The sequence below is a fragment of the Pantoea sp. EKM21T genome, from assembly GCF_011800405.1.
Taxonomy (GTDB): Bacteria; Pseudomonadota; Gammaproteobacteria; order Enterobacterales; family Enterobacteriaceae; genus Pantoea; species Pantoea agglomerans.
Window position 1 is genome coordinate 115,343 of record NZ_JAALFV010000009.1, and the last position, 55,419, is coordinate 170,761.

Below are 55,419 nucleotides of genomic sequence, written 5' to 3' on the forward strand. Positions count from 1 at the left end.
ACCAGAAAAAGCTCGCACCATAATTACCTGCAGGGGCAGCCGATGCCCCTGTTTTATTTTGTGGCAGCCTGTCACGCCATTTCATCCCTCTGTCACACTTCCACTATCCAGCATAATAAAAATCTGACCTGCTCCACAGTGACAGAACTTTCTCTTTTCTCGTCCGATCTTTTCCTTATACTCCGCCGGGCAAACCGTTTTAGCCGATGCAAAACATCGCGTCTGAAACTACATCCGCGACAAAATATAGAAAATATTATGCAGAAAACTCTCTCCGCACGTCTGGGCACGCTGCTCGCCGGAAGCCTGGTGAAGCAAATCATGATTGGGCTGATCGCCGGTGTGGCGCTCGCCTGGATTTCACACGATGCCGCTATCGCGGTCGGTCTGCTGGGTGAACTGTTTGTCAGTGCGCTGAAAGCAGTCGCGCCATTGCTGGTACTGATGCTGGTGATCGCCTCGATTGCCAACCACCAGCAGGGCCAGAAGAGCAATATCCGGCCGATTATTATGCTTTATCTGCTGAGCACCTTTTTCGCGGCGGTGGTCGCGGTGGTCTTCAGCCATCTGATCCCGCAGACGCTGACGCTGGCGGTGGGCACCACGGAAATCACACCACCATCCGGCATTACCGAAGTGCTACGTGGACTGCTGATGAGCATGGTGTCGAATCCAATCACGGCCCTGATGAACGCCAACTACATCGGCATTCTGGTGTGGGCAATTGGTCTCGGGCTGGCTTTCCGTCACAGCAGTGACACTACCCGCGCCTTTCTCAATGATGCCTCTCATGCGGTGACGTGGCTGGTACGCTGCGTGATTCGCTGCGCGCCGATTGGTATTTTCGGTCTGGTGGCCTCGATCCTCGCGTCTACCGGCTTTGGCGCGCTGTGGCAATATGCGCATCTGCTGGCGCTGCTGCTGGGCTGTATGCTGCTGATGGCGCTGGTGGTGAACCCGCTGCTGGTGTTCTATAAAATCCGTCGCAACCCCTATCCACTGGTCTTCACCTGCCTGCGCGAAAGCGGCGTGACCGCCTTCTTTACCCGCAGTTCTGCCGCCAACATTCCGGTGAATATGGCGCTGGCGAAACGTCTGGATCTGGATGAGGATACCTATTCGGTGTCGATTCCGCTGGGCGCAACCATCAGTATGGCGGGGGCATCGATTACCATTACCGTGCTGACGCTGGCGGCGGTGCATACGCTGGGGATCAGCATTGATGTGCCGACGGCGATTCTGCTGAGTCTGGTGGCATCACTCTGTGCCTGTGGTGCATCTGGCGTGGCGGGCGGTTCGCTGCTGCTGATCCCGGTGGCCTGTAACATGTTCGGCATTCCGAATGATCTGGCAATGCAGGTGGTGGCGGTCGGCTTTATTATCGGCGTCCTGCAGGATTCGGCGGAAACCGCGCTGAACTCCTCAACCGATATTCTGTTTACCGCCGCCGTCTGTCAGGCAGAAGCGGAGCGCGAAACCAGCCGGGCTTAACCTTTCAGATAGCTCAAAAGCTCAAAGAGTGGGTGGCAGAGTCCGAAAAGCAAAGCGTCCCGCGCCAGGGAAGGCGCGGGCCGAGCGAGCAGGGATGCTTTAAGCGACTTTGCGATCGGACTCTGCCACCCACGAAGGGCACAGGATTAACCGACGGTAATAACAACATCAGGATCGCCATTGTTTGCCTGACAAACTATAGCGTCACACCGCTTTTGAAAATCGCCAGCTCGCGGAAATCGTTCTTCTCGTTGTTGGTCGGCTGACCACTGGCAATCGCCACAATGCTGTCGACAAAGTCTTCCAGCATCGCATCCATACTCATTCCCTCGATCAACCGTCCGGCATTAAAGTCGATCCAGTGCGGTTTCTTCTCCGCCAGCGGCGTATTGGTGGCCAGCTTCACCGTCGGCACAAAACCGCCATAAGGTGTGCCGCGTCCGGTACTGAACAGCACCATGTGGCAACCGGCTCCCGCCAGCGCACTGGTGGCGACCGCATCATTGCCCGGCGCACTCAGCAGATTCAGCCCCGGCGTTTTTAACCGTTCGCCATACTTCAGCACATCGACCACCTGGCTCTGCCCCGCTTTCTGAGTACAGCCCAGCGACTTCTCCTCCAGCGTAGTGATACCGCCCGCTTTGTTGCCTGGCGACGGGTTTTCGTAGATCGGCTGCTGGTGATCGATAAAATACTGTTTGAAATCGTTGATCATCGCCACCGTTTTGCTGAAGGTCTCCTCGTCGCGACAGCGACTCATCAGAATCCGTTCTGCGCCAAACATTTCCGGTACTTCGGTCAGTACGGTCGTGCCGCCATTGGCGATCATCTGGTCCGAGAAACGTCCCAGCAACGGATTGGCGGTGATGCCAGACAAACCATCCGAACCGCCGCACTCCAGACCAAACTTCAGCTCGCTGAGTTTGCCCGGCTCGCGCTGGTCGTGACGCATTTTTTCATACAATGCGTGCAGCCGCTCCAGCCCGGCTTCCACCTCATCGTCATGCTGCTGGCACACCATAAACTCGACCCGGTCGCTTTCAAACGCGCCGAGGGTGTCACGGAAGGCATCAACCTGATTGTTTTCGCAGCCGAGACCAATCACCAGCACCGCGCCAGCATTAGGATGGCGCACCATGTTCTGCAGCATGGTGCGGGTGTTTTCGTGATCCTGCCCCAGCTGCGAACAACCGAAGGTATGGCTGAACAGGAACGCGCCATCGATATCTTCTGCCTCCTGCGTCTCTTTCAGGAAACGCTGCAGGATCTGACGCGCAATGCCGTTGACGCAGCCAACGGTTGGCAGGATCCACAGCTCATTGCGGATGCCAACCTCGCCGTTAGCACGACGGTAGATCTGCACCTCACGGTCACCCGGCTGCGGCGGCAGCGTCACAAACTCGGGCTGATACGCATACTGATCCAGATCGCTGAGATTGGTGCGGGCGTTCTGCGAATGGATTAACTCACCGGCGGCCACAGGCTGCGTGGCATGGGCAATCGGCAGCCCATATTTGATCACCAGCTCATCCTGCGCGATAGGCTGCAGGGCAAATTTATGCCCGCGTCCGACCGCCTGTTGCACCGCCACACTCAGTGGCGGCAGCTCTATCATGGCGCCCGCGTCTAAATCACGTAACGCCACGGCGACATTGTCGCGGGGATCAATTTTGATTGCGTCTTGCATAGCGTTATCTCAGTTGGCTCAGCGCCTCACGCATTCCGTGGGCGATGATATTTTGCAGGTGTTGGGTGACAGCCGCAGCCAGTCCGGGCTGACGGGTTAAATCTTCACCCCAGTGTTGCGCGTCGCTGAGTACGCCGTTCACCAGCTGTTGCGGTGACAGCTGATCCGCATCAAGTGCTTTCCAGGCGTCGGCGTAGCGCTGTAACCACTGCGGCTCGTCCTGCAATGGCCAGCTTTTGCCGGCTGACTCGCCGCGATAAAAAGCGATCAGCGCGGCCAGCGCAAAGGTGATGTGTGTCGGCCACTCGCCGGTTTGCTGATGCGCGGCAAGGAGTGGGGTCAGCAGACGGGTGCGGAATTTGGTCATGCCATTAAGGGCAATCGACAGCAGCGCGTGGCGAATAAACGGATTGCGGAAACGACGCTGTACCGCATCGGCAAACGCGTGCAGTTCATCGGCAGGCAGATCCAGCGTCGGGATCACTTCGTGACGCAGCAGGTTATCCACAAATCCGGCGATAGCCGGATCGGCCATCGCCTCTCCCACACTCTCAATACCGGCCAGAAACGCGACCGGTACCATTGCAGTGTGCGCGCCATTGAGAATGGCCACTTTTTGCGCTTTATAGGGCGCAATGTCATCCACATGCCGAACCTGCGGCGACAGCGCCGCCAGCTTCAGTTCATTAAACAGCGCCGACGGCCCCTGAATCACAAACTGATAGTAGACTTCGCCCGCCACCAGATAGCGATCTTCATAACCCAGCTCGCGTTGTAGCTGCTCGCTTTCCGCCGGGAAGCCGGTGACGATGCGGTCGACCAGGGTGTTATAGAACGCGCAGTGCTGATGAACCCAGGTTTTAAATTCGGAGGGCAGATGCCACTGATCGGCGTAGCGCAGCACCAGATCGCGCAGCGTGTCGCCGTTATGGTCAATCAGCTCGCACGGCACCACCAGCCAGCCCCGGTCGCTGGCGCCGTTGAAGAAGGAATAGCGCGCCCACAGCAGCTGCGTCAGTTTGCCGGGGAAACTGCTGGCGGGCTGATCGGTGAGCTGATCCGTGCCGACAAAGGCGATGCCCGCTTCGGTGGTATTGGAGAAGACCATGCGCAGATCAGGATTACGGGCCAGCGCCATAAATTCGCCGAACTGCTGCCAGGGCTGGATTTCACGGTTGAGACTGCGGATCAGCCGGGTTTCGCTGACCTGCTCGCCCTGATCGTTCAGCCCGCGGATCAGCGTGGTATAGAGACCATCCTGCTGATTCAGGCTGTCGCTGACTTCACGGTTGCGCGGCCGCACCACCACGATCCCGGCATCGGTGCCCTGATGTTCATTCAGCCAGTCGATCTGCCAGTCAATAAAGGCGCGCAGGAAGTTGCCTTCGCCGAACTGGATCACCCGGTCGCGATAGACGGCGCCCGGAAAGTCGTGACGGTTTAGCCTTTTCATTATCAGGCTCCCAGCTCGATGCCGAAGTAATCGCGGGCATTGTTGAAGCAGATGTTCTGTACCATCTGACCTAACAGCGCTTCATCGTCTGGCGCTTCACCCTGTTCCACCCAGCGGCCTATCATCTGGCACAGTAGCCGGCGGAAATATTCGTGGCGGGTGTAGGAGAGGAAGCTGCGGCTGTCGGTCAGCATGCCGACGAAACGGCTCAGCAGACCAATCTGCGCCAGCTGCGTCATCTGACGCTGCATACCATCCAGCTGATCGTTGAACCACCAGGCTGAACCGAACTGCATTTTGCCCGCCTGACCTTCGCCCTGGAAGTTGCCCGCCATGGTGGCCAGCACTTCGTTGTCGCGCGGGTTCAGGCAGTAGAGAATGGTTTTAGGCAGCGCATTATTGAGATTCTGCGCGCCCAGCAGGCGTGCCAGCGGTTCGGCCAGCGGCTGGTCGTTGATCGAATCGAAGCCGACATCAGGCCCCAGCAGCTGGTACTGGCGCGGATTGGTGTTGCGCAGTGCGCCAATGTGATACTGCTGCACCCAGCCACGGCGGGCATATTCGCTGCCCAGCCAGACCAGCACCGCCGTTTTAAACTGTGCCGTTTCCTGCGGGTTGGGCGCGGCACCGCTGCGACGACGCGCCAGAATCGCATCCAGCGTGGCGTCATCCGCCTCGGCGTAGCAGACCACATCCAGCGCGTGATCGGAGACTTTACAGCCGTGCGCCGCGAAGTGATCCAGCCGCTGATGCAGTGCGCTGCGCAGATCGTCAAAACGCTGCACGCTGATGTCCGTCAGCTGCTCCAGCGTCTCGATCCACGGCAGGAAGGTTTCCGCTTCGATATTAAACGCTTTGTCCGGACGCCAGCTCGGCAGCACTTTAACGCTGAAACTGGCATCGTCTGCCAGCGCGCGGTGATGGCACAGGTCATCCAGCGGATCGTCAGTGGTGCCCACCATCTTCACCTTCATCTGCTGCATGATGCCGCGCGTGGTAAAGCTATCCTGCGCCAGCAGTTCATTGCAGCGATGCCAGATGCTGTCAGCCGTTTTCTCAGAAAGCAGCGTATCGGTAATACCGAAAGGCCGGCGTAACTCCAGGTGGGTCCAGTGATAGAGCGGGTTGCCGATAGTGTGCGGCACGGTACGCGCCCAGGCGTCAAATTTTTCACGATCGCTGGCGTTACCGGTACAGAACGCCTCAGCCACACCGTTGGCGCGCATAGCCCGCCACTTATAGTGATCGCCCTTCAGCCAGATGTCATAAAGGTTGGCGAAGCGATAATTTTCGGCAATCTGCTGCGGCGGCAAGTGGCAGTGATAGTCGAAAATCGGCTGATCCTTTGCATAGTCGTGATAGAGACGACGGGCGAATTCGGTATCCAGCAAAAAATCTTCGGTCATGAAACGTGACATACATGCTTCCTCATCGACTGAACCACTGATGGCCCAAAGTTATCATACCAATTTTAGTCCGTTACGGATTTATTTGAGATCCTGCTCACATAAACGGCGGTAGCTGGCTGCCGTTATGGACGTTTTTGTCGCCCGTATCGCGCTAAATGGCTGTCATTACGCAGGTTTCCAGTATCCCACAGTGCAGAAAGGGTTTTTGTGATGGCTCTCAACTTTTAAAGTTGTATAACAAGTTAGGCTCTCGCCCCATCGTGAGGTCGTTAGCGACTCACAAATGGCAAGGTCATAACAGGGTTGCTCATACAGAACCTGCGGGCGTGAGCAGAGCTGCATCACGTGCTGTCCCGCTCCAGATAACAACAGCGGCAAGACCGCATACAGAACTGGAAGAGGTAGAGGATGCGTAAGATCAAAGGGTTACGCTGGTACATGATTGGACTGGTGACGCTCGGTACGGTGTTGGGGTATCTGACCCGTAACACCATTGCCGTGGCGGCCCCGACATTAATGTCAGAGCTGCATATCACCACGCAGCAGTACTCCTACATAATTGCGGCCTATTCAGCCTGCTACACGCTGATGCAACCGGTGGCAGGTTATGTACTGGATCTGCTCGGCACCAAAGTCGGCTACGCGGTGTTTGCTATTATGTGGGCGATTTTCTGTGCCGCTACGGCGATGGCGGGCAGCTGGGGCGGACTGGCGCTGGCACGTGGCGCAGTCGGTGCGGCTGAAGCGGCGATGATCCCGGCCGGACTGAAAGCGAGCAGCGAATGGTTCCCGGCTAAAGAGCGTTCGGTCGCCGTGGGCTACTTTAACGTGGGTTCGTCTATCGGTGCGATGCTGGCTCCGCCGCTGGTGGTCTGGGCGATCGTGGCGCACAGCTGGCAGATGGCATTTATCATGACCGGCGTGCTGAGCATGGCCTGGGCACTCAGCTGGCTGGTGTTTTACAAGCACCCGAAACAGCAGAAGAAGCTGAGCGATGAAGAGCGCGACTACATTATCTCCGGCCAGGAAGCGCAGCATCAGACCGGCAACACCCGCAAAATGTCAGCACTGGAGATTATCCGTAACCGCCAGTTCTGGGGTATTGCCCTGCCGCGCTTTCTGGCAGAACCGGCATGGGGAACGTTCAACGCCTGGATTCCGCTGTTTATGTTTAAGGTTTACGGCTTCAATCTGAAAGAGATTGCGATGTTCGCCTGGATGCCGATGCTGTTCGCGGACTTCGGCTGCATCCTCGGTGGCTATCTGCCGCCGCTGTTTCAGCGCTGGTTCGGCGTTAACCTGATCGTCTCCCGCAAGATGGTCGTGACGATGGGTGCGGTGTTAATGATTGCGCCGGGCACCATCGGCCTGTTCACCAGCCCCTACGTCGCCATTGGTCTGCTGTGCATCGGCGGGTTTGCGCATCAGGCCCTCTCTGGCGCGCTAATCACCCTCTCCTCAGACGTTTTCGGCCGCAATGAAGTTGCCACGGCTAACGGCCTGACCGGCATGGCAGCCTGGACCGCCAGCACCATGTTTGCGCTGGTGGTCGGTGCACTGGCCGATACGCTGGGCTTCAGCCCACTGTTTGCCGCGCTGGCGGTGTTTGATCTGCTGGGTGCCGTCGTTATCTGGACGGTTCTGAAAAATAAACCCATTTCAGAGCTGAATGCCGAAGCTGTTATTCCGCAGGCCAGCGCCGTTCGCAGTTAATCTGCCGGGCTGGCGCAAGCCAGCCCATTTCCTCGCACCTCCTGAAGTGGTATAACAACTTATCTGTCTGCTACCAGGATTGTGCTATGGACTTCACTGAATCCCGTCGACTTTATCAACAGCTGGCCAGCGAGCTGAAAAGCCGCATTGAAACCGGGATCTATCCGGTGGGTGACAAACTGCCTGCTGAGCGCCTGATTGCCGAAGAGATGGAAGTGAGCCGCACCGTCGTACGCGAAGCGATCATCATGCTGGAAGTTGAAGGCTATGTTGAGGTCCGTAAAGGCTCGGGCATCCACGTCATTGCCAGCCAGCAGCAGAACCGCATCGCCTCCACCAGCAGTCAGCTGGAGTTCGCCACGTTTGGCCCCTTCGAACTGCTCCAGGCTCGTCAGCTGATTGAGAGTAATGTGGCCGAGTTCGCTGCAACGCAGGTAACGCGTCAGGACATTATCGACCTGATGGCGATTCAGGAAAAAGCCCGCCAGGAGGATCATTTCCGCGACTCCGAGTGGGATATGCAGTTTCATGTACGTATCGCGCAATCCACCCAGAACAGTGCCTTAGCCGCCATCGTTGAAAAAATGTGGCTGCATCGCCTGCACAATCCCTACTGGCTCAAACTTCACGAACACATCGACCAGCGCAGCATTCTCAGCTGGTGCGACGACCACGATCAGATTCTTAAAGCTCTGATGCGCAAAGATCCCGCCGCCAGCAAACTGGCGATGTGGCAACATCTGGAAAATACTAAACAGATGCTGTTTAACGCGACGGCGGATGATTTTGAATTTAACGTGGATCGATACATGTTTGGTGAGAATCCGGTCATCCTGCCTGATGGGTCCAATAACGCCCGCTAAAAGTGCCTGAAAATGCCCTGAGATGGTCAGTTAATCTGCAATAGTGTCAGGTCATGTAAAGCTCCTTTTTACACGCCGTTTCACAAGGTAAAACTCCTGTTCGCCAGAGAGTTTTCCTGTCTCAGACAGGCGATTTTTGTTACAGTTATCGCCCTTTTATTACCCTTTGCGACTGGGGGTTATAAAGTCGCTGATTTAACAATCAATTCTGGAAGGATCCGGAAAATCCCGCCCAGGCTGCGCTCCTAAAATTTATAACGAAATGCCGGTCTGCGTTTAAGTCCCTGTGGGACATGTTTAACAATGATGTTCAGGAATGAATTGATGGATATTTTGCAATCGTTGCTGCATGCCCTCTGGCAGCAGGACTACGAAACCCTCTCCGATCCCACGCTGGTATGGGCCATTTACGGCGTGCTGTTTATGATTTTGTTTTTAGAAAATGGCCTTCTTCCCGCTGCATTTCTGCCGGGTGACAGTCTGCTGATTCTGGTCGGCGTACTGATTGCTAAAGGCACCATGAGCTTCCCCCTGACGATTCTGGTGTTAACGACCGGTGCCAGTCTTGGCTGCTGGGTGAGCTACTTACAGGGCCGCTGGCTGGGTAACACGCCTACGGTGCAGAAATGGCTCTCCCATCTTCCCGCCCAGTATCATCTGCGCGCGCACAGCATGTTCCATCGTCACGGCTTATCTGCCCTGCTGATTGGTCGCTTTATCGCGTTTGTGCGGACTCTGCTGCCTACCATCGCCGGACTGTCAGGCCTCAGTAATGCCCGCTTTCAGTTCTTCAACTGGGTAAGTGCGTTTCTGTGGGTGGTGATTCTGACCGTTATCGGCTTCGCGCTGGGTAAAACCCCGATTTTCCGTCGTTATGAAGATGAGATGATGTTCTTCCTGATGATGCTGCCGCTGGCGCTGCTGGTGTTTGGTCTGGTGGGATCGCTGGTGGTGATATGGCGTAAACGTCAGGCGAATCAGAACGGGAAAGCCGAGTAATGAAACTGCTGCAGGCTATTCCTAAACGGTGGTTACCGTGGTTGATCGCTGGCGTCTTTGCGCTGGTCGCGCTTTGTGTGGTCCCCGGTCTGATGAAGCACGAGACGGTGGTGCAGATTCGGGTTTCCCATGCTGGCGCCACCCTGCCCGATGGTTTTTATCTCTACCAGCAATTAAGTGCGCAGGGTATTCGTATCAAAAGCATTACGCCTGCGGGTGATGCACTGATCATCCATTTTGATAGCGAAGAGCAGAGCCTGGCGGCCCAGAAGGTGTTACGCCGTCTGCTGCCACAGGGCTTTATTGTGGCGCAGCACGATCACTCTCAGCACCTCTCACTGGCGTAATCTCCCGACTCCCCTCTCCTTTTCAGACCGTCGCGCCATCGCTCGGCGGTCTGAAAGGCGCTCTATCTCCCGGTCTTCTTTGAACTTTTTACTATGGGTGTCTATGCTTAAGCGAGAGTCGATTCTTAGCACCCGCAGCCATATGATTACGCGGGTGATGATGGATCAGGTCGCAATGGAAGGGTCCAGGACCAATGAAATATCAAGTATTACTGGGAGTCGCGCTGTTTTCGCTGTCGGGATCACTGCTGGCGGCAGAATCGCTGTGTGAGCAGAAAGAGCAGGATATTCAGCGTGAAATCGGGATGGCGCAGAAGCATAACAACCAGCGCCGGGTTAACGGTCTGGAGCGTGCGCTGACCGAAGTCCGGGCCGATTGCAGCGACAAAAAGCTCGAGGCCGCCCATCTGGAAAGAATTAACGCTCAGAAGCAGAAAGTTGCTGAGCGTGAGCACGCACTCAGGGAAGAGCGTGAAGAGGGCCATGACAAGGAGAAGATTGCTAAGCGACAACAAAAACTGGATGAAGCGCGCCGGGAGCTGAAAAAGTTACAGGCGGAGCCCTATTAATCGGAACTAACCAACTGATGTTAAAGGAGTATTTTATGTCTAAAGACACATCATCGGAACATTTGCGTGCTGAACTGAAAAACCTGGCCGATACCCTGGAAGAGGTGCTGAGCAGCAGCACTGAAAAATCCAAAGGCGAGCTGGATAAACTTCGCAATAAAGCGCGTGTGGCGCTGGATAGCTCACGTGAACGTCTGGGCGAATCAAGCGAGCGCATTGCTGCGACCACCCGCGAAGCGGCGCAAAAAGCCGAAGGCTACGTGCGTGAAAATCCATGGCATGGTGTGGGTATCGGTGCAGCGATTGGCGTCGCACTGGGCATGCTCATTTCGCGTCGATAATTATGGCTGACTCACAGCATAACCACGGCCCGGCTAAAGGGGTCATTAACATCGGCCAGCGCATTGTTACCACGCTGGTTGGCATGGTCGAGACACGCGTTCGTCTGGCAGTGGTGGAACTGGAGCACGAGAAAGCTAACCTGATTCAGCTGCTGTTGATGGTTGGCCTGACAATGCTGTTCACTGCATTTGGTCTGATGAGCCTGATGGTTCTGATTATCTGGGCAGTGGATGCGCAGTACCGTCTGATGGCCATTGGCATCACGACCGGCACGCTGCTATTGCTGGCGGTTATTCTGGGGCTCTGGACGCTTCACAAATCACGTCAGTCCACGCTGTTGCGCCACACGCGCAAGGAGCTGGAAACAGACCGGGATTTACTTGAGGACCAGCGCTGATGAGCCGCCGCGAGCGTGAAGAACGCATCCATGAACTGCTTAAGCATGTGCAGCAGCAGCGGCTGGATTTAAGCGCTGCGCGGCGTGACTGGCTGGAAGGCACCGCCCATTACGATCGCGGCTGGTTCACCTTCCTCAGCTTACGCCGCTACCTGGCCATTGGCAGCAGTGCGCTGGCTATCTACTCCGTTCGCAGTCCCAACATGCTGTTACGCTGGGTAAAACGGGGATTCGGCGCCTGGAGTACCTGGCGCATGATCAAGTCCGCTCTGCCACCGCGTTAATTTTGCTAAAAGCCGGTCCTGAAAAGGCCGGCTTTTCTTCATCAGAATTTCTGAAAAACACTGACAGTATATCTCGCTTACAACCTTTCCACTCCGCGACTATCATCTCCAGCTATCAACCCAATGAACGCAATACTGCTTTCAGCGGGCATAAACCTTGCGGGCAGCTTGCCCTGCATCCCTGATAGCGCTGGAGTAAATGATGAAAAAATTCGAAGACGTTGGTTTGTTACTGGCTCGCATCCTGATGCCAATCCTGTTCATTACGGCTGGCTGGGGCAAAATCACCGGTTATGCAGGTACTCAGCAATATATGGAAGCAATGGGCGTCCCGGGCTTTATGCTGCCGCTGGTTATCCTGCTGGAGTTTGGCGGCGGTCTGGCTATCCTGTTTGGTTTCCTGACCCGTTTCACTGCCCTGTTTACTGCAGGCTTCACCATCCTGACCGCGTTTCTGTTCCACAGTAACTTTGCCGAAGGCGTGAACCAGCTGATGTTCATGAAGAACCTCTCTATCGCCGGTGGTTTCCTGGTGTTAGGTCTGGTGGGTCCAGGTGCGTACAGCATTGATCGCCTGATCAGCAAAAGAAAAACACAGCCAGCGATTGCGCGCTAATCTCACATAAAGCGTAATGCCACATATACTTAGCAGGGCGGGGACATTTCCCCGCCCTGTTTGCATTGGAGCCATTATGGGACAGTTAATTGACGGTGTCTGGCATGACACCTGGTACGACACCAAATCTACCGGCGGACGCTTCAAGCGTTCAGAGTCGGCTTTCCGCAACTGGGTAACCGCGGATGGCAGTGCTGGCCCGGTAGGTAAAGCGGGATTTGCCGCCGAACGCGACCGCTATCATCTTTATGTCTCGCTGGCCTGCCCCTGGGCGCACCGCACGCTGCTGATGCGTCAGCTGAAGGGCCTGGATAGCATGATCGATGTCTCCGTGGTGCATCCGCTGATGCTGGAGAATGGCTGGACCTTCGATGATAGTTTTCAGGATGCGACCGGCGATAAGCTCTATCAGAATGAGTTCCTTTATCAGCTCTATCTGCACGCCGATCCGCAATACAGTGGCCGTGTAACCGTGCCGGTATTGTGGGATAAGCAGCAGAACACCATCGTCAGCAATGAGTCTGCCGATATCATCCGCATGTTCAACAGTGCGTTTGATGCTGTCGGTGCCCGTGCCGGGGATTATTATCCCGTTGCTCTGCACGAAAAGATTGATGAACTGAATAGCTGGATCTACGACACCGTGAACAACGGCGTTTACAAAGCGGGTTTTGCCACTTCGCAGTCCGCTTATGACGAGGCAGTCACTGCGCTGTTCCATTCGCTGTCGCGGCTGGAGCAGATTTTAGGCCAGCATCGCTATCTCACCGGCGATCAACTGACCGAAGCGGATCTGCGGTTGTGGACCACACTGGTGCGATTTGACCCGGTCTATGTGACCCACTTTAAATGCGATCGCCATCGCATCAGTGACTACAGAAACCTGAGTGGTTTCCTGCGTGATATCTATCAGATGCCTGGTATCGCAGAGACGGTTAATCTGCCGCATATTCGTCATCACTACTATTGCAGCCATAAGACCATCAACCCGAACGGCGTCATTTCGCTGGGCCCGGCGTTTGACTGGGATGAACCGCACGGCCGCGGTTAAGCTGCCTGCTCATCGCGCTGGGAGCAGATACAATCTGACCGCAATGACAATCTAAACGCGAAGGGAACAGGGTCAGAAGAGGAAAGCGTCCCGCGCCAGGGATGGCGCGGGCCGAGCATGTCAGGGATGACGGATTTTGCGACTTTCCGATCTGACCCTGTTTCCTTTGCAGGCGCGATCTCACCGCTGACCTTCAAACCACCGCGCGTCAAAAAGCAAAAACCCCGCCGGAGCGGGGTTTTGGTAAAAAGCCGAAGCTGACCGTTAAGCCGCGTTCTTTTCATATAAAGCGTCGTGGGCAGTCATTCATCCTGTCACCGCGCGTCACAAAGCAAAAACCCCGCCGAAGCGGGGTTTTTGATAAAAAGTCGAAGCTGACCGTTAAGCCGGGTTCTGTCGTGGACAGTCATTCATCTAGGCCAGCAATCGCTCACTGGCTCAAGCAGCCTACCCGGGTTCAGTACGGGCCGTACCTTGTGAACCCCTATTTGGCCTTGCTCCGGGTGGAGTTTACCGTGCCACGAACTGTTGCCAGTCGCGCGGTGCGCTCTTACCGCACCCTTTCACCCTTACCTGATCCCATTTCTGGGCCATCGGCGGTTTGCTCTCTGTTGCACTGGTCGTAGGCTTGCGCCTCCCAGGCGTTACCTGGCACCCTGCCCTATGGAGCCCGGACTTTCCTCCCCTCTGCCCGTCTCCCCACAAGTGAGGACGACGACAAAGCGGCGACTGTCTGGTCAGCTTCGGCGCGGGATAATAGGACATTCGCCGGCATTTGTCACGCCTCTTGCTGCTCCAGCGCATACTTATAAAGCGCATTTTTCTTCACGCTGTGGATCTCAGCGGTCAGCGCAGCCGCGCGTTTCAACGGCAGCTCTTTTTGCAGCAGCGCCAGCGTACGCAGCGCATCGGCCGGTAACGCATCTTCATCATCGGTCTTGTACCCTTCGACAACCAGCACCATCTCGCCTTTGCGACGATTCTCATCTTCTTTTACCCACGCCAGCAGCTCGCCGACCGGTGCACCGTAGATCGACTCCCAGGTTTTAGTCAGCTCACGCGCCAGCACCACGTAGCGTTCGGCACCCAGCTCACTCACCATATCCTGCAGGCTGTCGATCAGACGGTGGGTCGACTCATAGAAAATCAGCGTGCGCGGCTCCTGCACCAGCGCCCGCAGGGCGTCGCAACGGCCTTTGGTTTTGGCGGGCAGAAACCCTTCGTAACAGAAACGATCGGATGGCAGTCCTGCAGCACTTAATGCAGCAATGGCAGCACAGGCGCCCGGCAGCGGCACCACACGGATGCCCACTTCACGGCAGCGACGCACCAGATGGTAGCCCGGATCGTTGATCAGCGGCGTGCCAGCATCAGAAACTAAGGCTATGCTTTGACCCTCCTGCAGCTTCGTCAGCAGCAGTTCAGCCTTGTGCTGCTCGTTGTGGTCATGAAGTGAGAAGAGTCGCGCATTGATGGCGAAATGTTGTAGCAACAGTCCGGTATGACGTGTATCTTCCGCAGCGACCAGATCGACGCTCGTAAGCACCGTCAGCGCCCGCTGGGTGATATCACCCAAATTACCAATCGGGGTTGGAACGATGTAGAGCGTGCTGGCAGAAATCTCTGCCCGATCGAGTTGTTTCATTGTTTCATCCGAATTGCCGATTTAATATTGAGCATCTTGAAAAAAACATCACTGGATACAGTATGCTTCCTTCAAAAGTCGTTCGTCATAAAGCAGGACGCTTTCTGCCTGTCATTCTTGCTGGGCTGATTTTAGCCGCATGTAGCGGTCAGGGGCCGCAAACCTCAACCGTCAATATTCAGGGGCCCGTCACAGCCAGCTCCGCTTACTATCTGCAGCAAGCGCAGCAAAGCAGCGATGATAGCAAGACCGACTGGCAATTACTTGCAATCCGCGCCCTGTTGAAGGAAGGAAAGTATCCTGAGGCGACTCAGCAACTGAGCCAGTTGCCGCAGCAGCTCTCTGAGACGCAGCAACAGGAATCCCTGCTGCTGAAAGCGCAATTGCTGATTGCACAGCAGAAGATCAAAGACGCCGAACCGCTGTTAGCGGCAGTGAAAACCGGCGCACTGTCGCAGGATCAGCTGGCGCGTTACTACAGCCTGCAGATCGCCAGCGCACAGGGTCGCCCTTCACTCTCGCTGCTGCGCAACTATATTGCCCAGGAGCCGCTGCTGAAAGGCACCGATCATCAGGGCAATATCGACGCCACCTGGCAGACACTGACCCAGATGTCGCCGCAGGAAGTCAGCAACCTGGTCATCAATGCCGATGAAAATGTGCTGCAGGGCTGGCTGGATCTGCTCGCGGTCTGGCGCGCCAACACGCAGGATGCCGAGATGCTCAAGTCAGGCATCAAAGACTGGCAGACCCGCTATCCGCAGAACCCGGCGGCCAAAACGCTGCCGACGCAGCTGAGCCAGATGCAGAACTACACCAAAGCCTCAACCAGCATCATCGCGCTGCTGCTGCCGCTGAATGGCCAGGCTCAGGTATTCGCCAACGCGATTCAGAAAGGCTTTAATGATGCGAAGAATGGCATCTCCGCGCCGGTCGCTCAGCCTGCGGCAGCTCAGCCCGCCGCTGCTGATGCAACCGCCAGCACCCAACCCGCTGCCGCTGCTGGTTCTTCCACCGATCCAATCAGCGCGCCGCAGCAGCAACAGCCTGCCGACACGACGCCACAGCCTCAATCACAGCCTGCTGCCGCAGAACCGGCCAGCAACGCACAGATCAAGGTCTATGACACCAGCAGCCAGCCGATTGAACAGGTGATGCAGCAGGCACAGCAGGATGGTGCCACCATCGTGGTCGGCCCGCTGCTGAAAAGCAACGTTGAGAAGGTCGCCAACAGCCAGACGCCACTGAATGTGCTGGCGCTCAACGAGCCGGAAAAGATCCAGAACCATCCGAATATCTGCTACTTTGCGCTTTCTCCTGAAGACGAAGCGCGCGATGCGGCGCACCATATCTGGGATCAGGGCAAACGCCAGCCGCTGTTGCTGGTTCCGCGCAGCGGACTGGGCGATCGCGTCACTAACGCCTTTGCTCAGGAGTGGCAGACGCTGGGTGGCAGCACGGTGATGCAGCAGCGCTTTGGCTCGACCTCGGAGCTGAAACAGGGCATTAACAGCGGCGCGGGCATCAGCTTATCCGGTACGCCAGTGAACGCTGCACCTGCCGAGCCGCAGGGTGTGACGATTGCGGGCCTGACTATCCCGGCACCGCAGCAGAACACGCCAGATGTGGTCAGCACCAGCAGCAGCGGCGGCGTCGATGCGGTCTACATCGTCTCAACGCAGGACGAACTGCAGCTGATCAAACCGATGATCACCATGCGCACCGGCAGTCGCAGCAATATCTCGCTCTACGCCAGTTCGCGCAGCGCGCAAGCCGGTGCCGGCCCGGACTTCCGTCTGGAAATGGATGGCCTGCAGTTCAGCGATATTCCGCTGCTCTCCGGCAGCAATCCTGGCCTGATGCAGCAGACGTCGAAGTCATTCAATAATGACTATTCGCTGGTGCGTCTCTATGCCATGGGAATGGATGCCTGGACGCTGGCGAATCACTTTAACCAGATGCGTCAGTCACCTGGCTTTACGCTGGACGGCAATACCGGCAAGCTCAGCGCCGACACGGATTGTGTGATCAACAGGAAGTTGACATGGAACCAGTATCGTCGGGGCGAAATCGCACCGGCCAACTAAATCGGCGTCAGACTGGCGCCAGGTATGAAGAAGATGCCCGGCGCTATCTGGAGCAGGCTGGCCTGATATGGGTCGCCAGTAATGTTCACTTTCGCAATGGTGAACTTGACCTGATAATGCGTGACGGGCACTGTTGGGTGTTTGTTGAAGTTCGCTACCGACGCGATGCGCGTTATGGTGGCGCGCTCGCCAGCGTAACCCGGAATAAACAACAAAAGCTGCTGCGCGCTGCCGCTCTCTGGCTGGCGCAACGCGGCGGCAGTTTTGAAACAGTGAATTGCCGTTTCGACATCATCGCCATTACCGGCACGGCGCTCGAGTGGCTGCCGAATGCCTTTAATGCAGACGTTTAGAACCAGGTGGTCGTGTGCAGGACAGAATTAAAGCGTGTTTTACCGAAAGTATTCAAACTCAGATTGCCGCAGCCGAAGCGTTGCCCGATGCCATCTCCCGCGCCGCTATGACGCTGGTGCAGTCGTTACTGAATGGCAATAAAATCCTGAGCTGTGGCAACGGTGCCTCATCCGCCAATGCACAGCACTTCGCCGCCAGCATGATCAACCGTTTCGAGACCGAACGCCCAAGCTTACCGGCGCTGGCGTTGAGCGCGGACAACGTGATGCTGACCGCGATTGGTAATGACCGCCTGCACGATGAAATCTATGCCAAGCAGGTGCGCGCTCTGGGACACGCAGGCGATGTGTTACTGGCTATCTCAACCCGTGGCAACACCCGTGACATCGTTAAGGCCGTGGAAGCGGCGGTAACACGCGATATGACTATCGTTGCGCTTACCGGGTATGATGGTGGAGAGCTCGCCGGACTGCTGGGTCCGCAGGATGTGGAGATCCGCATTCCGTCGCATCGCAGCGCCCGTATTCAGGAGATGCATATGCTCACCGTTAATTGCTTATGCGATCTGATCGATAACACTCTCTTTCCCCATCAGGAATGACCGAAGGAGCACGAATGAAAGCATTGAATGCTATAGCTATTCTGTTAACCGCCATGCTGCTGCAGGGCTGCGTTGCGGTTGTGGCGGGCGGCGCAGCGGTTGCCACTAAAACGGCTACCGATCCACGCTCGGTGGGTACGCAGGTTGATGACAGCACGCTGGAGCTACGCGTGACTAACGCGCTGGCAAAAGATCAGCAGATTAAAACCGATGCCCGCATTATTGCCACGGCCTATCAGGGCAAAGTGCTGCTGACCGGTCAGGCGCCTTCGCAGGAGATCGCCGGTCGTGCCAAACAGATCACCATGGGCGTTGATGGCGCAACCGAGGTCTATAACGAGATCCGTATCGGCCAGAAAGTGACGCTGGGCACCACGTCGTCAGACACCTGGATTACCACCAAAATCCGCTCGCAGCTGCTGGGCAGCGATCAGGTGAAATCCTCCAACGTGAAGGTGACGACGGAGAATGGCGAAGTGTTCCTGCTGGGTCTGGTGACACCGCAGGAAGCGCAGGCAGCGGCTGATGTCGCCAGCCGCGTCAGTGGCGTGAAGCACGTCACCACGGCCTTCACCATGCTGAAGTAATACGCAAAACGCAAAAAAGGCGGCCATGGCCGCCTTTTTTATTGCCCGATGTTCAGACCGGAATGTCGATGACCAGTGCGCGGGTCGCCGTTTTCGCCGTCAGTTGCAACAGCTTCTCTTCCTGCAAAAAGGCACCATCGCCACAGCCCAGCTTCTCCTGATGATCCGTGCCGGACATCGCTTCCAGCGAACCGTGAATCGACTGCAGATAGGCTCGCGGCCCCTGTAACTGCAGCGAATGCTTTTCGCCTGGTGCCAGCTCGACCTGATGAATCCACACCTGCTGACGCAGTTGCAGACTGTCGTCCATGCCATCCGGCGAGGCGATCAGCTGGGACAACCGGCCATCCGTCAGGGCAATTTTCTGCATCCGCGGATTTTCGCGCTCCGGACAGGCGGCCAGCCAGAGCTGCATGCGTGTCAGCGGTCGATCTTTGCTCAGGTTCATTTCGGTGTAACTCACACCCGGCTGGGCAGAGAGCAGCAGCGCCTCCCCTTCCCGCACGCTGATCGTGTTGCCTTCGCTGTCGCGGTATTCAGCTTCACCCTGCAGCACGATGTTCAGGACATCAACCTGTGGATAGGTGCGCGGCTGAAAAGCGGCACCCGGCGCCAGCACTTCCTGGTTCAGTACGCGCAGCGACGCGTACCCCATCAGTTTGGGATCAAAATAGTGGCCAAAAGAGAAACTGTAGCGCGCCTGTAACCAGCCGAAATCGGCCTGACCACATGCGGACGCACTGCGTGTTGTTATCATTGTTTACCTCCAGCATCCGGTGACGAGGATCGGCCACGGACTATATGCTCCCATGGTAAAAGTCTGGACGCCGGATTGTTAGCCAGTTAATCTGCCGGGCATGTTCAAATTTCCTGACAGAGAACCGGGATGGCTAAAGAGCGTGCGTTAACCCTTGAATCTTTACGCGTTATGGATGCGATTGATCGGCGTGGCAGTTTTGCCGCGGCGGCGGATGAACTGGGGCGCGTCCCTTCCGCCCTCAGCTACACCATGCAAAAGCTGGAAGAGGAGCTGGATGTGGTGCTGTTTGACCGTTCCGGTCACCGTACCAAATTTACCAACGTGGGACGCATGCTGCTGGAGCGTGGCCGGGTGCTGCTGGAAGCGGCGGATAAGCTCACCACCGATGCGGAAGCGCTGGCACGTGGCTGGGAAACCCATCTGACCATCGTCACCGAAGCGCTGGTGCCTGTTGATGCGCTGTTTCCGCTGGTGACGCGGCTGGCCGACAAGGCCAATACGCAATTTTCGCTGGTGACGGAAGTGCTGGCGGGCGCGTGGGAACGGCTGGAACAGGGCCGGGCCGATATCGTGATCGCTCCCGATATGCACTTCCGCGCCTCCACCGAGATCAATACGCGCAAGCTCTACACCATGATGAGCGTCTACGTCGCCAGTGCTGATCACCCGATTCATAACGAGCCTGAACCTCAGTCTGAAGTGACGCGGGTGAAATACCGTGGCATTGCGGTCGCAGATACCGCGCGTGAGCGTCCGGTGCTGACCGTGCAGTTACTGGATAAGCAGCAGCGCCTGACCGTGAGCAGCATGGACGATAAGCGACGTGCGCTGCTGGCTGGCCTGGGCGTGGCGACCATGCCCTATTCACTGGTAGAACAGGATATTGCGGAAGGCCGTCTGCGGGTGGTGAGTCCGGAATATACCCGTGAGGTCGATATTATTATGGCGTGGCGGCGTGACAGCATGGGCGAAGCCAAATCCTGGTGCCTGCGTGAGATCCCGCGCCTGCTGGCGAAGAAAAACTAAAGCGCCGATTCAGGGCGAGGGCCACGAGCGGCTCAGGCAATCCATCGCCACTGCCCTGAAGCGGGTGAAATCGGTGCTGTCCCGCAGGCGGGTCATCGCCCTTTCACGCAGGAACGTCACAAACAGATCGTATATCGCCATCGCCTCTTCATATTCACTTTTGCTGATCGCCAGCAGGAAAATGACATAGGCAGTATCGTCTCCCCAGGCGATGCCGTGCGGCGCCAGCACCGTGTAAACCACGGTTTTCTTTGCCAGCAGCCCCAGCGAGTGCGGCAGTGCAATGCCTTCGCCGAGCATGGTGCTGACAATCGCTTCGCGCTCTTCAACCGACGGATAGAACGCCGCATCCACAAATCCCTCCGCCTCCAGTTGATCGCACAGCTGGCGAAACAGTTCAGACTGGGTCATCGGCCTGTCGACGATATGAAAGTGCTGGGCATCAAAAAATTTCGCCAGCATATAGGGCCGGGTACGGTCCACCAGCACCAGCTTGCCAATCTGTTCCAGCTGAAAACCGGTGGGAAACGGCGACATCACCACCACCGGTTTCTCTTTTTCGCTGAGCCGGATGGTAGAGATAACAAAATCTTCGTCGATGCGGCTGCGCGCCTCATACTCGCGCTGGGACAGGCGGGCCGTGACCTGCAACTGCGGATATTTGCGCAGCAGCATCGCCTCAATCATTCGCAGCGTAGAGTTACCGCTGTCGCAGACCAGCAGCACCTGCGGATGACGCTGATAACCGACGTCATAGTGGCGCTCCAGCCCGACACCGATATGCAATACCAGAAAGCCAATCTCATTCTCGGTGATGACGTAAGGGGTATATTTTCCCCAGCTGGTCACCGCCGCTAAGGTGACATCATAGGCCATGGGATAGTGCTGTTTGATGTTGCTGAGCAGCGGGTTGGGAATATGAATCTGATAGCGCACCCGCGTAATCATGGTTTTGATGTGGGTGAGCAGGTCAGCACGCAGCTGCTGATCGTTTTGCAGATTGAAGTTGTAATGCGTGTTGATAAAGCTGAGCAGATAATCCACCAGCGCGTCGGCGTCATCAGCATTGATGGCGCTGGGAGCAATCGCCTGAATGCGTCGCGCGGCGATATTGACCCGCAGCCAGTTCTCTTCCGCCGGTGAAATCGGTTTGCTGACCAGCGGACGCATCAGATTAATCAGGTGATGGGCCGCTTCACGCACCTCATCACCAATCTCCTCTGCACCCGGATCGTTAAGCGGATAGCCTTCGCTGATGCGCCGCACCGCCACGGCGCAGTAAAGCCGCAGATAGCGTTCACCCTCATCGCTGAGCCGAATATTGTGCTGAGCAAAACAGCTTTGCAGCAGCGGGCGCAGCGTCTCCAGCATGCCGCTGTTCAGCGCTTCGATTGTGAGCAGCGGGCTCTCGGGCTGCGCCTGATCAATTTGCCATAACAGGTCGGTCAGGCAGGTACGAATTGCCACTTCGCTGCCAAACAGCTTCATGCCGTAATGTGGCTTGCTCTCAATGGTGAGGTGATAGCGCCCCAGCCATTCGCGCACCTCCGCCATATCATTCTGCAGGGTCGCGCGGCTGACAAACCACTCCTCTGCCAGCTCTTCAAGTTTCAGGGAATAAGCGGCAGTAAGAAAGCGGGTCAGCAGGTAGCGAATCCGATCCGGCGAGGTGCGCGGCACCCGCAGCGGCGACGCGGTATGCTGTTGCAGATGCTGAAAGCGCTGAGCATCCTCAATCTTCAGCTGATAGCCCGCGCCACGATTGAGGACAAACTGCGCGCCATGTTCTGCCAGCAGCGCATTCAGCGCCGTGATATCGGTACGCACGGTGCGTGTCGAGACGGCGAAACGCCGCGCCAGCTCATCCTGAGGCAGCGTTTCGTTTTGCATGGCATCGAACAGTTGCGCAAGGCGCTGATTGGGAAATCTCACAAGCGTTACCTGTTTGCAGACAGAAATAGGGAACATCAGCCTACGGAGATCGTCTCGCAACGTCCATGTTGCGCGATCTAGCCTGTTGCAGGCAGATCGTGTTGATCTCTAAGCCAGCAGCGTTTTACAGATGGTCAGCAACTGCTTCACATCTTCAACGCGGGTCTCTCCGCTGGCTTTGTCGATGATCGAACTGTAGACGTGCGGGATCACTTTGCTGACGCCCGACTCCAGCGCTATGCGCACGATCTCACCGAAATTTTCCAGATCGATGCCGCCGGTTGGCTCCAGCCAGAAATCCAGCTTTGCACAGGCTTCCGCCACAGCGCGATACTCATCCACCGCCTGCAGACCGCCCATCGGGAAATATTTTACCGAGCTGCCGCCCATATCCTGCAGCATCGCGATCGCCGTTTCGACGGGCACAATCCCATCACGCTGTTTTGAGCTGCGCGGTCCGGTGGAGATTTTCACCTGCCCTGGCGTGCCGGTGGGCGAGATCAGACCGTTCACTATCGTCTGCGACTGCCCCAGCAGCGCACGGCTGGTGGCGACGCCGGTAAAGACCTGATTCACATGCTGCGGTTGCAGCACTGCCGCGATCTCACTCACCCTCTGTGACTGGTTGGGATCGCCCGCACCCAGACCAATCGAGAGCGCATTATCGATCAGCGCGGCATACTCGCGCATATCGGCGATAGCGGCTTCATTGCTGGCGTAGTTTTTCGACAGCACGCCGACCAGCACATGCCCTTCTGCCGCCTGCCAGATGGCGCGCGCATTCTCTTTCGATCCCGCCAGTACGTTAAGGCAGAGACGATCCTGATAGAAATTGGGGGTCAGCGTCATGCGTTTTTCTCTCCGTTTAACAGTGCCTGAATGCGGGTGAAAATAGTGTGCAGTTGATCGGCGCTGACGCTGCGCACGTCCGCCTCAATGATCCCTTCGTTGGCTTTGTAGCCACGGAAGTAGATCGCCACGTCGCCGTTTTTCAGCGCCTGCACCAGATCGCCGGTGCGCTGCTGGATCGCGGCTTCGTCGAACTTGATCTCAGCACGGGCGATGTCGCGTCCGGCGGCGTCCCACACTACCCGGGCCGTCACGCCATTCAGACTGTTGAGCTGTTCAATGAACGGCGTCATTTTTTCCACCATCTGCGCGCCGCTGATTTTTGGCTGCGTCAGATAGTTTTCAATCGCCTGGGTCAGCCCCAGGATCCCCTCTTTGCCCACTTTCATCGCGCGGCCAATGCCGTTGGTCTGGCGTTTGACCCACTCAACGTAGTGGTGTCGGCCAATCACCAGTCCGCTGGTCGGCCCTTCAATCGCTTTTGCTCCGCTGTAGATCACCAGATCGGCACCCGCCTGGTAGTAGCATTGCAGATCCTCTTCCGCCGCCGCATCGACGATCAGCGGGACGCCATGCTGGCGCGCAACGGCTGCGGACTGCGCCACATCGAGATGGCTCTTCTGCACACAGTGGTGCGATTTTACATAGAGGATCGCCGCGGTCTGTGGGGTGATCGCCGCCGCCAGCTGGGCGGGTGAGCACTCGTTGCTGTAACCCGCTTCCACCAGTTGCCCGCCACCCAGTGCCACCATGCTGCCGACCGGTGCGCCATAGTTCACGTTGTGCCCTTTCGGCACCACAATCTGATGCGGGACGGTCAGCGGCGCGGCATGCAGGTTATCCACCAGCCAGTCGTTGTCTTTCACAATCACCGCCGCCACGCTCTGGGCGATACCGGCCGAGGCGCAGGAGACCACCAGCGCGTTCTCCACCTTCAGCAGACCGGCGATATAAGCACCGGTCTTATCCACCAGATCTTTCATTTCGAAGTAGTGATCGAGGCCATATTTCACCGTATCGATCACCTCACTCGATGGCGTAGAGACGCCGAGGATCGTCATACGGCCAGAGGCGTTAATCACCGGCTTCAGGCCATACTTTTCATATACCGAGGTCATGCGCAATTCCTTCTTCAGTCGCGATCCACGTACCAGCAACGACGGCCGCCAGCGGGACCAGATGCTTCTCACCTGCGACCTGTTCACCTTCTGAATCGATGAATGGCCGGGTTTCCTCTTTGACGCTAAACACAGTCAGATCGGCGTCGTAGCCGACTTTCAGCTGGCCTTTGCGCTGCAGGCGCAGTCCTGCCGCCGCATTGAGCGTTACGCAGTCAATCACCTGCGGCAGCGTCATACCGACACTGAAAAATTTCGACATCACATGCGCCAGGTTGTGAACCGGTCCGGCCAGACGATTGCGGCAGTAGATGTCAGAGCTGATGGTGTCGGGCAGAATGCCCTGCGCAATCGCCGCGCGGGCGACTTCAAAGCTGAAGCTGGCACTGCCGTGGCCGACATCAAGTTTGACGCCACGCGCGATAGCCTGTTTTACCGCCGCTTTGAGCTCGCCCTGCGGCGTCAGGATACGGTTGGGTTTGCCGTTAAAGCAGTGCGTGATGATGTCACCCGTGGTGAGCAGATCCGCAATCTGGTCGAGATTGGGCGGATTATTGCCAATGTGAACCATCAGCGGCAGCCCGCCGGTTTCCTGCTGGATCGCCTTCGCTTTGATCAGCGGCTGCACACCATTCTCGCCCACCACGCTGCTGCTGATGCGCGCCTTGAGGCCGACAATAAAATCGGGCAGCCGCGCCACCGCCTGCTGCACCGCCTCGCCATCTATCTGCGTCATGTCAGCCAGCTCATTCTGGGTGACGATGCCGGTGCGGGCGATATTGATCAGCGCATAAACCTGGGTCTGTGCCGCGCGTGTCAGCCGGTAAAAGTCATCAATGTGCTCTGCGCCGGTGCTGCCCGCATCGACAACCGTGGTGACGCCATGCGCTACGCCAATCGCATCCGCTTCATCATGATAAATCGGTGATTTGGGATAGCAGTGAACGTGGGAGTCGATCCAGCCTGCGCTGAGGTAGTAACGGCCAGCCAGATCGCGCTCGCGCTGTGCGTTGCCCTGCACCTTGCCTATGGCGGCGATGCGGCCATCCTGCAGCGCAATGTCGACCACCTGCTCATCGCTGAGACGCGCACCGCGAATAATCAAGTCGTACATGGTTTCTCCTTAACGGCAGCCCGCTGCCGGGCTGCCGGTAAGATCAGAGAGCAATCGGAAACAGTGCCCCGAGGATCATCGCGCCGAGGATGGCGCCGCCGGTAATGGGCTTGTTCCAGAGATAGAAGAGCAGCGCGCCCAGCAGCGAACCCAGGCCAATCGGAATGGATGCCGCCATGGCTGACAGGATGATCAGCGGCCCCAGAAAGCGCCCCGAGGCATTACCCGCACCCATCATCACGTCTGCGCCGTAGGTTGAGTCGCTCTGATTGATGGTGAATTTACGCGCCAGAATAATCAGGTAGCCAATCGCCACACCAATCACCAGGCCCGTCGCCAGCGAGGCAGCGAAGTTCGCCACCGGGAAGACAATGCCCGCACCCAGCAACAGTGCCGGAACGCCCAGCCCGACGCCGGTCTGAATCGCCCCGCCGATATCCAGAATGCCCACCAGCGAACCTTCGATGATACGAGCGAACAGGAAGCTGGCACCAAAGGCGGCGACCGCGCCGTAGACGCCGGTCTCCATGCCTGCGCGCAGCATCGACACAAACGCCACTTCGTTGAACGCGCCGATGCCATAGAGGTAATACATGTGTGTCCCGGCAAAGACGCCAGAAGAGAGCAGGCCAACAAAGATCGGGAAAGACCAGTCGGCGTACCAGAAGCCTTTATTTTCGTTCATCGCATCGCCTCTTATTTGCCGCTGACTGAGTTGTGGATCATGTCGAGCCAGCCGGGAATGCCGAGCTGGAAGGACTGCAGCAGCTTCATATCGAAACCACGGAAGAAGCCGCTCAGCACAAACAGCAGCACGATGGCGGTCATCATGACTTTGGTGACCCGGTTCCAGCCGCTCTCTTCCACGCCTTTACCGATCAGGATACCCAGCACCAGTCCCGGCACGGCGTTGCCCATGATCAGCTGCGCCAGACCGCCAAAAATGGTGGCCCAGAAGCCTGACTTTCTGCCCGCGTCGATCGCCGCCAGCCAGAAGATCACCGGCATGACGGTGTTCACCAGCAGGTTAGCGGCGGGCACCAGCACTTTGACCGCCGTGACCTGCAGCGCAGCCGGAACAGCCGAGGCGGTGGAGTTGAGGAAGGCGACCACGATCATGCCGATGATGCCGCAGGCGATGGCCATTTTTTTCGGATCGTGCAGCGTCTCCGCCACATTACGATTCTTCACCATCAAGGCGGCCGCACCCCAGTTTGGAATGATGCGATGATCCACATCCTGAGTGAATGAACCGGCTGCGACAGACGATGCCCAGGCATTGAAAAAGAAGCCAAGACCAAAGGAGAAGTGGGATGCCGGATCGCCCTCGCACGAGTTCAGCTCGCCCAGCGTACGGAAAGCGCCCATGCCCTGAGTGGTTGGCGCGTGGAACATGCGCGCCGCACCCGCACCGACGCCGACCCCTACCAGCCCGCCAATGATCAACGACTTAAACAAAATGATTAAAAACATGTTGTTGTACCTTGTTGTCGTTTTTACCTGCCCAATCGCACGCCGCCGCATCGCCCACACCTGATCATCGCGATGTCGCGACAGCAGAGCATCGGGCAAACGGCTGGCTGGCGTTAACAGGCTCTGTTTTACGATGCCGCCGTGAACGCCACCTGTTCGGTGTCGAAAACGGTGACGCTGACGGTGATCTCCAGCGTGACGCTGAAGCTCCGCCGTTGGCGCGCCAGAAAGAAGAAGAGAAACTTCTCGGTTTTGACGCTCTCCTGCGCGCGCAGCACCCGGACATCCTGAGGTTCAATGCGCAGCAGAATTTTTTGCGTCGCGCGCAGAACCTGGTTCTGCACACGACTCAGGGCATCGGCAAAGGCTTTCGCTTTGGTGTCGCCTTTGCCCTCTACCGTCACCTGGGTAACGTATTGTTCTTTCATAATCAGCTGCCGTGCTTCTTGTTCCAGGCCTGCACCAGCCGCTCACCTAACTCTTCTTTATCCATAAAGCCGAAGCCCAGCACCGTGGCACCGTCATTAATGGCGGTGACGCCTTCGTCGACAGAACGCATGCCATGCTTTGCTTTGTAGCCATATTTGTTCTGAGCGGTGATAGCACCGGCGCCGCCGCTGCCGCAGAAAGAGATGCCGAAATCGGCGTTTTCCGCCTTCATCACGTCACCCAGTTTCATGTCAGCGGCGACACCTGGCACCACGACGGCACGGCCACCCGCTTTTTCGATGCCCGCCGCCACTTTCTGTCCTTTACCTAAACGATCGCCAATCACTACTGTTACCATCTTATGTTCCTCTCTGGTTGTTTGATCGCGCGACTTCAATATGCACTGACAGCAGCCAGGCCTCTTCGCGGGGCAGATTGCCAAACAGATCGACGACCTGCTGCGCCAGCGCTAACGTTTCCGGCGGAATATCCTCAAACAGCTCCGCTTCCACTTCCGGCAGCGGCTCACCGCTCAGCGAGCGTGACGCCATGGCACCGACATGCGATTGCAGCATCTGCTGCTGAACCGCATTGGGCTGAATACCCTGCTGCTGATAGATCGCAGCAATCTGCATCATCACGCTGTCAGCCAGCTGTTGCACTTTCTCAGGTGCCGCTTCATACACCGGGACGCCGTTATTACTCACCTTGCTACTCCTGTTAAACCGGATAATTCGCGTTAAAAACAAATTAGCGGTCATCGCCCCGGCTGTGGAGAGGCAACATTTCCAGCAGCAAGTGGAAATTGAAGTGAAGGTTGTGCGTCAGATCGCAGGCTGCATGCTTAGTGCGACACGCGTCGCAGAATGCGTAATTTGATGGATTTAACCGAGAAAAGCGGTGATGTTGTGCGGCGACAAGCCGGACGCGCGGGGGTTCAGGGTGCGGTAATAAGCAGAAGTGATGGTAAAAAACCGCCGGCCTGGCTGGCCGGCGATCTGATTAACGGAATTTCTTATGGTTGGTATTGCGGATGTCGTCGAACTTCGCTGCTTCGCGTTTCGCCCCGTCCACATTGTTGGCTTTCGCCAGCGCGCTGACCACATCGATCTGCGCGATCAGTGAGTCGATACCGGCATGGAAATCTTTCACCTGTGGGCTGTCAGCCGGCTGGCCTTCCAGCTTATCCGGCGTGCCCTGTCGCGCATCCTGCGCTGCGGCACGCATTTTGGTTAACGCCTGCTGCATCTCCTGGGCATTGTCACTTTTTTTGACGATTTTCAGGTTCGCATTCAGTGTATCCATATCCTGCTCCAGATCCGCCGCATAGAGACTGACGCTGGAGAACAACAGAGAAGCCGACAACATTGCAATCACATGCTTACGCATCATTACTTCCTTTTTATTGTGATGAAAAAAAGCAGCCAACCGGCTGCTTCAGGAATCCATCTTTATTGTCCCGCTATCTTCATCTCAGGCAGTAACACTGAACCGCACTGGATATTGCTGCGGGTTTCAATATCGTCACCGATGGTCACCATATTGCGCCACATCTCTTTGAGATTTCCGGCGATAGTCACTTCGCTGACCGGGTACTGAATAACGCCATTCTCGACCCAGAACCCGGCCGCACCGCGTGAGTAATCACCGGTAATGGCGCTGACGCCCTGTCCCATCAGTTCGGTCACCACTAACCCGGTGCCCATCTGCTTCAGCAGGTCGTCAAAGCTGTGGCCCTGGCCCGCAATGCGCCAGTTATGAATGCCGCCAGCGTGACCGGTGCTGGTCAGGCCCAGTTTGCGGGCTGAGTAGCTGGTTAACAGCCAGGTCTGCAGCACGCCATCTTTGATGATGTCGCGCGCCTGGGTACGCACCCCTTCGCTGTCGAATGGCGTGGAGGCGAGCCCTTTCAGCAGATGCGGCTGTTCATTGATGGTGAGCCACTCCGGCAGGATCTGCTGACCCATAGAATCCAGCAGGAAGGTCGATTTACGGTAAACGTTGCCGCCGCTGATCGCGCCAACCAGATGACCAAATAAGCCGGTTGCCACTTCAGAGGCGAAAATCACCGGGGCTTTCATGGTCGGAAGTTTACGCGGTGCCAGACGAGAGAGCGTGCGGCGCGCGCACTCTGCACCAACCCACTCCGGGCTCTTCAAATCTTCAAACGCGCGCCCAATGGTGTAGGCGTAGTCGCGCTCCATGTTGCCATCCTGCTCGGCAATCACGCTGCTGGAGAGCGAGTGACGGCTTGAGCAGTAGCTCTGTAACATACCGTGGCTGTTGCCAAAGACTTTGATGCCGACGTGGCTGTTGAAGCTGCCACCTTCAGTGTTAGTAATACGCTTGTCGGCGCGCAGTGATGCCTGTTCCGCCTGCGCAGCCAGTTCAATGGCGCGGTCAGCATCAATCTCCCACGGATGGTAGAGATCCAGGTCTGGCGCATCATAGGCCAGCAGCTCTGCGTCGGCCGGACCGGCGAAGGGATCGGGCGAGGTATAGCGCGCAATATCAATCGCCGCCTGCACGGTGCGTTTGATCGCGTCCGGGCTGAGGTCGGTCGATGAGGCGCTGCCTTTACGATTCTGATGATAGACGGTGATGCCCAGCGCACCGTCGCTGTTGAATTCGACGTTTTCCACTTCGCCATAGCGGGTGCTGACCCCGATGCCGGTGGTTTTACTGACTGCCACTTCCGCGCTGTCAGTGCTTGCTTTAGCCAGTTCAAGTGCCTGCGCAATGGCCTGCTCCAGTACTTTTCGCTGTTCTGCAACCTGAGTAGATACGTTCATCGACCTGCCGTCTAATCTTATGTGTGAATGATTTGAGTCTATCAGAGTCAGAGAACAATTTCGCAGTCACCCGATAAACTGGTAGGATTAGCCTCTTTTTTTTGGGAGCCCGGAAATGACCAAACAGCCCGATGAGTGGCTCGACGATGTGCCAGATAATGACGAAGAAGAAGATGAAGAGATTATCTGGGTCAGTAAGAGTGAAATTAAACGCGATGCAGAAGAGTTAAAGCGCCTGGGTGCCGAACTGGTTGATCTGGGTAAAAACTCGCTGGATAAAATCCCGCTGGATGAGCGCCTGCGTACTGAAGTGGAACTGGCACAGCGCATCAAGAAAGAGGGTCGCCGTCGTCAGCTGCAGCTGATCGGTAAACTGCTGCGCAGTATTGATGTGGAGCCGATCCGCGTTGCGCTGGATAAGCTCAATAATCGCCATAACCAGCAGGTTGCGCTGTTCCATAAACTGGAAATGCTGCGCGATCGTCTGATTGAACAGGGTGATGAAGCGATGGGCGACGTGATTGCGCTTTATCCCGATGCCGATCGTCAGCAGTTACGCAGCATGATCCGTAACGCGCAGAAAGAGAAAGCGGGCAGCAAGCCGCCGAAGTCTGCCCGTCAGATTTTCCAGTATCTGCGCGAACTGGCCGAAGCGAAGTAACGCCATGGCGGGCAGCCTCGCCCGCCTCCCGGCAGCGCATTCATCGATAGATATAGAGAATACCGGTGCGCAGCCGCAGCTGGCGTTCGCTCGATGTCGCAGAACGTCCGATATCACCAAAGGTGACGTAAGGCACCCAGACGCGATCGTTGCCAAGCGCATAATCGAACTGTAACTCCTGTTCGTAATCGTCATGTTTATTGGCAAAGAGTTTCGCATCCGCGTGTTTATACACCAGCTTATAGGTGGTGGTCAGCCGATCGCTTTTATTTCGCAGATAGAGATCAAAACGGTTGGCAGTGCGATGCCGGTCAGTATCGCAATAATCAATACCGCCGGTGCGGCATTGATCGTCATGCGCATAATCGGTCAGCTCAAGACGATAAAGGCCACCGAGAGACCAGCGATCATTAAATTTATACCAGGGTGCCACACCAAATTTCCATTCAGTGCGCGAGGAGTTAAATTCTGGCTGAATAAAAGGCGACACTGTCCAGCTTCCCCAGTAATACGACTTCAGAAAGGTCACCTCCACTACGTTTAACACGGTGTCGTTATAATATTTGTCTTTTGGATCGGCGCCGCCGGTTTTGAATTTGGTTTCGACCCCGAGAAACATATTGTCCGGCAGCGTGGTGCTCAGACCCAGCTTGTCGTAGTGCGTGCGGTCGCGAAGGCGGTACTCATGCCGGTAATCAACTGTGGCCGTGGCCAGCGCCGCAGCAGAACTGCATAACAACGCGGCGCCCAGCAAAAACGACAATGAATTATTATTTCCCATATGAACATCCTTATTAGTGGTAATCAGAGCAATGAATTATCCGAACTCATTCGTTTAACCCAGAGTTAACTTATATTTAAAAACCTCATCAATATAAGATCGCGCATAAAGAGAGACTGTTATTTATCCCTTTAACTTTAACGCGTTAATTATTATTCCTCAGTCACTACAGGGATGATGCTAGAAATAACCGGCGAGAGCGGCCTTTCTGTTTCAGACACTAATAAGAAAAATATGGCAACGGCAGGAAGAGTGAGCAGATCGAATTCAAAAATATGCGGAATTTATTGAGGGAATAATATTTCCGGGGATAATGCTTTTAAAAAAGCGCCCGAAACGGGCGCCTGTGACATTATGCCAGCCTGTCCAGCAGCTTCTGGTGGATGCCACCAAACCCGCCGTTGCTCATGACCAGAATCGTGTCGCCTGGCTGCGCGGCTTTGGCCACCATTTCCACCAGGGTATCGATATCCGCGCTCCAGTGTGCAGGCGGAATGCACGCTTCTGCGACATCAGATACCTGCCACGGAATATGGTGCGGCTGGAACAGAAAGACCTCATCAGCACGCGCCAGCGACGGTGCCAGATCGTTCTTGCTGACGCCCATCTTCATGGTATTGGAGCGTGGCTCCAGCACAGCCAGGATGCGCGCTCTGCCGCCAACTTTGCTACGCAGGGCAGCCAGCGTCGCCAGAATCGCGGTCGGATGGTGAGCGAAGTCATCATAGACTTTGATGCTGTTCACTTCGCCGCGCAGCTCCAGCCGCCGACGCGCATTGATAAAGCTGTTCAGCGCCTGGCCTGCATCTTCCGGCTTCACACCCACATGGCGCGCGGCAGCAATCGCCATTAGCCCGTTGTGCATATTGTGTTCACCCACCAGCGCCCAGTTCACTTCCCCGACTTTTTCGCCGTCGAGCCAGATTTCCCAGTGAGACGCATCGTTGGTGAGCTTCTTCGCCTGCCAGCGCCCGTGCTCGCCCACGTTCTCCTGCTCGCTCCAGCAGCCCATCGCCATCACCTGTTTGAGGTTAGGATCATGTTCCGGCAGCAGGATCTTGCCCTGGCCCGGTACGATCCGCACCAGATGGTGGAACTGCTTCTGGATCGCGCGCAGATCGTCAAAGATATCGGCGTGATCAAACTCAAGATTATTGAGGATCAGCGTACGTGGGCAGTAATGGACAAACTTGGAACGCTTATCGAAAAACGCGCAGTCGTACTCATCCGCCTCAATTACGAAGAATGGACTTTTTCCTAATTTTGCCGAGACATCGAAGTTTCCGGGCACACCACCAATAATAAAGCCTGGCTCAAGGCCGCAGGCCTCGAGAATCCACGCTGCCATGCCGGCTGTGGTGGTTTTACCGTGGGTTCCCGCGACCGCCAGCACCCAGCGATCGCGCAGCACGAAATCGTGCAGCCACTGCGGGCCAGAGAGGTAAGGAATGTTGCGTTCCAGCACCGCTTCCACGCAAGGATTACCCCGCGTCATCGCGTTGCCGATAATCACCAGATCAGGCACCGGGTCAAGCTGACTGGCGTCGTAACCTTCTGTTAATTCAATACCTTGCTGTTCAAGCAGAGTACTCATAGGTGGGTAAACGTTGGCGTCTGACCCGGTCACCTGATGACCAAGTGAACGGGCCAGCATCGCCAGACCGCCCATAAAAGTGCCACAAATCCCGAGGATGTGAATGCGCATTACGTGATCCATTACTCAAAAGTTCGGCGCACAGTGTAACGCCGCTCGCAGATGGAAGAAACGGATTAGGACTATGGTTTTTGAAGTTCAATCGGCTAAACTGCGTACGCATCCGTTGGCAGACTGTTACGCGTGCTGCCACTCCATCGAAGATTCAGGGAATGTGTTATGAAAACGTTGGGCGAATTTATCGTCGAGAAGCAGCATGACTTTCCGCACGCTACAGGTGAACTGACAGCGCTGATTTCCGCTATTAAGCTGGGTGCCAAAATCATCCACCGCGATATCAACAAAGCCGGTTTAGTGGATATTCTGGGTGCCAGCGGCGTCGAGAATATTCAGGGTGAGCAGCAGATGAAACTTGATCTGTTTGCCAACGAGAAACTGAAGGCAGCACTGAAAGCACGCGGCATCGTCGCCGGTATCGCTTCTGAGGAAGAAGACGAGTTTGTGATCTTTGAAGGTGAAGAAAACGGTAAGTACGTGGTGTTAATGGATCCACTGGATGGTTCTTCTAACATCGACGTTAACGTTTCCGTCGGCACCATTTTCTCTATCTACCGCCGCGTCAGCGAGCCGGGTACGCCGGTTGTTGAAGCTGACTTCATGCAGCCAGGCAACAAGCAGGTCGCTGCCGGTTACGTGGTTTACGGCTCCTCCACCATGATGGTTTATACCACCGGTGCAGGCGTGCATGCGTTTACTTACGATCCGTCTCTGGGTGTGTTCTGCCTCAGCCACGAACGTATGACCTATCCACCAACGGGTTACACCTACTCCATTAACGAAGGTAACTACATTCGTTTCCCGCAGGGTGTGAAGAAATATCTGAAGTTCTGTCAGGAAGAGGATCTGCCAACGCACCGTCCTTATACCTCACGTTACATCGGATCGCTGGTCGCGGATTTCCATCGTAATCTGCTGAAAGGCGGCATCTACCTCTATCCAAGCACCGCCAGCCATCCTCAGGGTAAGCTGCGTCTGCTGTATGAGTGCAACCCGATGGCGTTCCTGGCAGAGCAGGCGGGCGGTAAAGCCAGCGACGGTCAGAAGCGTATTCTGGATATTCCACCGGTCACGTTGCACCAGCGCTGTCCGTTCTACTGCGGTAACGAGGCGATGGTGAACGACGTTGAGCGTTTCCTGGCCGAGTTCCCGGATTGCCGTCAGGGTTAATCCGGCAGGGGTATAAAAAGTCATATAAAAAGTAAGGGCGCGATTTTCGCGCCCTTGCTGTTTTTACGCCGTCTGCAACCTGAACTGCGCCATGGTTGCCTGAAGCTGATCGGACTGCGCTTCCAGCGACTGGGTTGCGGCGGTGGCCTGCTCCACCAGCGCCGCGTTCTGCTGCGCCGCCGCATCCATCTGTGTGACCGCCAGATTAACCTGCTCAATGCCACGGCTCTGTTCGTCAGAGGCCATCGAGATCTCTTTCATCAGTGCCGTTACGCGCATGACCTCACCAGAAATCTCATCCATGGTTTCCCCGGCCCGCGTCGCCATCTCGCTGCCCTCTTTGACCCTCGACTGTGAATCACTAATCAGCGTACGGATCTCTTTGGCCGCGTTAGCGCTGCGCTGTGCCAGCGTGCGCACTTCGTTTGCCACCACCGCAAAGCCACGGCCCTGCTCGCCTGCGCGCGCCGCTTCAACGGCGGCGTTGAGTGCCAGGATATTGGTCTGGAAGGCGATACCATCAATCACGCCAAGAATGTCGCCGATACGATTGGCACTGTCGGTAATCTCATGCATTTTTTCCATCACATAGCAGACCACCTCCGCGCCGCGATCGGCAGTATCAGAGACCGCGTTAGCCAGCTGGTGCGCCTGCTGGGCATTGCTGGCGTTAAGCCGCACGGTTGCCGTGAGCTGCTCCATGCTGGCGGCCGTCTGCTCCAGCGAGGCGGCGGACTCTTCGGTACGCTGCGACAGATTGACGTTGCCCGCGGCCAGTTCACGGCTGCCGATGTCGATCTGCATACTCGCTTCGCGCACCTGACTCACCGAGGTACGCAACGACTGCTGCATCCCGGCGAGCGCATGATTAAGCCGCCCCAGCTCATTGTTGCCCGACGGTGGCAGCGCCTGCGAGAGGTCGCCCGCCGCGACCTGCTCAAGATGGAGAATGGCCAGGTTCAGCGGCTGCAGCAGCATCCTACGCAGCAGTTGCCAGGCGAGCACCAGCAGCAGCAGTGTTAATACCACCGCCACGGCGATCAGGATTTTCATTTTGGTTTCGTTGTAGGCCGCCTGCGCCAGCTGGGCCTGCGTGATCTGATCGGCCAGCTGACTGAAGTCCGTGACGGCCTTGTTATAGCTGGCCGCCAGCGTCGCCAGGTTGCCTTCCAGCAATTGGTAATACTCGTCGGTATATTGCTTATCCAGGGCGTTCATCATTGGTTTGATGCCCTGATCGAGATAGGCTTTGTAACTGGCCGAAACCGCATCGGCCAGCTTTTTACCGTGCGCCGTCACCGTTCCGGCGTCCACAAAGCGCTTCAAACTTTGCTGTGATGAGACCACATCCGCCTGCGACAGTTTTGTTACTGCCGCCCCCTCTTCCAGTAAACCAATTTCAATTTTACGCACCGCCAGCGCGGCGTTAGCGCGGGCCCGCATCAGATCGGCATTGCTCTGGTAAAGACTGTTCAGCTCGATCCCCTGAATGCGGTTGATCACATCCAGCGAGCGATTCCCTTTGTTAATTGCCACGATACCCATAAAACTCACCGCCAACAGCAGCAGTGTCATAAATGCCAGCAATGCCAGCAACCCCGTGCGAAGTGATAACTGTTTCATCCAGATAGTTTCCGTGTATGTGAAAAGGCAAATTTTCCAGCGGCCCTAAAACGGATGAAGTATCGGCAGTAACGGCGCGAAACTTTAACCCTGATTAGTGTTAACAACTTGATCATCACGGGAACATCCATCAAGCTAATCGCCGCTTATCCGTTATCCGGAGAAAAGAATGAAACCAGGATTACTTCTGATGCTGCTGTGCCTCAGCACAGCGGTGCTGGCAGAGGATCTGCCGACAGACGCCTCGCCCGATCGCTGCCTCAATGACGCCTCGACTACCCTTGCCATGAACCAGTGCTACGCTGCGGCTAATCGGGCCTGGGATCAGGAGATGAATAAGCAGTACAACAAACTGATGAAAACCCTCTCCGGCGAACCTAAAAGCAAACTGCGTGCCGCGCAACGCGCCTGGATGAGCTACCGCGACAGCTGGCTTGAGGCGAGCCGCAGCCAGCTCAGTTCACAAGGCTCGCTGGGCAGCGTGGCGCTGAGCGCTCAGAGCCTGAGCCTGGTGCGCAATCAGGCACTGATGTTGCAGTCACTTGGTAAAGGCAGCTGTGCTAACCCCGATGACTGCTGATCGATAACCGGTTTTTGCGCTGGCTGAAGTCAGCGCGCTCATTAACCTTCAGGGAGAAACCATGGCTGCTTACGCCTCGACCATCATTCTGATTTGCCTTGCCGTGCTGAGTTATTTCGTTCACAACAACGCGGTCACAATTTCAATTCTGGTGCTGCTGGCGATTAAAATTACCCCGCTGGCTCAGTTCTTCCCCTACGTAGAAAAACAGGGCATTACCTTAGGCATCATTATTCTTACCGTGGCGGTGATGGCCCCGCTGGCAAGCGGCTCACTGCCCGCCTCTGCGCTGATCAAGTCGTTTGCTAACTGGAAGTCGATTGTGGCGATTCTGGTGGGGATCTTTGTCGCCTGGCTGGGCGGCCGTGGCGTGAACTTTATGAGCGTCCAGCCTTCGGTGATTGGTGGTCTGCTGATTGGTACAGTGATTGGCGTGGCGTTCTTCCGAGGGGTGCCGGTAGGACCACTGATTGCCGCAGGCATTGTTTCGCTGTTTGTGGCGGCTAAGTAGCGTTTGGGCGCATTCCGAAACGCCAAAAAGGGGGCATACTTTCAGAGTCAGTTGGCTATAATAGCTGACACTCAACATACGACTACTGAAGGAATGCCAGATGAGTTTGAACCAGGTGCCAGCAGGTAAAGACCTGCCAGAAGATATCTACGTTGTCATTGAGATCCCAGCGAATGCTGATCCGATCAAATATGAAGTTGATAAAGAGTCTGGTGCCCTGTTTGTAGACCGTTTCATGTCTACCGCCATGTTCTATCCGTGCAACTACGGCTACATCAACCATACCCTTTCTCTGGATGGTGATCCGGTTGACGTACTGGTTCCGACCCCGTATCCACTGGTTCCAGGCTCAGTGATCCGCTGCCGTCCGGTTGGCGTGCTGAAAATGACCGACGAGTCTGGCGAAGATGCCAAACTGGTTGCCGTTCCGCACACCAAACTCTCTAAAGAGTACGATCACATCAAAGATGTGAACGACCTGCCAGAACTGCTGCGTGCACAGATCACCCACTTCTTTGAGCACTACAAAGATCTGGAAAAAGGCAAATGGGTGAAAGTGGATGGCTGGGATAATGCCGAAGCCGCTAAAGCTGAAATCATCTCCTCTTACGAGCGCGCACAGAAGAAGTAATTCTGCTGCCGGTTTGTGAGTCGAAAAAAAAACACCGTCCGGATGGACGGTGTTTTTGTTCAGGCCTCTGGCTCCTCATCGCGCTTCAGCCAGTCACCACTCATGATGCGCTGGCGTCCTGCCACTGAGCGTTGATAGACATAAAGCCATGCACTGCCAAACGGCGTCTGAGTCAGATAACGTTTGTACTCTCCCCCTTTGGTGCGAAGCGCATCCAGCTCCGCAAGGGTTGAGGCATCAATGCGGTACACCTCACAATGTACCGCTCCATTGCCCTCAATCACGCCGGGATAATGGCCCAGACTGTAAAGCTCAAAGCCTTCAATCTGGTGATCACCCAGCCACTGCGCATTCGTCATCCAGTGACTGTTTCCCTGTTTGCGCCGTAAACTGCCGTAGACAATTATTCGCATTGCTAAAACTCAAACTGATAGAGCAAATCGAGAGCCTGATCCACACCGGACACGGCTTCCAGATAGAGTTTAGGCATCAGGCGGTAACGCAAGGTTAACGTCGCCAGTGAATCAAATATGCCAACACCGTATTTTACCTGCAGACCCGGTAGCACATAGCCGCTGACCTGCACCTGCTGGCTGTCGCCAACACCGGCAGTATCAACAGCGAGATTGCTGACACCGAATGTCTCCCCGATTTTACCCACAACCTGCCCACTTTGTGCAACCCCTAAGCCAACAAGTGCTGAAGTGAGGGCGTTACTGTCGCCGTCGCTGCCCAATCCCTGACCGCGCAGCAGATAGGAAAGCGCTTCCTGTTGCGACATCGCCGGATCGGAGAAGACTTCCGCTTTTGGCTCATCCGCCAGGCCAGTGACGCGCAGACCCGCGGTGACGCCATCTTCGGTGGCATCCGGGTTACGGATGGCTTCCAGGTTGACGTAAGGCTGATCCGGCGGACCGGCAAACTGCAGCTCGCCTTTACGCACGATCAGATCCTGACCATAAGCGTGGAAGCGACCGGACGGAATGTTGATCTGACCGTTCAGGCCGAGTCCTGACTTATCCTGCACCATTTTCAGATCGCCATTCAGCTTCGCTTTCAGGCCAAACGCAGAGAGTCGCACATCGTTGCCGACGTGGATCACCAGATTGCTGTTAATCGGAATCGCGGCGGTTTGCGGTGCAATCGGCTTCAGCTGTTTATCCAGCAACACCTCATCCGACGAAACGCCAGTGGCGCTTTCCGGCACTTCCTGCACCGTAATGCGCGCCCATGGAATATCGACCCGGCCATCAAGGTTAAAGGCCGCTGGCGTCGCTTCAAACACCAGATCCGGCGAGACATCCATGCGCACCATCGGCGGCACGGTCACGCGAACCCGGCTGCCCTGCGCCGCAATGCGCGCACGCCAGTTGTCGAGCTGGCTCCAGTCTGCGTTACCGCTGAGGTTGATATTGCCCTGCCCGGTCTGCACCAGCCCGTTCAGGGTGGAGCTCATGCCGTTAAACACCAGATTCAGGTTGGCACTGGTCAGGTCAACCGGCATAAAGTTGCCATCCACATCCACACCCGTCAGGCCAAGCTGACCAAATACCTGCGGCTGCTGCACGCTGCCGCCCAGGCGCAGGCTGCTGTTCAGGCTGCCTTTGATCTTCTCGCCCTGCATCAGTGCCGGATTGAGCATCGCCAGCGAGACATTGCGGATGTTGACGTTACCGCCCAGCGTGCGACGGTTTTGCGGATCGTCGATCTGCACGTTGCCATCCAGCTGACCGTTATTGGCGATGCGGATCAGCCAGTCGAGCTGGGCGCGCCCGTTTCGCAGCGCGGCATTGAGGTTCAGCGTGTCAAAGGCGATCGGCAGATTGTTGCCCTGCACATCCTGCACCACTTTCACGCCGTTGCCCTTCAGCGCCACGGTACCGGTCGGCAGGCTGCCATCGGCAGTCCAGTTGACGCGCACGTCGCCGCTGAACAGGCCGCTAAGCTGAGTCGCATCCGGCATAAACGGCTTCACCATCGCCAGGTCAAAGCGATTCAGCACCACATGCGCCTTGCCTGCCGGGCCCGCTTCAACCGGCTCCGGCACACAAATTTGCGCATTGGGGTTCTGCCAGCAGTGTGGGCCGATGGTGGCCGTCTGGCGGCTGTTCAGATAGTCGATGGCCATGGCGCGGGTCAGACGCCACTCACCGACTGGCGTATCAAAGTGGGTGTCGTTCAGCGACCCTTTCCAGCGCTCCGTCTGGCGATCAAAGCTGCCGTTCAGCGCCAGCTGGCCAGAGACCGGTTTGCCCTGCACATTGAGCTTCAGCTGATGCTGATGCTCATTGCCGTCCGCGTTCAGCGTCAGCAGGCTGATGTTCAGCGCATCCTGCTTCAGCTGCTCGACGCGCAGTTGCAGTTTACCCGCCACCTGCTCGCCGGAACGGACGTCGCCATTCAGGGTGACGCGATTGATCTGCATCTGCTGCCAGCGCAGACCACGGGCATTAAGATCGGCCAGCAGCTGCGGTGCCTTCAGGGTACCCCGCGCTTTTATTGTGCCGTTGATGACGCCGCCCAGACCCGGCAGCGCATTGTCGAGCTGGGGTGCGTCGATACTGGCATCGAGATCCAGACTGTCGCCCAGCGCGCCTTTAACATCCAGATGGTTGCGTCCCAGCGCCAGCTTAATGCCCGGCACCGTCCACTGGTTGTAGCTGTTACCGGTCAGGGAGCCATCAGCGGTCACGGCGTTCTGTTTCACATTGCCTTTCAGCTGTAGCTGCGGCACGCTCAGTTGCCAGCTGCCACCATACAGACTGCCGCGGGTGGTGATTTTGCCATCCAGCCTTGCTGGCCAGTCGGGATACTGTTTAGCGGTATTAATTCCCGCCAGCGTCAGCTCACTGCGCCAGCTTATCGCCTTGCTCCAGTCCACCAGCGCGGTGAGATCGATATTGCCCTGCAGCGCAGCCACGCGCAGGCGGTCGAGGCTGAACTGCTCAACGTTGCCTTTACCCGTCAGCGAGATCGTCGCCGGTGGTACAGATTCACCCTTCACGGCAGTCTGCAGCGACATCACATAATCGGTGGCTTTGCCTTTGAACTGATAGTCCAGGTTATCCGCCTGATACGCTACCGGACCGGTCAGCGGCCAGCGTAACTGCGGACTGGTCAGCTTCAGTGACAGCGGCAATCCCGCCACCGCCAGCTGGGTCGTGGCGTCCAGCTGCGCATTCACCGGACCGGAGAGGTTCAGCCCCATCTTCAGCTCGTCGCGCATCGCGCCATTAAGTTTCAGCGCGAGCTTTTCGCCTTTAATCGGATCGGTATTCACTGTGCCGTTAAGGGAGAAATCGACTGGCCAGTTATCCGCCAGCATCGCCTGACCGCTACCCTTCAGATTGCCGAGGTTCGAGTCCACCTCCAGCGTGCTGAGCTGCATCTGACGATCGGCGGTTCTGGCTTTCAGCAGCAACCGGCTGACGGAAATATCGGTGTCGCCGGTAATGCGCAGCTGTTCACCCAGAATCTGCTGCACCTCAATATCCAGCGGCAGACGGAAATCAGGCATCGCAGGCAGAAGGGGTTGCGCAAACATCGCCTGCAGCGTTTCACCCAGCGGTTTTTCAGCGGGATGTGGCTGCTGGACTTTCGGTTCTACCACCTCGTCATTGACCACTTTCGCCGCTTTCGGCAGCGCAATCAGCAGGCTTTGAATATGGGTCGGGTTCAGCGTCAGCGCACGATCCTGCCACTGCAGGCCGGTGGTGAAGTCGAGCAGCGATATTGCGGTGTCATCAACTTTGACATTGATATTGTGCAGGCCAAAGTGACGCAGCGTGATGGGGTATGGCGTGCTGAGGTTAGTGTTGCCACTCTCCTCTTCCGGCGCTGGTGCCGCAGGCGTCATTTTCTTGCTGTCGACCACCACGCTGATATCGCGCAGGGAGACATCGTTAACGCACACGGAGGAGTGCAGCAGGCAGTTGAGATCCACCGCCAGATGAATTTGCCCGGCATCGACGCTGACCCCAGGCATTTCGTAACGCAGACCGTTAAGGGTCAGGTTACGCCAGCCCCCATCGACCTGCTTGATTGACAGGCCCGGCACCCAGCGCGACGCACCTTTCAGCACTAAATGCAGCCCAGGCGTGGTACCGATTAAAAATGCCACCCCACCCAACAGCACGACCAGAAAGATCAGAATGCCGATCAGGACCTTTTTCCACAGCTTCATAGTTCTGGCCCCAGCCCTACGTAAAATTGTAATCCATGCTCTTCGTCATCCCCGATGGGTCTGGCGATATCAAATTTGATTGGGCCAACCGGTGAAGACCAGCGCACGCCGACGCCCGCACCGGTTTTGACGTTACTTTGCTTGATGTCGTTAACCGCTTCGCCCGAGTCGACAAACACCGCGCCCCACCATTTCCCGGTGACGTTGTACTGATATTCCAGCGATCCGGTGGCGAGTTTTGACGCACCGGTGAGTTTGCCGTCATCATCGCGCGGTGAAATATTTTTGTATTTGTAGCCACGAATACTGCGGTCACCACCGGCAAAGAAGCGCAGATCCGGCGGCACTTTTTCGAAGTCGTTGGTTTCGATCCAGCCCAGATTGCCGCGCGCCACAAAGCGATGACTGTCGCCAAGGGTACGGATCCAGACGTTTTGCGCCTGCAGGATCAGGAAGTCGACGTCTGAACCCCAGGTGGTATCAGAGACGTCTGCCGAATAGCGCTGTGAATCGCCCCATGTCGGCATCAGGCCGCCACGGGAACGGGTACGGTTTACGCTGACGCCGGGATAGAGCAGCATAGTGGTGTTGGTCACGCTGCCCTGAGTAAAGTGATCCAGGCTCCAGCGCAGGTTGACCGCCTTCTGCCAGCCGCTGCTGCTGTCCCAGTTGCGCGACATCGCAAGCGTAGTGGTATCCGCTTTGGTGTCGTTTAGGTCGGTGCGCTTCAGGCCGCCGGAGAAGGTGTAGTACTGCTCAAGCGGGCTTTTCAGCAGCGGCACTTTGTAGCTGAGATCGACCTGCTGTTCCGGCGCGGAAACGTAGGCGCTGGCCGCCAGGCTGTGGCCGCTGTCGTTGATCCACGGTTTTTTCCAGGTCCCTTTCAGGCGCGGACCGACGTCTGTGGAATAGCCGACGCCGGTTTCAATGGTGTTTTCGGTGCGGGGTGACATTACTGCGCTCAGCGGCAGCACTTTGGTCTGTCGTCCCTTGCTGAATTCCGGCGCGACCACCACCGAATTAAACCAGCCGGTAGCGGAGAGGCGGCGATTCAGCTCGGCTAAATCGCGGGAGCTGTAGTAGTCCCCCTCTTTAAACGGCACCAGGTTTTGCAGGTACTCTTCGCGAATTTGCGATCCCTGGAAAGTAACGTCGCCGAAGCGATAGCGTTCGCCACTGTCGTAGTCGATATCCCAGAACGCTTCACGCCGCTCAACCGAGACACCAAGCTGGCTTTTTTTAAACGTGCCGTCGAAATAGCCGTTACGCAGTGCGAGATTAGAGAAGCCGCTTTTGAATTTGTCATATTGCCCGTGGTTAAGCTGGCTGCCCACTTCAGGGCGTCCCTGCTTCACCCAGGCTTTGTAATCCGCGTCATTGCGCGCATCGCCTTCGACCACAATCGTGCTGCCGCCGATTTTTACCGGTTCACCAGGCGTTACGTGTGCCACTAATACCGGTCGTCCACCCTGCGCAGGCGCGGGGCGGGATTCGAAATCGATGGTGGGCTCGTAATAACCGAGCGCGCGCAGCCCCTCTTTTATCGCAACAGAAACGCGCGCGCGAAAGCGGCCATCATTAGAGACCTCATCGCTGCCGATGGTGGACAGACGCGCTCTGACATTCTTTTGCAGATCCCCGGATAAGCCGTCTACCTGTAATCGCACTGTCGCCGCCTCAAGGGCGGGCGCGGCAAGCAGCAGGCCAGCCATGCAATAAACATAAAATCGTGGCACCTGTACTCCTGTTAATCATGCCGGCCCCTTTTCCGCGGGGCGCTTATTAATCTTCTTTGCCCGCACTACCGCAACGGCAACATCCTCATCATAGCCGCACTTTATGGCAAACGGCGGAGCAACTCTGACATCTAAGTCAAATAACGGGGCTATTGTCGGTAAATGGGGTGAGCGATACAACTCCTGCGGGTCGGAATGATCAGTCCGATATGACTCACTCAGATAAATCCGAGTCTGTAACCGGCCGCTCTGGCTGCTAATGCGCCCTTAAGCAGCGGTTTGCCCTCTGGCGGCGCAATGAGCGCTCCTGCTATAATCGGCCACCACAGGCATGCCGCCTGTTTTCATTTCTGCCCCGACATGTCGTTTGTTGTCGAACTGGCGCAGACATTTTTGGCACGGATAGCTTTGTTTCACGGATAAACCAACTCTGTTTGCGCTTACCCACGCTGCCCAGGCCAAAAATGACAAGTGGATAACCCTTTGGATCTCATATGTTAGATAGCTTACTTGTCATTCTGTTACTGATCGTAATCAGTGCCTTTTTCTCTCTGTCGGAGATCTCGCTGGCGGCCGCCCGTAAGATCAAACTGAAACTGCTGGCCGATGAAGGCAACGTAAATGCGCAGCGCGTGCTGAAAATGCAGGAAACGCCGGGCATGTTCTTCACCGTGGTGCAGATTGGCCTCAACGCCGTCGCCATCCTGGGGGGTATTGTTGGCGATGCGGCGTTTTCGCCGGTTTTCAGCGGCCTGTTTAACCGGTTTGTCTCGCCGGAACTGGCGGAGCAGCTCAGCTTTATCTGCTCCTTCACCATCGTCACCAGCCTGTTTATCCTGTTTGCTGACTTAACCCCAAAGCGGGTCGGCATGGTCGCACCGGAAACCATCGCGCTGCGCATCATCAACCCGATGCGTTTCTGCCTGCTGATAATGCGTCCGTTGGTGTTTCTGTTTAATGGCCTGGCTAACGTCTTCTTCCGTATTTTCAAGCTGCCGATGGTGCGTAAAGATGACATCACCTCCGACGATATCTACGCGGTGGTTGAAGCGGGTGCGCTGGCTGGCGTGCTGCGTAAGCAGGAGCACGAGCTGATTGAAAACGTGTTTGAGCTGGAGTCACGTACTGTTCCCTCCTCCATGACCTCACGTGAGAATATTGTCTGGTTTGATCTGCACGAAGATGAGACCAGCCTCAAAACCAAAATCGCCCAGCATCCTCACTCGAAGTTTCTGGTCTGCAGCGGCGATATCGACCATATCGTTGGCTATGTCGACTCCAAAGAGCTGCTGCTGCGCGTGCTGGGTAATCAGAGCATGGCGCTGAACAGCGGCCTGCAGATTCGCTCGGCGCTGATCGTGCCGGACACGCTGACCCTCTCTGAAGCACTGGAAAGTTTTAAAACCGCCGGAGAAGATTTCGCGGTGATCATGAACGAATATGCGCTGGTTGTGGGCATTATTACCCTGAATGATGTAATGACCACGCTGATGGGCGATCTGGTTGGCCAGGGTATGGAAGAGCAGATTGTAGCGCGCGATGAGAATTCATGGCTGGTTGAAGGCGGTACGCCGATTGATGACGTGATGCGCGTGCTGGACATTGATGATTTCCCGCAGTCAGGCAACTACGAAACCATCGGTGGCTTTATGATGTATATGTTGCGTAAGATTCCGAAGCGTACCGATTTTGTGAAGTTTGCTGGCTACAAGTTCGAGGTGGTGGATATTGATAGCTATCGCATCGATCAGCTGCTGGTCACCCGCATCGATGAACGACCGCCGGTGCTGAGCATGACGAAAAGCGAAGAAGAGTAGAATGACCAGCAGTCTGGACATGGACAGCGCGGAACAACCGGAATGTGACGTAGTCTGTGAGAATTGTTGGCACTGCTCAGGTTCAGAGTGACAAATAAAATGGCCTGACTGGCCAGACACTAAGGGCGCCATCGGCGCCCTTATGATTAGTTGAACTCAAGTTTGAGACGAACGACCTGGCGGTTAATTTCTGACATCACGCTCAGGTGCTGTTTGTCTTTGACGCGCGGGATTAATACTTTCCCTTTGTCGAACTCGAACGCGCCGACGTCCTTGATATACAACCTTCCTTTGAACAGCGTTTTTACATATTTCGCTATTTGTAGCGGATTATAGCGCTGGAAGATCTTCATACTGACTAACTCCTGTACATTTTTAAGCACGCTTCGCCGTTTCCAAATTTGGTTCCAGCCCATGAAGCGCGAATTCGCGATAACTATAGAACACTCAAACCTACTAATGTTCCTAAAAGTGATTTTTTTTACTGAATTGACACATCATTACAGAACACTCTGTTATCAGGCTCACACAACACAGTATAAACCTTCGTTGGTTAAGGAATTGTGGCGGCCATAACAAACCTGACACCTTTCCAGGACAGGCGCATCATCCCTGCTTACTATTGCAGTAAAATGACTAACTGGTCTGATCACTCAAGGAAATAGCAATGCGAATAATTCTGGCAGCTGTAGCGTTGTCTTTACTGATACCGGCAAGCGTGATGGCTCATGACCTCAGGCAGGATATGCGGGTACCGGCCGTTGGCGTGAACGACAAAGGCGAGCTGTTATTGCAGCAGGATAAGTTTAGCTACAAAAACTGGAATAGCGCGCAGCTCGGCGGGAAAGTTCGCGTGGTTCAGCACATCGCGGGTCGCTCATCCGCTAAAGAGATGAATGCCGCATTGATCGAGGCGATTAAGGCCGCGAAGCTGCCGCATGATCGCTATCAGACCACCACCATCGTGAATACAGATGATGCCATTCCCGGTACGGGCATGTTTGTGCGCAGCAGCGTCGAGACTAACAAGCAGCAATATCCGTGGTCGCAGTTTGTTGTCGACAGCAAGGGCAATGTGCAGCATGCCTGGCAGTTACAGCCGGGCGGTTCCGCCATTGTGGTGCTGGATAAGCAGGGTAAGGTGAAATTTGTGAAGGATGGATCGCTGACGCAGGATGAAGTGACAAAAGTGATTACGCTGGTCACCTCCCTGCTGAAAGATTAATCGCTGAAGCCCCGGTGGGGAGAGCATCGCCCGCCGGGGTTTCAGCCTTCAGCAGGCTGAGCGCTCAGACAGCGTTAAAACAGTGATACGCGGAAGCCAGGATTAAGGAAGGATTCGCGCGGCGCGTAGTCCAGAGTTTTACCCTGCCAGTCGTGCACATGCGCGCCCGCCGCCATCGCCACGGCATGACCCGCGCCGGTATCCCAGATGTTGGTGGGTCCGAAACGGGGATAGAGCTGCGCTTTTCCTTCTGCCACCAGGCAGAACTTCAGTGAGGATCCGGTCGCGACGGTCTGATGATCACCTAACTGCTTCAGGTACTCTTTCATCTCATCGTCGTCGCCATGTGAACGGCTCACCACCACCAGCGGAGGACGCGCATCACGGACATGAATCTGTTCACGCTGACCGCCCTCCTCTTTCCACGCTTTGCCGTCTGCAGCGGAATACATCACGCCCAGCACCGGCGCATAGACTACGCCCATTACCGGCTTGCCTGCTTCGATTAGCGCAATATTAACGGTAAATTCGCCGTTACGCTTGATGAACTCTTTGGTGCCATCCAGCGGATCGACCAGCCAGTAGCGCTGCCAGTGCTGACGCACCTCCCAGGCTGGCGGATCTTCTTCTGACAGCACGGGGAGATCAGGCGTTAACTTTTTGAGGCCCGCGAGGATCACCTCGTGTGCAGCGATATCCGCGGCGGTCACCGGCGAATCATCCGATTTGTGAGAAACGTCAAGCGGCGCGGCACCGTTATAGACCTGCATAATCGCGTCGCCTGCTTCGCGTGCCAGTTGGCAGATTTGCTCTAACATTTTTCACCTCATTGTGTCTGTCTGCTGCAGGATCAGCTCATCGTCAGATAGTGACATTTTAGCAGTTCCGCCTGAAGTACCCATTTACAGGCACTTTGGCGATTCAATTTATAGATATATCAATATCATAGTTACCCATTTATCGCCACGCCTGTGCCGCTACGCCTCCATCGTTTAAGAATCCGTCGCTGACCGATGCGCCAAAACGTTATACCCATCACGATTTAAAATGACTATCTGTCATGCTTTTACATTATTTTGAGATCCTTATTTATTTTGCAGCAGGAGCAAGCATGTTTAAGCCCGGAATGATGTTACTGGCACTGAGCGTTTCCGTCGCCACCCAGGCGGCGACGGTGGATTTGCGGATACTGGAAACCACCGATCTGCACAGCAATATGATGGATTTCGACTATTACAAAGACACGCCAACCGAGAAGTTTGGCCTGGTGCGAACCGCTACGCTGATCCACGCCGCACGCCAGGAAGTGAAAAACAGCCTGCTGGTCGATAACGGCGACATCATTCAGGGCAGCCCGCTGGGTGACTACATGGCGGCCAAAGGATTACGTGAGGGCGAGATCCATCCGGTCTACAAGGCGCTCAACACGCTGGATTACAGCGTCGGTAACCTCGGCAATCATGAATTCAATTATGGCCTGCCCTACCTGAAAAAAGCGCTGGCGGGCGCACGCTTTCCCTATGTGAACGCCAACGTGATTGATGTGAAGAGCGGCAAACCGCTGTTTACCCCATACCTCATCAAATCCACCACGGTGGTTGATCGCGAGGGCAAAACGCAGACCCTGAAGATAGGTTATATCGGCTTTGTGCCGCCGCAGATCATGGTATGGGATAAAGCCAACCTGCAGGGCAAGGTACGCGTCGATGACATCACCGAAACGGCTCGCCGCTACGTGCCTGAGATGCGCGCGCAGGGCGCCGATCTGATTATCGCTATTCCCCACTCCGGCCTGAGCAGCGAGCCGTATTACACGATGGCGGAGAACTCGGTTTACTATCTCAGCCAGGTGGAAGGCATTAACGCCATCCTGTTTGGTCATGCGCATGCGGTCTTCCCCGGCAAGGAGTTTGCTGACATCAAGGGTGCAGATATCGCCAACGGCACCCTGAACGGTATTCCGGCGGTGATGCCAGGCATGTGGGGCGATCACCTTGGCGTGGTTGACCTGGTGCTGAACAATGAGGGCGGACGCTGGCAGGTGAGCAGCGGCAAAGCACAGGCGCGGCCAATCTACGATACCGCAGCGAAGAAATCGCTGGCGGCAGAGGATCCGGCGCTGGTGAAGGTACTGGCTGACGATCACCGCGCCACGCGGGAGTTTGTGGCGAAGCCCATCGGCAAGTCCGCCGATGTGATGTACAGCTACCTGTCGCTGGTACAGGACGATCCGACGGTACAGATCGTCAATAATGCCCAGCGCGCCTACGTGGAGCATTTCATTCAGGGCGATCCGGATCTGGGCCGTCTGCCGGTGCTCTCTGCTGCTGCGCCGTTTAAAGCGGGCGGACGTAAAAACGATCCGGCCAGCTATGTCGAAGTGGAGAAAGGCGCGCTGACCTTCCGTAACGCGGCCGATCTCTATCTTTATCCCAATACCCTGGTGGTCATGAAAGTCACCGGTGCGCAGGTAAAAGAGTGGCTGGAGTGCTCAGCGGGCCAGTTTAATCAGATCGATCCCCACAGCACGAAAACGCAGTCGCTGATCAACTGGGATTTCCGCACCTATAACTTTGATGTGATTGACGGGGTTAATTATCAGATTGATGTGACCCAGCCCGCGCGCTACGACGCAGAGTGTCAGTTGATCCATCCTGAGGCCTCACGTATCCGTCAGCTTAGCTGGCAGGGTAAACCCGTCGATCCACAGGCGACCTTCCTGGTGGCGACCAATAACTATCGCGCTTACGGCGGCAAGTTTGCCGGCACCGGAGATAAATACATTGCCTTTGCCTCGCCGGATGAGAACCGTTCCGTGGTTGCCGCCTACATCAGCGCGGAAACCAAAGCGCACGGTGAAGTTCAGCCGAAGGCGGACAATAACTGGCGGCTGGCACCGATTACCTCATCCACCCCGCTCGACATTCAGTTTGAAACGGCACCGGGTGATAAAGCGACCGGATTTATTAAGCAGCATGCGCAATATCCGCTTCAGCCCAAAGGGACAGATGCGATCGGCTTTGCTCTGTGGCAGGTGAATTTACAGCAGAAATAAGGCGGAAGAAAACGCTGCAACCGGGGTGGTTGCAGCGTCCGGAATTACAGAATTTCCAGCAGTTCGACTTCGAAGATCAGGGTGCTGAATGGTGGGATAGAGGCACCCGCACCGCGCTCGCCATACGCGAGGTTCTGTGGGATCACCAGTTCCCATTTTGAGCCAACCGGCATCAGGGTCAGCGCTTCAATCCAGCCTGGAATTACGCCGCTTACCGGGAATTCCGCCGGTTCGCCACGGGCAACAGAGCTGTCGAATACGCTGCCGTCGATCAGTTTACCGGTGTAGTGAACGCGTACGCGATCCTGACGTGATGGGATTGGACCTTCGCCCTGCGTAATCACGCTGAACTGCAGGCCTGATTCGGTGCTGCTCACGCCTTCACGCTGCGCATGTTCCTGCAGGAACGCCTGACCTTCTGCGGCCATGGCTTCGGTGCGCTCACGACGCACGCCTTCAGCGCGTTCATGCACTTCACGCAGTGCGCGATGAACCACATCAACCGGTACGGCCGGCGAGTTCCCTTCCAGCGCGTCGCGCAGACCCGCGAGCAGTGCTTCTGGTTGCAGACCCTGCAGACCAGATTCCAGCAACTGCTGGCCAACCTGTAAACCAATACCGTAACTTGCTTGTGCTTCGACGCTGTCGAAAGAAGGGGTAGTCATCTTCGTTCCTTTCACTCTCGGATAAATTCGAACGGGCAGCATAGCAGCGCAGGCCGCTGGCGTAAAATGCCCTGCATCGCAGATGACTTTTGCCGGGGAAAGAGAAACAATAGAGCCGTCAATTTTATCAATGCTGGCAGGCACTTCGCGCCGGTATTGCCCATACTATAACTATCGGGGGGGATCACCCCCTCTGTAGCACACGAATAAGAGAGCAAACATGGGCCAGATAGCCCCACGACGCCGCAGGATGCGTGCAAAACATCTTGTATCCCGGCTGCAGACCTGGCTGGCCGCACGCAGGCTAAAGCAGCCTGCCGGAGAGGAGGAACCCCGAATGGCTTCAGACACGTCATCCCGCCTGCCGACATGGCTTCAGCGTATCTGGCATTTTACCGACCACATTCGCTGGATGGACCCGCTGCCTGCGCCGCACCGCCGTGGCATTGTGGCCGCACTGCTGGTGATGCTGGTGGCGTTTCTCTGGCCCGCCAGCACGCTGCGCTATCCGGTCGAGCAGCCGGTCGCACCCCAGACGGAGAAAGAGGTGCCGATGCAGGCGGATATTTATGAGAACAACAGTAGCCGCCAGCCGTCATCCTCACCGTCTCAGCAGACGCCAAAAGCCGATTCTCAGGGCGAGTGGCGCAATCTGACCATCGCTTCCGGTCAGACGCTGGCGCAGCTGTTTCGTGATAATAGTCTGCCGGTCAATGATGTGTTTGCGATGGCGCGGGTGGAAGGCAGCGATCAGCCACTCAGCTCACTGAAAAGTGGTCAGCAGGTGAAAATCCGTCAGGATGCGCAGGGGGCGGTAACAGGTCTGACGGTGGAGGGCGCAAACGGTCCGGTGCTGTTTACACGTCAGCCAGACGGCAGCTTTATTCGCGCGCAGTAACGCGAACAGCGGCGATTGAAAGGCACAAAAACAAAAACGCCGGCACAGGGCCGGCGTTTGTGTCGTGCTCAGTTAATAAAGATTAACCAGCAACTACTTTCACGTTCAGTTTCGCGAATACTTCGCTGTGAACCTGGAAGCTTACTTCATGCTCACCGGTAGTGCGCAGAACGCCGTTCGGCAGACGAACTTCGCTCTTAGCCACTTCAACGCCAGCTGCAGTCACTGCATCAGCGATGTCGCGGGCACCGATTGAACCGAACAGTTTACCTTCATCGCCCGCTTTAGACGTGATGGTTACAGTGCCCAGTTCATTGATTTTCTCAGCGCGTGCAGTTGCTGCAGACTGAACGTCAGCCAGTTTGGCTTCCAGTTCAGCACGGCGTGCTTCGAAGAACTCAACGTTTTTCTTAGTAGCAGGAACAGCTTTGCCCTGTGGTACCAGGAAGTTACGAGCGTAGCCCGCTTTAACGTTAACCTGATCACCCAGGGTGCCAAGGTTTGCTACTTTATCAAGCAGAATAACTTGCATTACCTTATCCTCTTAAAGTCGTTAATGGACAGTTGCCGATTACTGATGACGATCAGTGTACGGCAGCAGAGACAGGTAACGCGCACGCTTGATGCAGCGAGCCAACTGACGCTGGTATTTTGCACGAGTACCGGTGATACGGCTCGGGACAATTTTACCGCTTTCGGTAATGTAGTTTTTCAACGTTGCGATGTCTTTGTAATCGATCTCAACAACGCCTTCCGCGGTGAAACGGCAGAACTTGCGACGACGGAAATAACGTGCCATTAGGCTAGTCTCCAGAATCTATCAATTCAATCTGCTCGGCATGGAACACCACTTTGCTCTGGCCATTTCGTGCCTGATGGCAACTAATGAAACCGTCGAGTGTGAGTTGCGTGCCGACCGTTATATGTTGAGTAATCACCTGATGGGCGCTGCCGCTGATAATAACCGGCATACGACACCAGGCTTGCCGGTGAAACCCGGCCTCCTCCTGCACTGAGCGGTGCTCAAGCACGAACTGACAGTGAGGAATTCCTGACGGGCTAACTCTTCGAACCGGCGTCTTGCACACAGTGCCAGACAGGCGAAGTCGATTAACCGTCACGATGGATTACTCTTCAGAATCCCCAGCATCTGACTCATCAGCGGATTCGTTAGCAAAATCTTCGCGACGATCACGACGCTCATCTTTCGCTTTAACCATCGGCGATGCTTCAGTTACCGCGTTTTTAACGCGCATAACCATGCTACGGATAACGGCGTCGTTGAAGCGGAAGTTCGTTTCCAGCTCATCGATCGCTTCCTGCGGCGCTTCAACGTTCATCAGAACGTAATGCGCTTTGTGCAGTTTATTGATCGGGTAAGCCAGCTGACGGCGGCCCCAGTCTTCCAGACGGTGAATCGTGCCTTCTGCACCAGTGATAGCACCAGTGTAACGCTCGATCATGCCAGGAACCTGTTCGCTCTGGTCAGGATGAACCATAAATACGATTTCGTAATGACGCATCGAAATTGCTCCTTACGGATTATTCAGCCTCCTGTCGGGGTCAACCGCGGCCCATGGAAGCAAGGAACGTTATAGGCTGTGTCCCACAAAGGTTCGTTGTGACGAGCGTTTGTGGGACACAGCCTGAGAATGCGGCTGAAAAATTGACGCGTAATCATACTGGCGGCGACGGCTAAACTCAAGCGCACATTTCAACAAATGCCATCCGGCGTGCCATATACGGTAGCTTTTCGTGCTAATCATGTGAATACAGCGCGTTAAGCGGGAAAGGTTCAAAAAAGCTGATAAAGAGCTTCAGGCGGACGATCTGGCGATAATGTGCACAGTCGCTAAACTTAATGCAGACGTTACGGTTTGGCTTATCGGCGTCTAACAGAGTGTGTTCCCTGAAGTGAGGAGTCGGGCATGAAAACGTTCGTCATCGCCACTTTACTGGGTCTCTTCCTGTCTCCACCCGCTCTTGCCAGCAATGCTGACTGTGCGCAGCAGATAAGAAGTCACAGCAGCGAAGCTGCATCGGGTTATATCTATGTTAATCGGCTGGATGCGCCACAAAAGAACCCGGTCAACGCGCCTGCCAGAGCAGCAGAAAAATCGTCTGCGCACTGGTAAGTGCTGGTAAATTTACGGGCGGCAGATCCACTCTCCGCCCGCTCATTTTTATAGCTGCTGTTTAAAAAAGCTGACCAGCGCCGTCAATGCTGATGGCGTGATCTTATGTCCAATCTGTTTTTCCGACAGCGAAGTCAGATGCTTCGCCAGCCCGTTGTCACGCAGCGCCCTCTCCAGCCGGACGCTCTCCGCCCAGGGCACCACCTCATCCGCCTCACCATGCCACAACAGCAGCGGACGGTTTGCCAGGGCCTCCAGCCGGTTGCAGGGATCGTAGTCGGCCAGCGGTGCCATGCGGGCAGCAAACTGCGCTTGCTGCTCAGGCGTGTCGGCCACCAGCGGCGGAAACAGCGACTGACTGAGCTGCATAAAATAGCCCGATCCCATCAGGCAGGCGACGCTCTGAATCTGCGGATAACGTGCCATCGCGCCCAGCGCCGTCATGCCGCCCATCGACGCGCCCGCCACCGCAAAACGCTCGCTGGCGATCAGATCGTCAGCGCGCAGCGCCGATTCCAGCTGCGGCAGCTCATCAATGTTCTGTTTCAGAATCTCCCAGAAGCGACCAAGGCGTGCATCGGCATCGCCGTGATAGCGCGCGCCGTGCAGATCCGCATCCGGCATCACCGCCCGGAACCCCGCCTGAGCCAGCGCGACAGCGAAGTAGGCGTAGACCTCTTTTGAAGAGGTAAAGCCGTGATAAAACAGCACGGTAGGCAGTGGCTGATGCCGTTGTCCGGCAGGCGTGGCGTGCAGGCATTCGATACCGGCCAGCGTTTCTGTGGTGAGTTCAATCATGGTCTCTCCTGAGAAGGGGCAAGGCGTGCCGATTGAGTGTACGTCTGCGGGTTAATTTACGAAATCCCCTGCTGCGTTTAGTCGCCAGATTTCGGCCTAAACTTTTCCCGCGCTTTGCCGTTGATGTTGTGTCCCCCTAACTTGATCAAAGGTAATTTATGAAGCGTCTCTCTCTCAGCGACCTGAGTCTTGGAGTTAAGCTGTCTGTACTGACGTCTCTCAGCGTAGCGTTATTGTTGCTGGTTCTGACGCTAACCCAGAGCCACACCGCTTCACGGCAGCTGGAAAATCTCGCCATCGATGACATGCAAAACCAGGTGCAGGGCATCAGTGAAATGGCCACCATGTTCAACGCCACCCTCACCGAAGAGGTGGCTCACTACACCAGTCTGTTTACCAGTTTCCTGCCTAAGCGTTTTAGCCTGGATGAAGGCTCACGGGTGCAGGTCGGTGCCTTCTCGACGCCGGTGCTGCGCGCCGGGTTAAAAACGCTGAACCTCGACCAGACCGCGGTAGACGATTTCACCGAACGCACCGCCGCCGTGGCGACCATTTTTGTGCGCGACGGCGATGATTTTATCCGTATTTCCACCTCGCTGAAAAAGCAGGATGGCAGTCGCGCGATCGGTACGCAGCTTGACCGCAACGGCGCCGCCTGGAAAAGCGTCCGTCAGGGCGACGTCTATCAGGGGCTGGCGACGCTGTTCGGCCATCGCTACATCACACAATATCAGCCGGTAAAAGATGAGAGTGGCAAGGTTGTCGCCATCCTGTTTGTCGGCGTTGGCATTGATAAGCAGTATGCGCTGATGCGTGAAAAAATCCTGGCACGCAAGCTGGGTGATAGTGGTCATTTCTTTGTGCTCAACGGCACCCCCGGTAAGACGCAGGGAGAGTATCTGTTCGATCAGCACGACGAAGGAAAACGACCCGCCTGGGATGACGCGACACTCCAGCCGCTGCTGACTCAGCCGCAGGGCATGCTGCAGGCAGAGATCAACGGCGAGCACCAGATTCTGGCCTGGCAGCAGCTGCCGGGCTGGAACTGGGTGATCGCCGGCGAAGTTAACCGTGAAAGCCTGCTCGCCCCGATTACGCATAGCCGTAACCTGTTCCTGATAACCGGACTGATTCTGGTGGTGGTCTTTGCGCTGGGCTTTGTCTGGTACAGCCGTCGGGCGATTACCCGTCCGCTGCAGCAGGTGATCCATCTGGCGGAGCAATATGCCGCCGGGAATCTGCAGGTCCATA

General features: G+C 56.2%; 58 protein-coding genes and 1 other RNA gene (2 of these 59 only partly in view). 28 read left to right on the top strand and 31 right to left on the bottom strand.

Going from position 1 to position 55,419, the window contains the following annotated elements; genetic code table 11:
- Both HFD87_RS18270 and sstT read left to right on the top strand, forming a co-directional pair.
- Positions 1–23: the 3' end of a TerC family protein gene (locus HFD87_RS18270; RefSeq protein WP_010699777.1), read on the top strand. Its footprint begins 946 nt before the window's first position; the window shows 23 of its 969 coding nt (coding positions 947–969); the start codon falls outside the window, past its left edge; it ends in the stop codon at positions 21–23.
- Positions 24–258: 235 nt separating this feature from the next.
- Complete coding sequence (gene sstT, locus HFD87_RS18275; protein ID WP_033785571.1) at positions 259–1,491, top strand: serine/threonine transporter SstT; 1,233 nt, start codon at positions 259–261, stop codon at positions 1,489–1,491.
- A 196-nt stretch (positions 1,492–1,687) separates the two neighbouring features.
- Here the strand turns inward: sstT and HFD87_RS18280 are convergent, their stop codons facing one another.
- Genes HFD87_RS18280 through uxaC form a run of 3 tightly spaced genes read right to left on the bottom strand, consistent with a single transcriptional unit; the run spans position 1,688 to position 6,049 of the window.
- Positions 1,688–3,178 carry a UxaA family hydrolase gene (locus tag HFD87_RS18280; RefSeq protein ID WP_010256556.1) on the bottom strand — a complete coding sequence of 497 codons (1,491 nt, stop codon included), beginning with the start codon at positions 3,176–3,178 and terminating at the stop codon, positions 1,688–1,690.
- A gap of 4 nt (positions 3,179–3,182) precedes the next feature.
- Complete coding sequence (locus tag HFD87_RS18285) at positions 3,183–4,631, bottom strand: tagaturonate reductase (protein ID WP_122889569.1); 1,449 nt, start codon at positions 4,629–4,631, stop codon at positions 3,183–3,185.
- 2 nt (positions 4,632–4,633) lie between these two features.
- Entirely contained in the window at positions 4,634–6,049 is a 1,416-nt protein-coding gene (gene uxaC, locus HFD87_RS18290; RefSeq protein ID WP_167423756.1) for a glucuronate isomerase, read from the bottom strand.
- Between the two features lie 399 nt (positions 6,050–6,448).
- On the opposite strand from uxaC, the gene HFD87_RS18295 reads away from it, so the two are divergent.
- The 10 genes from HFD87_RS18295 to HFD87_RS18340 all read left to right on the top strand — a co-directional run bounded on the left by HFD87_RS18295 (position 6,449) and on the right by HFD87_RS18340 (position 13,221).
- Complete coding sequence (locus HFD87_RS18295; protein WP_010699779.1) at positions 6,449–7,753, top strand: MFS transporter; 1,305 nt, start codon at positions 6,449–6,451, stop codon at positions 7,751–7,753.
- Positions 7,754–7,839: 86 nt separating this feature from the next.
- A complete protein-coding gene (gene exuR / locus HFD87_RS18300; protein ID WP_022623920.1) occupies positions 7,840–8,616 on the top strand; it encodes a transcriptional regulator ExuR in 777 nt (258 codons plus the stop codon).
- A 324-nt stretch (positions 8,617–8,940) separates the two neighbouring features.
- Complete coding sequence (locus HFD87_RS18305) at positions 8,941–9,615, top strand: DedA family protein (RefSeq protein ID WP_010699781.1); 675 nt, start codon at positions 8,941–8,943, stop codon at positions 9,613–9,615.
- Positions 9,615–9,962 (top strand): EnvZ/OmpR regulon moderator MzrA, encoded by a 348-nt coding sequence (gene mzrA, locus HFD87_RS18310; protein WP_010256540.1) that lies wholly within the window; start codon positions 9,615–9,617, stop codon positions 9,960–9,962. Before HFD87_RS18305 ends, mzrA begins: the two co-directional genes overlap by 1 nt.
- A gap of 194 nt (positions 9,963–10,156) precedes the next feature.
- Positions 10,157–10,531, top strand: coding sequence for a DUF1090 domain-containing protein (locus HFD87_RS18315; RefSeq protein ID WP_010256536.1), 375 nt, complete (start codon positions 10,157–10,159; stop codon positions 10,529–10,531).
- Between the two features lie 35 nt (positions 10,532–10,566).
- Entirely contained in the window at positions 10,567–10,872 is a 306-nt protein-coding gene (locus HFD87_RS18320) for a YqjD family protein (RefSeq protein WP_010256532.1), read from the top strand.
- A 2-nt stretch (positions 10,873–10,874) separates the two neighbouring features.
- The gene (locus tag HFD87_RS18325) at positions 10,875–11,270 is read left to right on the top strand and encodes a phage holin family protein (RefSeq protein WP_010256529.1); all 396 of its coding nucleotides are present in this window, start codon (positions 10,875–10,877) and stop codon (positions 11,268–11,270) included.
- Positions 11,270–11,554, top strand: coding sequence for a YqjK-like family protein (locus HFD87_RS18330; protein WP_010256526.1), 285 nt, complete (start codon positions 11,270–11,272; stop codon positions 11,552–11,554). The genes HFD87_RS18325 and HFD87_RS18330 overlap by 1 nt, the downstream gene beginning before the upstream one ends.
- Before the next feature lie 202 nt (positions 11,555–11,756).
- Positions 11,757–12,170, top strand: coding sequence for a DoxX family protein (locus tag HFD87_RS18335; protein ID WP_010256522.1), 414 nt, complete (start codon positions 11,757–11,759; stop codon positions 12,168–12,170).
- 76 nt (positions 12,171–12,246) lie between these two features.
- Positions 12,247–13,221 carry a glutathione S-transferase family protein gene (locus tag HFD87_RS18340; RefSeq protein WP_167423757.1) on the top strand — a complete coding sequence of 325 codons (975 nt, stop codon included), beginning with the start codon at positions 12,247–12,249 and terminating at the stop codon, positions 13,219–13,221.
- Between the two features lie 366 nt (positions 13,222–13,587).
- Here HFD87_RS18340 and rnpB read toward each other — a convergent pair.
- An RNA gene (rnpB, locus tag HFD87_RS18345) (RNase P RNA component class A) lies at positions 13,588–13,966 on the bottom strand.
- A gap of 33 nt (positions 13,967–13,999) precedes the next feature.
- Positions 14,000–14,866 carry a 16S rRNA (cytidine(1402)-2'-O)-methyltransferase gene (rsmI, locus tag HFD87_RS18350; protein WP_167423758.1) on the bottom strand — a complete coding sequence of 289 codons (867 nt, stop codon included), beginning with the start codon at positions 14,864–14,866 and terminating at the stop codon, positions 14,000–14,002.
- Positions 14,867–14,928: 62 nt separating this feature from the next.
- Between rsmI and HFD87_RS18355 the strand changes: the two genes are divergently transcribed.
- From HFD87_RS18355 to dolP, 4 genes are read left to right on the top strand one after another with little or no spacing between them, the layout of a single operon-like run.
- Positions 14,929–16,953: a penicillin-binding protein activator gene (locus tag HFD87_RS18355; RefSeq protein ID WP_167423759.1), complete on the top strand. Its 2,025-nt coding sequence runs from the start codon at positions 14,929–14,931 to the stop codon at positions 16,951–16,953.
- Positions 16,911–17,306 (top strand): YraN family protein, encoded by a 396-nt coding sequence (locus HFD87_RS18360; RefSeq protein ID WP_010699787.1) that lies wholly within the window; start codon positions 16,911–16,913, stop codon positions 17,304–17,306. The genes HFD87_RS18355 and HFD87_RS18360 overlap by 43 nt, the downstream gene beginning before the upstream one ends.
- A gap of 14 nt (positions 17,307–17,320) precedes the next feature.
- Entirely contained in the window at positions 17,321–17,908 is a 588-nt protein-coding gene (gene diaA, locus HFD87_RS18365; RefSeq protein WP_010256507.1) for a DnaA initiator-associating protein DiaA, read from the top strand.
- A gap of 14 nt (positions 17,909–17,922) precedes the next feature.
- Positions 17,923–18,495, top strand: coding sequence for a division/outer membrane stress-associated lipid-binding lipoprotein (gene dolP / locus HFD87_RS18370; protein WP_010256504.1), 573 nt, complete (start codon positions 17,923–17,925; stop codon positions 18,493–18,495).
- Positions 18,496–18,547: 52 nt separating this feature from the next.
- Here the strand turns inward: dolP and HFD87_RS18375 are convergent, their stop codons facing one another.
- The gene (locus HFD87_RS18375) at positions 18,548–19,252 is read right to left on the bottom strand and encodes a pirin family protein (protein WP_060681136.1); all 705 of its coding nucleotides are present in this window, start codon (positions 19,250–19,252) and stop codon (positions 18,548–18,550) included.
- 129 nt (positions 19,253–19,381) lie between these two features.
- On the opposite strand from HFD87_RS18375, the gene HFD87_RS18380 reads away from it, so the two are divergent.
- Entirely contained in the window at positions 19,382–20,281 is a 900-nt protein-coding gene (locus HFD87_RS18380; RefSeq protein ID WP_010256496.1) for a LysR family transcriptional regulator, read from the top strand.
- A 9-nt stretch (positions 20,282–20,290) separates the two neighbouring features.
- Here the strand turns inward: HFD87_RS18380 and HFD87_RS18385 are convergent, their stop codons facing one another.
- The 11 genes from HFD87_RS18385 to pmbA all read right to left on the bottom strand — a co-directional run bounded on the left by HFD87_RS18385 (position 20,291) and on the right by pmbA (position 29,988).
- Positions 20,291–22,213 (bottom strand): transcription antiterminator, encoded by a 1,923-nt coding sequence (locus HFD87_RS18385; protein WP_167423760.1) that lies wholly within the window; start codon positions 22,211–22,213, stop codon positions 20,291–20,293.
- Between the two features lie 108 nt (positions 22,214–22,321).
- Positions 22,322–23,062 (bottom strand): KDGP aldolase family protein, encoded by a 741-nt coding sequence (locus HFD87_RS18390; RefSeq protein WP_167423761.1) that lies wholly within the window; start codon positions 23,060–23,062, stop codon positions 22,322–22,324.
- The gene (locus HFD87_RS18395) at positions 23,059–24,180 is read right to left on the bottom strand and encodes a DgaE family pyridoxal phosphate-dependent ammonia lyase (RefSeq protein WP_167423762.1); all 1,122 of its coding nucleotides are present in this window, start codon (positions 24,178–24,180) and stop codon (positions 23,059–23,061) included. The genes HFD87_RS18390 and HFD87_RS18395 overlap by 4 nt, the downstream gene beginning before the upstream one ends.
- A complete protein-coding gene (locus HFD87_RS18400) occupies positions 24,164–25,294 on the bottom strand; it encodes an amidohydrolase/deacetylase family metallohydrolase (RefSeq protein ID WP_167423763.1) in 1,131 nt (376 codons plus the stop codon). Before HFD87_RS18400 ends, HFD87_RS18395 begins: the two co-directional genes overlap by 17 nt.
- A gap of 43 nt (positions 25,295–25,337) precedes the next feature.
- Positions 25,338–25,979: a DUF4310 family protein gene (locus tag HFD87_RS18405; RefSeq protein ID WP_010256482.1), complete on the bottom strand. Its 642-nt coding sequence runs from the start codon at positions 25,977–25,979 to the stop codon at positions 25,338–25,340.
- Positions 25,980–25,990: 11 nt separating this feature from the next.
- Positions 25,991–26,767, bottom strand: coding sequence for a DUF4311 domain-containing protein (locus HFD87_RS18410; protein WP_010256480.1), 777 nt, complete (start codon positions 26,765–26,767; stop codon positions 25,991–25,993).
- Between the two features lie 128 nt (positions 26,768–26,895).
- A complete protein-coding gene (locus tag HFD87_RS18415) occupies positions 26,896–27,195 on the bottom strand; it encodes a DUF4312 family protein (RefSeq protein WP_010256479.1) in 300 nt (99 codons plus the stop codon).
- Positions 27,196–27,197: 2 nt separating this feature from the next.
- The gene (locus tag HFD87_RS18420; RefSeq protein WP_167423764.1) at positions 27,198–27,554 is read right to left on the bottom strand and encodes an SFCGS family glycine-rich protein; all 357 of its coding nucleotides are present in this window, start codon (positions 27,552–27,554) and stop codon (positions 27,198–27,200) included.
- Position 27,555: 1 nt separating this feature from the next.
- Positions 27,556–27,903 carry a glycine dehydrogenase gene (locus HFD87_RS18425; protein WP_010256475.1) on the bottom strand — a complete coding sequence of 116 codons (348 nt, stop codon included), beginning with the start codon at positions 27,901–27,903 and terminating at the stop codon, positions 27,556–27,558.
- A gap of 295 nt (positions 27,904–28,198) precedes the next feature.
- On the bottom strand, positions 28,199–28,585 hold the full coding sequence (cybC, locus tag HFD87_RS18430; RefSeq protein WP_010256473.1) for a cytochrome b562: 387 nt from the start codon (positions 28,583–28,585) through the stop codon (positions 28,199–28,201).
- A gap of 62 nt (positions 28,586–28,647) precedes the next feature.
- Positions 28,648–29,988: a metalloprotease PmbA gene (pmbA, locus tag HFD87_RS18435; protein WP_010256470.1), complete on the bottom strand. Its 1,341-nt coding sequence runs from the start codon at positions 29,986–29,988 to the stop codon at positions 28,648–28,650.
- Between the two features lie 115 nt (positions 29,989–30,103).
- On the opposite strand from pmbA, the gene yjgA reads away from it, so the two are divergent.
- Positions 30,104–30,649, top strand: a complete 546-nt coding sequence (gene yjgA, locus HFD87_RS18440; protein WP_010256467.1) for a ribosome biogenesis factor YjgA — start codon at positions 30,104–30,106, stop codon at positions 30,647–30,649.
- A gap of 40 nt (positions 30,650–30,689) precedes the next feature.
- On the opposite strand, the gene HFD87_RS18445 is transcribed toward yjgA, so the two are convergent.
- Positions 30,690–31,430 carry an oligogalacturonate-specific porin KdgM family protein gene (locus tag HFD87_RS18445; RefSeq protein ID WP_167423765.1) on the bottom strand — a complete coding sequence of 247 codons (741 nt, stop codon included), beginning with the start codon at positions 31,428–31,430 and terminating at the stop codon, positions 30,690–30,692.
- Between the two features lie 352 nt (positions 31,431–31,782).
- Positions 31,783–33,135 (bottom strand): UDP-N-acetylmuramate:L-alanyl-gamma-D-glutamyl-meso-diaminopimelate ligase, encoded by a 1,353-nt coding sequence (mpl, locus tag HFD87_RS18450; RefSeq protein WP_010256463.1) that lies wholly within the window; start codon positions 33,133–33,135, stop codon positions 31,783–31,785.
- Positions 33,136–33,303: 168 nt separating this feature from the next.
- Between mpl and fbp the strand changes: the two genes are divergently transcribed.
- The gene (gene fbp, locus HFD87_RS18455; RefSeq protein ID WP_010256459.1) at positions 33,304–34,311 is read left to right on the top strand and encodes a class 1 fructose-bisphosphatase; all 1,008 of its coding nucleotides are present in this window, start codon (positions 33,304–33,306) and stop codon (positions 34,309–34,311) included.
- 63 nt (positions 34,312–34,374) lie between these two features.
- Here fbp and HFD87_RS18460 read toward each other — a convergent pair whose 3' ends face one another.
- Complete coding sequence (locus tag HFD87_RS18460) at positions 34,375–35,934, bottom strand: methyl-accepting chemotaxis protein (protein ID WP_010256457.1); 1,560 nt, start codon at positions 35,932–35,934, stop codon at positions 34,375–34,377.
- 169 nt (positions 35,935–36,103) lie between these two features.
- Here HFD87_RS18460 and HFD87_RS18465 point away from each other — a divergent pair, with 169 nt between their 5' ends.
- From HFD87_RS18465 to ppa, 3 genes are all read left to right on the top strand, one after another.
- Positions 36,104–36,514 (top strand): lysozyme inhibitor LprI family protein, encoded by a 411-nt coding sequence (locus HFD87_RS18465; RefSeq protein WP_167423766.1) that lies wholly within the window; start codon positions 36,104–36,106, stop codon positions 36,512–36,514.
- 61 nt (positions 36,515–36,575) lie between these two features.
- Positions 36,576–37,025 carry a DUF441 domain-containing protein gene (locus HFD87_RS18470; protein WP_003855520.1) on the top strand — a complete coding sequence of 150 codons (450 nt, stop codon included), beginning with the start codon at positions 36,576–36,578 and terminating at the stop codon, positions 37,023–37,025.
- Positions 37,026–37,125: 100 nt separating this feature from the next.
- Positions 37,126–37,656: an inorganic diphosphatase gene (gene ppa, locus HFD87_RS18475; RefSeq protein ID WP_003855519.1), complete on the top strand. Its 531-nt coding sequence runs from the start codon at positions 37,126–37,128 to the stop codon at positions 37,654–37,656.
- A 59-nt stretch (positions 37,657–37,715) separates the two neighbouring features.
- Here ppa and HFD87_RS18480 read toward each other — a convergent pair whose 3' ends face one another.
- From HFD87_RS18480 to HFD87_RS18490, 3 genes are read right to left on the bottom strand one after another with little or no spacing between them, the layout of a single operon-like run.
- Positions 37,716–38,069, bottom strand: coding sequence for a gamma-glutamylcyclotransferase (locus tag HFD87_RS18480; RefSeq protein WP_010256451.1), 354 nt, complete (start codon positions 38,067–38,069; stop codon positions 37,716–37,718).
- 2 nt (positions 38,070–38,071) lie between these two features.
- On the bottom strand, positions 38,072–41,839 hold the full coding sequence (locus HFD87_RS18485; protein WP_159227020.1) for a translocation/assembly module TamB domain-containing protein: 3,768 nt from the start codon (positions 41,837–41,839) through the stop codon (positions 38,072–38,074).
- Entirely contained in the window at positions 41,836–43,551 is a 1,716-nt protein-coding gene (locus tag HFD87_RS18490) for an autotransporter assembly complex family protein (protein ID WP_154210861.1), read from the bottom strand. Before HFD87_RS18490 ends, HFD87_RS18485 begins: the two co-directional genes overlap by 4 nt.
- 518 nt (positions 43,552–44,069) lie before the next feature.
- Between HFD87_RS18490 and HFD87_RS18495 the strand changes: the two genes are divergently transcribed.
- Entirely contained in the window at positions 44,070–45,392 is a 1,323-nt protein-coding gene (locus HFD87_RS18495; protein WP_010256442.1) for a hemolysin family protein, read from the top strand.
- Between the two features lie 146 nt (positions 45,393–45,538).
- On the opposite strand, the gene HFD87_RS18500 is transcribed toward HFD87_RS18495, so the two are convergent.
- Entirely contained in the window at positions 45,539–45,745 is a 207-nt protein-coding gene (locus HFD87_RS18500) for a DUF1107 domain-containing protein (RefSeq protein WP_003855513.1), read from the bottom strand.
- A gap of 314 nt (positions 45,746–46,059) precedes the next feature.
- Here HFD87_RS18500 and HFD87_RS18505 point away from each other — a divergent pair, with 314 nt between their 5' ends.
- Positions 46,060–46,617 (top strand): YtfJ family protein, encoded by a 558-nt coding sequence (locus tag HFD87_RS18505; protein WP_022623931.1) that lies wholly within the window; start codon positions 46,060–46,062, stop codon positions 46,615–46,617.
- Between the two features lie 74 nt (positions 46,618–46,691).
- On the opposite strand, the gene cysQ is transcribed toward HFD87_RS18505, so the two are convergent.
- Positions 46,692–47,435, bottom strand: a complete 744-nt coding sequence (gene cysQ, locus HFD87_RS18510; RefSeq protein WP_122889561.1) for a 3'(2'),5'-bisphosphate nucleotidase CysQ — start codon at positions 47,433–47,435, stop codon at positions 46,692–46,694.
- Positions 47,436–47,728: 293 nt separating this feature from the next.
- Here cysQ and HFD87_RS18515 point away from each other — a divergent pair, with 293 nt between their 5' ends.
- Positions 47,729–49,672, top strand: a complete 1,944-nt coding sequence (locus tag HFD87_RS18515) for a bifunctional 2',3'-cyclic-nucleotide 2'-phosphodiesterase/3'-nucleotidase (RefSeq protein ID WP_167423767.1) — start codon at positions 47,729–47,731, stop codon at positions 49,670–49,672.
- Between the two features lie 44 nt (positions 49,673–49,716).
- Here HFD87_RS18515 and fklB read toward each other — a convergent pair whose 3' ends face one another.
- Positions 49,717–50,337, bottom strand: a complete 621-nt coding sequence (gene fklB, locus HFD87_RS18520; protein WP_010256433.1) for an FKBP-type peptidyl-prolyl cis-trans isomerase — start codon at positions 50,335–50,337, stop codon at positions 49,717–49,719.
- Between the two features lie 220 nt (positions 50,338–50,557).
- Between fklB and HFD87_RS18525 the strand changes: the two genes are divergently transcribed.
- On the top strand, positions 50,558–51,235 hold the full coding sequence (locus tag HFD87_RS18525) for a LysM-like peptidoglycan-binding domain-containing protein (RefSeq protein ID WP_149917073.1): 678 nt from the start codon (positions 50,558–50,560) through the stop codon (positions 51,233–51,235).
- A gap of 82 nt (positions 51,236–51,317) precedes the next feature.
- On the opposite strand, the gene rplI is transcribed toward HFD87_RS18525, so the two are convergent.
- Genes rplI through rpsF form a run of 4 tightly spaced genes read right to left on the bottom strand, consistent with a single transcriptional unit; the run spans position 51,318 to position 52,758 of the window.
- On the bottom strand, positions 51,318–51,767 hold the full coding sequence (gene rplI, locus HFD87_RS18530) for a 50S ribosomal protein L9 (RefSeq protein ID WP_010256429.1): 450 nt from the start codon (positions 51,765–51,767) through the stop codon (positions 51,318–51,320).
- A gap of 39 nt (positions 51,768–51,806) precedes the next feature.
- On the bottom strand, positions 51,807–52,034 hold the full coding sequence (gene rpsR, locus HFD87_RS18535; RefSeq protein ID WP_002210155.1) for a 30S ribosomal protein S18: 228 nt from the start codon (positions 52,032–52,034) through the stop codon (positions 51,807–51,809).
- Positions 52,035–52,038: 4 nt separating this feature from the next.
- Entirely contained in the window at positions 52,039–52,356 is a 318-nt protein-coding gene (gene priB / locus HFD87_RS18540) for a primosomal replication protein N (protein ID WP_010256154.1), read from the bottom strand.
- A 6-nt stretch (positions 52,357–52,362) separates the two neighbouring features.
- Positions 52,363–52,758, bottom strand: a complete 396-nt coding sequence (gene rpsF / locus HFD87_RS18545; protein WP_003855334.1) for a 30S ribosomal protein S6 — start codon at positions 52,756–52,758, stop codon at positions 52,363–52,365.
- 405 nt (positions 52,759–53,163) lie between these two features.
- Between rpsF and HFD87_RS18550 the strand changes: the two genes are divergently transcribed.
- Entirely contained in the window at positions 53,164–53,370 is a 207-nt protein-coding gene (locus HFD87_RS18550; RefSeq protein ID WP_010256150.1) for a hypothetical protein, read from the top strand.
- Between the two features lie 48 nt (positions 53,371–53,418).
- Here the strand turns inward: HFD87_RS18550 and yjfP are convergent, their stop codons facing one another.
- A complete protein-coding gene (yjfP, locus tag HFD87_RS18555; RefSeq protein WP_010256146.1) occupies positions 53,419–54,168 on the bottom strand; it encodes an esterase in 750 nt (249 codons plus the stop codon).
- A gap of 158 nt (positions 54,169–54,326) precedes the next feature.
- Here yjfP and HFD87_RS18560 point away from each other — a divergent pair, with 158 nt between their 5' ends.
- Positions 54,327–55,419: the 5' portion of a methyl-accepting chemotaxis protein gene (locus HFD87_RS18560; protein ID WP_167423768.1), read on the top strand. 839 nt of this gene lie beyond the right edge of the window; 1,093 of the gene's 1,932 nt are visible here — the first part of the coding sequence; it begins with the start codon at positions 54,327–54,329; its stop codon lies off the right edge, out of view.

What these genes read in the sequence shown, in the direction of transcription:
- sstT (WP_033785571.1), top strand. Translation starts at nt 259, where the DNA reads ATGCAGAAAACTCTCTCCGCACGTCTGGGCACGCTGCTCGCCGGAAGC.
- HFD87_RS18280 (WP_010256556.1), bottom strand. Translation starts at nt 3,178, where the DNA reads ATGCAAGACGCAATCAAAATTGATCCCCGCGACAATGTCGCCGTGGCG.
- HFD87_RS18285 (WP_122889569.1), bottom strand. Translation starts at nt 4,631, where the DNA reads ATGAAAAGGCTAAACCGTCACGACTTTCCGGGCGCCGTCTATCGCGAC.
- uxaC (WP_167423756.1), bottom strand. Translation starts at nt 6,049, where the DNA reads ATGTCACGTTTCATGACCGAAGATTTTTTGCTGGATACCGAATTCGCC.
- HFD87_RS18295 (WP_010699779.1), top strand. Translation starts at nt 6,449, where the DNA reads ATGCGTAAGATCAAAGGGTTACGCTGGTACATGATTGGACTGGTGACG.
- exuR (WP_022623920.1), top strand. Translation starts at nt 7,840, where the DNA reads ATGGACTTCACTGAATCCCGTCGACTTTATCAACAGCTGGCCAGCGAG.
- HFD87_RS18305 (WP_010699781.1), top strand. Translation starts at nt 8,941, where the DNA reads ATGGATATTTTGCAATCGTTGCTGCATGCCCTCTGGCAGCAGGACTAC.
- mzrA (WP_010256540.1), top strand. Translation starts at nt 9,615, where the DNA reads ATGAAACTGCTGCAGGCTATTCCTAAACGGTGGTTACCGTGGTTGATC.
- HFD87_RS18315 (WP_010256536.1), top strand. Translation starts at nt 10,157, where the DNA reads ATGAAATATCAAGTATTACTGGGAGTCGCGCTGTTTTCGCTGTCGGGA.
- HFD87_RS18320 (WP_010256532.1), top strand. Translation starts at nt 10,567, where the DNA reads ATGTCTAAAGACACATCATCGGAACATTTGCGTGCTGAACTGAAAAAC.
- HFD87_RS18325 (WP_010256529.1), top strand. Translation starts at nt 10,875, where the DNA reads ATGGCTGACTCACAGCATAACCACGGCCCGGCTAAAGGGGTCATTAAC.
- HFD87_RS18330 (WP_010256526.1), top strand. Translation starts at nt 11,270, where the DNA reads ATGAGCCGCCGCGAGCGTGAAGAACGCATCCATGAACTGCTTAAGCAT.
- HFD87_RS18335 (WP_010256522.1), top strand. Translation starts at nt 11,757, where the DNA reads ATGAAAAAATTCGAAGACGTTGGTTTGTTACTGGCTCGCATCCTGATG.
- HFD87_RS18340 (WP_167423757.1), top strand. Translation starts at nt 12,247, where the DNA reads ATGGGACAGTTAATTGACGGTGTCTGGCATGACACCTGGTACGACACC.
- rsmI (WP_167423758.1), bottom strand. Translation starts at nt 14,866, where the DNA reads ATGAAACAACTCGATCGGGCAGAGATTTCTGCCAGCACGCTCTACATC.
- HFD87_RS18355 (WP_167423759.1), top strand. Translation starts at nt 14,929, where the DNA reads ATGCTTCCTTCAAAAGTCGTTCGTCATAAAGCAGGACGCTTTCTGCCT.
- HFD87_RS18360 (WP_010699787.1), top strand. Translation starts at nt 16,911, where the DNA reads ATGGAACCAGTATCGTCGGGGCGAAATCGCACCGGCCAACTAAATCGG.
- dolP (WP_010256504.1), top strand. Translation starts at nt 17,923, where the DNA reads ATGAAAGCATTGAATGCTATAGCTATTCTGTTAACCGCCATGCTGCTG.
- HFD87_RS18375 (WP_060681136.1), bottom strand. Translation starts at nt 19,252, where the DNA reads ATGATAACAACACGCAGTGCGTCCGCATGTGGTCAGGCCGATTTCGGC.
- HFD87_RS18380 (WP_010256496.1), top strand. Translation starts at nt 19,382, where the DNA reads ATGGCTAAAGAGCGTGCGTTAACCCTTGAATCTTTACGCGTTATGGAT.
- HFD87_RS18390 (WP_167423761.1), bottom strand. Translation starts at nt 23,062, where the DNA reads ATGACGCTGACCCCCAATTTCTATCAGGATCGTCTCTGCCTTAACGTA.
- HFD87_RS18395 (WP_167423762.1), bottom strand. Translation starts at nt 24,180, where the DNA reads ATGACCTCGGTATATGAAAAGTATGGCCTGAAGCCGGTGATTAACGCC.
- HFD87_RS18400 (WP_167423763.1), bottom strand. Translation starts at nt 25,294, where the DNA reads ATGTACGACTTGATTATTCGCGGTGCGCGTCTCAGCGATGAGCAGGTG.
- HFD87_RS18405 (WP_010256482.1), bottom strand. Translation starts at nt 25,979, where the DNA reads ATGAACGAAAATAAAGGCTTCTGGTACGCCGACTGGTCTTTCCCGATC.
- HFD87_RS18410 (WP_010256480.1), bottom strand. Translation starts at nt 26,767, where the DNA reads ATGTTTTTAATCATTTTGTTTAAGTCGTTGATCATTGGCGGGCTGGTA.
- HFD87_RS18415 (WP_010256479.1), bottom strand. Translation starts at nt 27,195, where the DNA reads ATGAAAGAACAATACGTTACCCAGGTGACGGTAGAGGGCAAAGGCGAC.
- HFD87_RS18420 (WP_167423764.1), bottom strand. Translation starts at nt 27,554, where the DNA reads ATGGTAACAGTAGTGATTGGCGATCGTTTAGGTAAAGGACAGAAAGTG.
- cybC (WP_010256473.1), bottom strand. Translation starts at nt 28,585, where the DNA reads ATGCGTAAGCATGTGATTGCAATGTTGTCGGCTTCTCTGTTGTTCTCC.
- pmbA (WP_010256470.1), bottom strand. Translation starts at nt 29,988, where the DNA reads ATGAACGTATCTACTCAGGTTGCAGAACAGCGAAAAGTACTGGAGCAG.
- yjgA (WP_010256467.1), top strand. Translation starts at nt 30,104, where the DNA reads ATGACCAAACAGCCCGATGAGTGGCTCGACGATGTGCCAGATAATGAC.
- HFD87_RS18445 (WP_167423765.1), bottom strand. Translation starts at nt 31,430, where the DNA reads ATGGGAAATAATAATTCATTGTCGTTTTTGCTGGGCGCCGCGTTGTTA.
- mpl (WP_010256463.1), bottom strand. Translation starts at nt 33,135, where the DNA reads ATGCGCATTCACATCCTCGGGATTTGTGGCACTTTTATGGGCGGTCTG.
- fbp (WP_010256459.1), top strand. Translation starts at nt 33,304, where the DNA reads ATGAAAACGTTGGGCGAATTTATCGTCGAGAAGCAGCATGACTTTCCG.
- HFD87_RS18460 (WP_010256457.1), bottom strand. Translation starts at nt 35,934, where the DNA reads ATGAAACAGTTATCACTTCGCACGGGGTTGCTGGCATTGCTGGCATTT.
- HFD87_RS18465 (WP_167423766.1), top strand. Translation starts at nt 36,104, where the DNA reads ATGAAACCAGGATTACTTCTGATGCTGCTGTGCCTCAGCACAGCGGTG.
- HFD87_RS18470 (WP_003855520.1), top strand. Translation starts at nt 36,576, where the DNA reads ATGGCTGCTTACGCCTCGACCATCATTCTGATTTGCCTTGCCGTGCTG.
- ppa (WP_003855519.1), top strand. Translation starts at nt 37,126, where the DNA reads ATGAGTTTGAACCAGGTGCCAGCAGGTAAAGACCTGCCAGAAGATATC.
- HFD87_RS18480 (WP_010256451.1), bottom strand. Translation starts at nt 38,069, where the DNA reads ATGCGAATAATTGTCTACGGCAGTTTACGGCGCAAACAGGGAAACAGT.
- HFD87_RS18485 (WP_159227020.1), bottom strand. Translation starts at nt 41,839, where the DNA reads ATGAAGCTGTGGAAAAAGGTCCTGATCGGCATTCTGATCTTTCTGGTC.
- HFD87_RS18490 (WP_154210861.1), bottom strand. Translation starts at nt 43,551, where the DNA reads ATGGCTGGCCTGCTGCTTGCCGCGCCCGCCCTTGAGGCGGCGACAGTG.
- HFD87_RS18495 (WP_010256442.1), top strand. Translation starts at nt 44,070, where the DNA reads ATGTTAGATAGCTTACTTGTCATTCTGTTACTGATCGTAATCAGTGCC.
- HFD87_RS18500 (WP_003855513.1), bottom strand. Translation starts at nt 45,745, where the DNA reads ATGAAGATCTTCCAGCGCTATAATCCGCTACAAATAGCGAAATATGTA.
- HFD87_RS18505 (WP_022623931.1), top strand. Translation starts at nt 46,060, where the DNA reads ATGCGAATAATTCTGGCAGCTGTAGCGTTGTCTTTACTGATACCGGCA.
- cysQ (WP_122889561.1), bottom strand. Translation starts at nt 47,435, where the DNA reads ATGTTAGAGCAAATCTGCCAACTGGCACGCGAAGCAGGCGACGCGATT.
- HFD87_RS18515 (WP_167423767.1), top strand. Translation starts at nt 47,729, where the DNA reads ATGTTTAAGCCCGGAATGATGTTACTGGCACTGAGCGTTTCCGTCGCC.
- fklB (WP_010256433.1), bottom strand. Translation starts at nt 50,337, where the DNA reads ATGACTACCCCTTCTTTCGACAGCGTCGAAGCACAAGCAAGTTACGGT.
- HFD87_RS18525 (WP_149917073.1), top strand. Translation starts at nt 50,558, where the DNA reads ATGGGCCAGATAGCCCCACGACGCCGCAGGATGCGTGCAAAACATCTT.
- rplI (WP_010256429.1), bottom strand. Translation starts at nt 51,767, where the DNA reads ATGCAAGTTATTCTGCTTGATAAAGTAGCAAACCTTGGCACCCTGGGT.
- rpsR (WP_002210155.1), bottom strand. Translation starts at nt 52,034, where the DNA reads ATGGCACGTTATTTCCGTCGTCGCAAGTTCTGCCGTTTCACCGCGGAA.
- rpsF (WP_003855334.1), bottom strand. Translation starts at nt 52,758, where the DNA reads ATGCGTCATTACGAAATCGTATTTATGGTTCATCCTGACCAGAGCGAA.
- HFD87_RS18550 (WP_010256150.1), top strand. Translation starts at nt 53,164, where the DNA reads ATGAAAACGTTCGTCATCGCCACTTTACTGGGTCTCTTCCTGTCTCCA.
- yjfP (WP_010256146.1), bottom strand. Translation starts at nt 54,168, where the DNA reads ATGATTGAACTCACCACAGAAACGCTGGCCGGTATCGAATGCCTGCAC.